Source organism: Bacillus halotolerans (assembly GCF_001517105.1).
Lineage (GTDB): Bacteria > Bacillota > Bacilli > Bacillales > Bacillaceae > Bacillus > Bacillus halotolerans.
This window is the reverse complement of record NZ_LPVF01000009.1, coordinates 345,419-403,089: the sequence shown is the minus strand read 5'-3', so window position 1 is coordinate 403,089 and position 57,671 is coordinate 345,419. Positions and strand designations below refer to the sequence as shown.

General features: G+C 45.8%; 56 protein-coding genes, 1 tRNA gene, 1 riboswitch and 1 other annotated feature (2 of these 59 running past the window's edge). Of the genes, 47 read left to right on the top strand and 10 right to left on the bottom strand.

Annotated elements, in window-relative coordinates; all coding sequences use genetic code 11:
* The 12 genes from araD to AU387_RS09650 form a co-directional block, all read left to right on the top strand.
* Positions 1–522, top strand: the 3' portion of a protein-coding gene (gene araD, locus AU387_RS09705; RefSeq protein ID WP_024122427.1) for an L-ribulose-5-phosphate 4-epimerase. It extends 168 nt beyond the left edge of the window; only the last 522 of its 690 coding nucleotides appear in the window; the start codon falls outside the window, past its left edge; its stop codon occupies positions 520–522.
* The gene (gene araL, locus AU387_RS09700; RefSeq protein ID WP_082687872.1) at positions 500–1,318 is read left to right on the top strand and encodes a sugar-phosphatase AraL; all 819 of its coding nucleotides are present in this window, start codon (positions 500–502) and stop codon (positions 1,316–1,318) included. The genes araD and araL overlap by 23 nt, the downstream gene beginning before the upstream one ends.
* Positions 1,315–2,499: a sn-glycerol-1-phosphate dehydrogenase gene (egsA, locus tag AU387_RS09695; protein ID WP_059293451.1), complete on the top strand. Its 1,185-nt coding sequence runs from the start codon at positions 1,315–1,317 to the stop codon at positions 2,497–2,499. Before araL ends, egsA begins: the two co-directional genes overlap by 4 nt.
* Before the next feature lie 30 nt (positions 2,500–2,529).
* Positions 2,530–3,831 (top strand): arabinooligosaccharides ABC transporter substrate-binding protein AraN, encoded by a 1,302-nt coding sequence (gene araN, locus AU387_RS09690; protein ID WP_059335566.1) that lies wholly within the window; start codon positions 2,530–2,532, stop codon positions 3,829–3,831.
* 35 nt (positions 3,832–3,866) lie between these two features.
* Entirely contained in the window at positions 3,867–4,808 is a 942-nt protein-coding gene (araP, locus tag AU387_RS09685) for an arabinooligosaccharides ABC transporter permease AraP (RefSeq protein ID WP_010335239.1), read from the top strand.
* Complete coding sequence (gene araQ, locus AU387_RS09680) at positions 4,809–5,654, top strand: arabinooligosaccharides ABC transporter permease AraQ (RefSeq protein ID WP_044153972.1); 846 nt, start codon at positions 4,809–4,811, stop codon at positions 5,652–5,654.
* Between the two features lie 18 nt (positions 5,655–5,672).
* Entirely contained in the window at positions 5,673–7,175 is a 1,503-nt protein-coding gene (abfA, locus tag AU387_RS09675) for an alpha-L-arabinofuranosidase AbfA (RefSeq protein ID WP_059293453.1), read from the top strand.
* Positions 7,176–7,326: 151 nt separating this feature from the next.
* A complete protein-coding gene (locus AU387_RS09670; RefSeq protein ID WP_044153976.1) occupies positions 7,327–7,653 on the top strand; it encodes a PadR family transcriptional regulator in 327 nt (108 codons plus the stop codon).
* Complete coding sequence (locus AU387_RS09665; RefSeq protein WP_059335565.1) at positions 7,650–8,204, top strand: HAAS signaling domain-containing protein; 555 nt, start codon at positions 7,650–7,652, stop codon at positions 8,202–8,204. The genes AU387_RS09670 and AU387_RS09665 overlap by 4 nt, the downstream gene beginning before the upstream one ends.
* Entirely contained in the window at positions 8,201–9,094 is an 894-nt protein-coding gene (locus tag AU387_RS09660) for a DUF4097 family beta strand repeat-containing protein (RefSeq protein ID WP_059335564.1), read from the top strand. Before AU387_RS09665 ends, AU387_RS09660 begins: the two co-directional genes overlap by 4 nt.
* A 111-nt stretch (positions 9,095–9,205) precedes the next feature.
* Positions 9,206–11,002, top strand: coding sequence for a carbon starvation protein CstA (cstA, locus tag AU387_RS09655; protein WP_044153985.1), 1,797 nt, complete (start codon positions 9,206–9,208; stop codon positions 11,000–11,002).
* A gap of 33 nt (positions 11,003–11,035) precedes the next feature.
* Positions 11,036–11,419, top strand: coding sequence for a VOC family protein (locus AU387_RS09650; RefSeq protein WP_059335563.1), 384 nt, complete (start codon positions 11,036–11,038; stop codon positions 11,417–11,419).
* Positions 11,420–11,456: 37 nt separating this feature from the next.
* Here AU387_RS09650 and AU387_RS09645 read toward each other — a convergent pair whose 3' ends face one another.
* The 4 genes from AU387_RS09645 to sspI form a co-directional block, all read right to left on the bottom strand.
* Complete coding sequence (locus AU387_RS09645) at positions 11,457–12,791, bottom strand: (Fe-S)-binding protein (RefSeq protein ID WP_059335562.1); 1,335 nt, start codon at positions 12,789–12,791, stop codon at positions 11,457–11,459.
* Positions 12,788–14,200, bottom strand: coding sequence for a glycolate oxidase subunit GlcD (gene glcD, locus AU387_RS09640; RefSeq protein ID WP_059335561.1), 1,413 nt, complete (start codon positions 14,198–14,200; stop codon positions 12,788–12,790). Before glcD ends, AU387_RS09645 begins: the two co-directional genes overlap by 4 nt.
* A 103-nt stretch (positions 14,201–14,303) precedes the next feature.
* On the bottom strand, positions 14,304–15,410 hold the full coding sequence (locus tag AU387_RS09635; protein WP_059335560.1) for a CdaR family transcriptional regulator: 1,107 nt from the start codon (positions 15,408–15,410) through the stop codon (positions 14,304–14,306).
* Between the two features lie 68 nt (positions 15,411–15,478).
* Positions 15,479–15,694, bottom strand: a complete 216-nt coding sequence (sspI, locus tag AU387_RS09630) for a small acid-soluble spore protein SspI (RefSeq protein ID WP_010335228.1) — start codon at positions 15,692–15,694, stop codon at positions 15,479–15,481.
* A gap of 120 nt (positions 15,695–15,814) precedes the next feature.
* Between sspI and AU387_RS09625 the strand changes: the two genes are divergently transcribed.
* A complete protein-coding gene (locus AU387_RS09625; RefSeq protein WP_044154000.1) occupies positions 15,815–16,561 on the top strand; it encodes a TrmH family RNA methyltransferase in 747 nt (248 codons plus the stop codon).
* Positions 16,562–16,585: 24 nt separating this feature from the next.
* Here AU387_RS09625 and AU387_RS21190 read toward each other — a convergent pair whose 3' ends face one another.
* On the bottom strand, positions 16,586–16,834 hold the full coding sequence (locus AU387_RS21190; protein WP_081638352.1) for a hypothetical protein: 249 nt from the start codon (positions 16,832–16,834) through the stop codon (positions 16,586–16,588).
* An 83-nt stretch (positions 16,835–16,917) separates the two neighbouring features.
* Here AU387_RS21190 and pheS point away from each other — a divergent pair, with 83 nt between their 5' ends.
* A complete protein-coding gene (pheS, locus tag AU387_RS09620; protein WP_059335559.1) occupies positions 16,918–17,952 on the top strand; it encodes a phenylalanine--tRNA ligase subunit alpha in 1,035 nt (344 codons plus the stop codon).
* A 15-nt stretch (positions 17,953–17,967) separates the two neighbouring features.
* The gene (pheT, locus tag AU387_RS09615) at positions 17,968–20,382 is read left to right on the top strand and encodes a phenylalanine--tRNA ligase subunit beta (protein ID WP_059335558.1); all 2,415 of its coding nucleotides are present in this window, start codon (positions 17,968–17,970) and stop codon (positions 20,380–20,382) included.
* A gap of 36 nt (positions 20,383–20,418) precedes the next feature.
* Here pheT and rnhC read toward each other — a convergent pair whose 3' ends face one another.
* Positions 20,419–21,360: a ribonuclease HIII gene (gene rnhC / locus AU387_RS09610; RefSeq protein ID WP_059335557.1), complete on the bottom strand. Its 942-nt coding sequence runs from the start codon at positions 21,358–21,360 to the stop codon at positions 20,419–20,421.
* 133 nt (positions 21,361–21,493) lie between these two features.
* Between rnhC and zapA the strand changes: the two genes are divergently transcribed.
* The 14 genes from zapA (at position 21,494) to AU387_RS09535 (ending at position 37,856) form a co-directional block, all read left to right on the top strand.
* Positions 21,494–21,751 carry a cell division protein ZapA gene (gene zapA / locus AU387_RS09605; protein ID WP_024122410.1) on the top strand — a complete coding sequence of 86 codons (258 nt, stop codon included), beginning with the start codon at positions 21,494–21,496 and terminating at the stop codon, positions 21,749–21,751.
* Between the two features lie 6 nt (positions 21,752–21,757).
* Positions 21,758–22,291: a CvpA family protein gene (locus AU387_RS09600; RefSeq protein ID WP_024122409.1), complete on the top strand. Its 534-nt coding sequence runs from the start codon at positions 21,758–21,760 to the stop codon at positions 22,289–22,291.
* A 72-nt stretch (positions 22,292–22,363) separates the two neighbouring features.
* Entirely contained in the window at positions 22,364–24,076 is a 1,713-nt protein-coding gene (gene polX / locus AU387_RS09595; protein ID WP_059335556.1) for a DNA polymerase/3'-5' exonuclease PolX, read from the top strand.
* Positions 24,077–24,096: 20 nt separating this feature from the next.
* Positions 24,097–26,454 (top strand): endonuclease MutS2, encoded by a 2,358-nt coding sequence (locus AU387_RS09590; RefSeq protein WP_059335555.1) that lies wholly within the window; start codon positions 24,097–24,099, stop codon positions 26,452–26,454.
* Between the two features lie 14 nt (positions 26,455–26,468).
* Positions 26,469–26,873 carry a DUF350 domain-containing protein gene (locus tag AU387_RS09585; RefSeq protein ID WP_010335217.1) on the top strand — a complete coding sequence of 135 codons (405 nt, stop codon included), beginning with the start codon at positions 26,469–26,471 and terminating at the stop codon, positions 26,871–26,873.
* A gap of 187 nt (positions 26,874–27,060) precedes the next feature.
* Complete coding sequence (locus tag AU387_RS09580; RefSeq protein WP_059335554.1) at positions 27,061–28,743, top strand: AMP-binding protein; 1,683 nt, start codon at positions 27,061–27,063, stop codon at positions 28,741–28,743.
* Between the two features lie 117 nt (positions 28,744–28,860).
* Positions 28,861–29,445 (top strand): fatty acid metabolism transcriptional regulator FadR, encoded by a 585-nt coding sequence (fadR, locus tag AU387_RS09575; RefSeq protein WP_014477593.1) that lies wholly within the window; start codon positions 28,861–28,863, stop codon positions 29,443–29,445.
* Between the two features lie 14 nt (positions 29,446–29,459).
* Complete coding sequence (locus AU387_RS09570; protein ID WP_044154016.1) at positions 29,460–30,236, top strand: enoyl-CoA hydratase; 777 nt, start codon at positions 29,460–29,462, stop codon at positions 30,234–30,236.
* Positions 30,237–30,250: 14 nt separating this feature from the next.
* Positions 30,251–31,024, top strand: coding sequence for an electron transfer flavoprotein subunit beta (gene etfB / locus AU387_RS09565; protein ID WP_024122404.1), 774 nt, complete (start codon positions 30,251–30,253; stop codon positions 31,022–31,024).
* A gap of 35 nt (positions 31,025–31,059) precedes the next feature.
* On the top strand, positions 31,060–32,037 hold the full coding sequence (locus AU387_RS09560) for an electron transfer flavoprotein subunit alpha/FixB family protein (protein ID WP_059335553.1): 978 nt from the start codon (positions 31,060–31,062) through the stop codon (positions 32,035–32,037).
* Positions 32,038–32,241: 204 nt separating this feature from the next.
* A complete protein-coding gene (locus AU387_RS09555) occupies positions 32,242–33,729 on the top strand; it encodes an alpha-N-arabinofuranosidase (protein WP_059335552.1) in 1,488 nt (495 codons plus the stop codon).
* Between the two features lie 305 nt (positions 33,730–34,034).
* Complete coding sequence (gene trxA, locus AU387_RS09550; protein ID WP_003222500.1) at positions 34,035–34,349, top strand: thioredoxin; 315 nt, start codon at positions 34,035–34,037, stop codon at positions 34,347–34,349.
* Between the two features lie 135 nt (positions 34,350–34,484).
* Positions 34,485–36,257 (top strand): excinuclease ABC subunit UvrC, encoded by a 1,773-nt coding sequence (uvrC, locus tag AU387_RS09545; RefSeq protein WP_059335551.1) that lies wholly within the window; start codon positions 34,485–34,487, stop codon positions 36,255–36,257.
* Between the two features lie 64 nt (positions 36,258–36,321).
* Positions 36,322–36,501: riboswitch (Lysine riboswitch) on the top strand.
* A 125-nt stretch (positions 36,502–36,626) separates the two neighbouring features.
* On the top strand, positions 36,627–37,856 hold the full coding sequence (locus tag AU387_RS09535; RefSeq protein ID WP_059335550.1) for an aspartate kinase: 1,230 nt from the start codon (positions 36,627–36,629) through the stop codon (positions 37,854–37,856).
* A 44-nt stretch (positions 37,857–37,900) separates the two neighbouring features.
* Here AU387_RS09535 and AU387_RS09530 read toward each other — a convergent pair whose 3' ends face one another.
* A complete protein-coding gene (locus AU387_RS09530) occupies positions 37,901–38,347 on the bottom strand; it encodes a YslB family protein (protein WP_059335549.1) in 447 nt (148 codons plus the stop codon).
* A 292-nt stretch (positions 38,348–38,639) separates the two neighbouring features.
* Here AU387_RS09530 and sdhC point away from each other — a divergent pair, with 292 nt between their 5' ends.
* The 12 genes from sdhC (at position 38,640) to AU387_RS09470 (ending at position 47,554) form a co-directional block, all read left to right on the top strand.
* Positions 38,640–39,248, top strand: a complete 609-nt coding sequence (sdhC, locus tag AU387_RS09525; RefSeq protein WP_059335548.1) for a succinate dehydrogenase cytochrome B558 — start codon at positions 38,640–38,642, stop codon at positions 39,246–39,248.
* A 33-nt stretch (positions 39,249–39,281) separates the two neighbouring features.
* The gene (sdhA, locus tag AU387_RS09520) at positions 39,282–41,042 is read left to right on the top strand and encodes a succinate dehydrogenase flavoprotein subunit (RefSeq protein WP_044154038.1); all 1,761 of its coding nucleotides are present in this window, start codon (positions 39,282–39,284) and stop codon (positions 41,040–41,042) included.
* A 2-nt stretch (positions 41,043–41,044) separates the two neighbouring features.
* Entirely contained in the window at positions 41,045–41,806 is a 762-nt protein-coding gene (sdhB, locus tag AU387_RS09515) for a succinate dehydrogenase iron-sulfur subunit (RefSeq protein ID WP_024122397.1), read from the top strand.
* Positions 41,807–41,864: 58 nt separating this feature from the next.
* Positions 41,865–42,308, top strand: a complete 444-nt coding sequence (locus AU387_RS09510) for an acyl-CoA thioesterase (RefSeq protein ID WP_044154043.1) — start codon at positions 41,865–41,867, stop codon at positions 42,306–42,308.
* 115 nt (positions 42,309–42,423) lie between these two features.
* On the top strand, positions 42,424–42,648 hold the full coding sequence (gene gerE / locus AU387_RS09505; protein WP_003184172.1) for a spore germination transcription factor GerE: 225 nt from the start codon (positions 42,424–42,426) through the stop codon (positions 42,646–42,648).
* 238 nt (positions 42,649–42,886) lie between these two features.
* Positions 42,887–43,327 carry a MarR family winged helix-turn-helix transcriptional regulator gene (locus AU387_RS09500; protein WP_003222521.1) on the top strand — a complete coding sequence of 147 codons (441 nt, stop codon included), beginning with the start codon at positions 42,887–42,889 and terminating at the stop codon, positions 43,325–43,327.
* Positions 43,328–43,334: 7 nt separating this feature from the next.
* Positions 43,335–44,153, top strand: coding sequence for a glutamate racemase (gene racE / locus AU387_RS09495; RefSeq protein ID WP_082687871.1), 819 nt, complete (start codon positions 43,335–43,337; stop codon positions 44,151–44,153).
* 115 nt (positions 44,154–44,268) lie between these two features.
* Positions 44,269–45,369: a GerMN domain-containing protein gene (locus AU387_RS09490; protein ID WP_059335547.1), complete on the top strand. Its 1,101-nt coding sequence runs from the start codon at positions 44,269–44,271 to the stop codon at positions 45,367–45,369.
* A 110-nt stretch (positions 45,370–45,479) separates the two neighbouring features.
* The gene (rph, locus tag AU387_RS09485) at positions 45,480–46,217 is read left to right on the top strand and encodes a ribonuclease PH (protein WP_059335546.1); all 738 of its coding nucleotides are present in this window, start codon (positions 45,480–45,482) and stop codon (positions 46,215–46,217) included.
* 12 nt (positions 46,218–46,229) lie between these two features.
* Positions 46,230–46,826 (top strand): XTP/dITP diphosphatase, encoded by a 597-nt coding sequence (locus tag AU387_RS09480; RefSeq protein WP_082687870.1) that lies wholly within the window; start codon positions 46,230–46,232, stop codon positions 46,824–46,826.
* Between the two features lie 14 nt (positions 46,827–46,840).
* Positions 46,841–47,350: a YfcE family phosphodiesterase gene (locus AU387_RS09475; protein WP_059335544.1), complete on the top strand. Its 510-nt coding sequence runs from the start codon at positions 46,841–46,843 to the stop codon at positions 47,348–47,350.
* A gap of 130 nt (positions 47,351–47,480) precedes the next feature.
* A tRNA-Arg gene (locus AU387_RS09470) sits at positions 47,481–47,554 on the top strand.
* 57 nt (positions 47,555–47,611) lie between these two features.
* On the opposite strand, the gene AU387_RS09465 is transcribed toward AU387_RS09470, so the two are convergent.
* The 3 genes from AU387_RS09465 to AU387_RS09455 form a co-directional block, all read right to left on the bottom strand.
* A complete protein-coding gene (locus AU387_RS09465; RefSeq protein WP_059335543.1) occupies positions 47,612–48,439 on the bottom strand; it encodes a YsnF/AvaK domain-containing protein in 828 nt (275 codons plus the stop codon).
* Positions 48,440–48,623: 184 nt separating this feature from the next.
* Positions 48,624–49,079, bottom strand: coding sequence for a GNAT family N-acetyltransferase (locus AU387_RS09460; RefSeq protein WP_059335542.1), 456 nt, complete (start codon positions 49,077–49,079; stop codon positions 48,624–48,626).
* A gap of 169 nt (positions 49,080–49,248) precedes the next feature.
* Positions 49,249–49,572, bottom strand: a complete 324-nt coding sequence (locus AU387_RS09455; protein ID WP_059335541.1) for a hypothetical protein — start codon at positions 49,570–49,572, stop codon at positions 49,249–49,251.
* Between the two features lie 452 nt (positions 49,573–50,024).
* Positions 50,025–50,274: a binding site (T-box leader), on the top strand.
* A 121-nt stretch (positions 50,275–50,395) separates the two neighbouring features.
* On the opposite strand from AU387_RS09455, the gene ilvB reads away from it, so the two are divergent.
* The 6 genes in view from ilvB to leuC are tightly spaced (at most 51 nt apart) and all read left to right on the top strand, a layout consistent with a single transcriptional unit that may run on beyond the window.
* Complete coding sequence (ilvB, locus tag AU387_RS09450) at positions 50,396–52,120, top strand: acetolactate synthase large subunit (RefSeq protein ID WP_059335540.1); 1,725 nt, start codon at positions 50,396–50,398, stop codon at positions 52,118–52,120.
* Positions 52,117–52,635: an acetolactate synthase small subunit gene (gene ilvN, locus AU387_RS09445; protein WP_044154082.1), complete on the top strand. Its 519-nt coding sequence runs from the start codon at positions 52,117–52,119 to the stop codon at positions 52,633–52,635. The genes ilvB and ilvN overlap by 4 nt, the downstream gene beginning before the upstream one ends.
* A 23-nt stretch (positions 52,636–52,658) precedes the next feature.
* Entirely contained in the window at positions 52,659–53,687 is a 1,029-nt protein-coding gene (ilvC, locus tag AU387_RS09440) for a ketol-acid reductoisomerase (RefSeq protein WP_059335539.1), read from the top strand.
* Positions 53,674–55,230 carry a 2-isopropylmalate synthase gene (locus AU387_RS09435; protein ID WP_044154086.1) on the top strand — a complete coding sequence of 519 codons (1,557 nt, stop codon included), beginning with the start codon at positions 53,674–53,676 and terminating at the stop codon, positions 55,228–55,230. The genes ilvC and AU387_RS09435 overlap by 14 nt, the downstream gene beginning before the upstream one ends.
* A gap of 20 nt (positions 55,231–55,250) precedes the next feature.
* Positions 55,251–56,348 carry a 3-isopropylmalate dehydrogenase gene (gene leuB / locus AU387_RS09430; RefSeq protein ID WP_059335538.1) on the top strand — a complete coding sequence of 366 codons (1,098 nt, stop codon included), beginning with the start codon at positions 55,251–55,253 and terminating at the stop codon, positions 56,346–56,348.
* Between the two features lie 51 nt (positions 56,349–56,399).
* A protein-coding gene (leuC, locus tag AU387_RS09425; protein WP_059335537.1) for a 3-isopropylmalate dehydratase large subunit crosses the window boundary here: on the top strand, positions 56,400–57,671 show its 5' portion. It continues 147 nt past the right edge of the window; 1,272 of the gene's 1,419 nt are visible here — the first part of the coding sequence; the start codon lies at positions 56,400–56,402; its stop codon lies off the right edge, out of view.

The following is a 57,671-nucleotide window of genomic DNA, read 5'->3' as shown; positions in this document are numbered from 1 at the left end:
GTTGTTTTGAATTTGGAAGGTGAGGTCGTAGAAGGTTCGCTCAAACCTTCTTCTGATACACCCACTCATGTTTATTTGTATAACGCGTTTCCAAATATCGGCGGGATTGTCCATACCCATTCTCAATGGGCGACAAGCTGGGCGCAAGCCGGAAGAGACATACCGCCTTTAGGCACGACACATGCCGATTATTTCGACAGTGCGATTCCGTGTACACGTGAAATGTACGATGAAGAAATCATTCATGACTACGAACTGAATACAGGCAAAGTGATCGCGGAGACCTTTCAGCATCATAAATACGAGCAGGTGCCGGGCGTGCTCGTTAATAACCACGGCCCGTTCTGCTGGGGCACAGATGCCTTAAACGCCATTCATAACGCGGTGGTGTTAGAAACAGTTGCGGAAATGGCGTATCACTCTATGATGCTGAACAAGAATGTCAACCCGATCAATACTGTTCTCCACGAAAAGCACTTTTATCGAAAACACGGAGCAAATGCGTATTATGGCCAGTCATAATCCCGCAGTATCACCGGCCGGTTTTCTGATTGACTTGGACGGTACCGTATTCAGAGGAAACGAACTGATCGATGGAGCAAGAGAAGCCATCTGTACACTTCGAAATATGGGAAAGAAAATCGTCTTTTTGAGCAACCGGGGAAATATCTCCCGTGCCATGTGCAGAAAAAAACTGCTTGGTGCCGGAATAGATGCAGAAGTAAACGAAATTGTCCTGTCATCAAGCGTGACAGCAGCCTTTTTAAAAAGGAACTATCGTTTTTCAAAGGTATGGGTGCTTGGAGAACAGGGCTTGCTTGACGAACTGAGGCTGGCAGGCGTCCAGACAGCGGATGAACCGAAGGAGGCGGATTGGCTTGTCATCTCGCTTCATGAGACACTCACCTACGAAGACTTGAATCAAGCCTTTAAAGCGGCCGCCGCAGGCGCTCGTATAATTGCCACGAACAAAGACCGCTATTTTCCTAATGAGGACGGGAATGCCATCGACGTCGCCGGAATGATTGGGGCGATAGAAGCTTCTGCTCAGGCGAAGACGGAGCTTGTCGTCGGAAAGCCGTCGTGGCTGATGGCGGAGGCTGCCTGTACTGCGCTGGGGCTTTCTGCACATGAATGTATGATTATAGGGGACAGCATTGAATCTGATATCGCAATGGGAAGGCTGTATGGCATGAAGAGCGCTTTAGTGCTGACCGGTTCAGCGAAACAGGGAGAACAGCGTTTGTATACGCCGGATTATGTACTGGAGTCCATTAAGGATGTAACCAAACTGGCTGAGGAGGGGATTCTGCTATGAATCATATCGCAGCTGACGTTCAGCGTGCTTTTGAACATGCGGGGGAGATGACATTTCCTGTAGAAGTAGAAGAAATTGTTCTAGAAAAACATGCAGCCGATCGGTTGTTGGATTATGTAAAAAGAAAGAATGATCAGCGTATCGTCCTTGTCTGTGATCGGAATACGCACCGTATAGCGGGGATCGAGTTAGAAGACCGCTTGATAAAGGAAGGGTTTCAGGCGGAGTGTCTGATCATTCCGGAAAATGAAGCGGGAGATGTGGCGGCAGATGAACGGTCACTCATTCATGTGCTGGTCCATACGAAAAAATCAACAGATATCATGATCGCAGTCGGTTCGGGGACTATCCATGATATCGTGCGTTTTGCCGCCTTCCAGAGGGGGCTGCCGTTTATTTCTTATCCGACCGCCCCATCCGTTGACGGATTTACATCAGCTGGTGCGCCCATTATTTTATACGGTACGAAAACCACCATCCAAACGAAGGCCCCGTCCGCGCTGTTCGCTGATCTTGACATCTTAAAATCGGCGCCGCAGCCTATGGTGGCGGCTGGATTTGGGGATATGCTAGGCAAAATGACGTCTCTGGCTGATTGGAACATTTCTCATCAGCTCGCTGGTGAGCCATATTCACCAACAGGCGCAAAGCTCGTACAAGAAGCACTTGATGCCTGTATCGAACACGCTGAAGACATTGCGATGAAAACGGAAACCGGCATCCGGGTCCTGATGGAGTCCTTGATTGTATCAGGACTTGTCATGCTGGCTTTGGATCATTCCCGTCCTGCTTCAGGAGGGGAGCATCATATTTCCCATTGGATTGAGATGGAATTAATGGAGAAAAAACGGCCTCAGATTCTCCATGGGGCAAAAGTAGGCTGTGCGGCCGTTTTATTGACTGACACGTACAGAAAGCTCATCCAGGCTGAAGGGCTGAACGAGTTTTCTCCGCGTCAGCGGGAAGTCATTCAATCGGCTTATGAAACGCTGCCGGAAGGAAAAAAGCTGGCCGGCTGGCTGAAATCTGCCGGAGGTCCTGCGTATTTTGACGAAATCGGTGTCGGGCAGGATTCCGTCAAAAATGCCTTCAGACACGCACACACCTTAAGAGACCGCTGCACCGGATTAAGACTCATCAATGAAAACAAAACGCTTGTCAATCATGGTCTTTATGAATAGCCCGCACCTCGAATGGAAGGGGTAACATAGATGAAAAAGATGACTGTCTGTTTTCTTGCGCTCATGCTGGTTTTGACATTATTTATCGCTGGGTGTTCAGCGGAACGGTCATCCGGTAAACCGGGTGAAACGGAGCTGACTTTTTGGACATTTAACGGACTTCATGAGCAGTTTTATGTGGAAATGGTGAAAGAGTGGAACAAGAAATATCCTGACCGTCAAATTAAACTGAATACGGTCGTCTATCCGTATGGCCAAATGCACGATAATCTGTCGATTTCCTTAATCGCCGGGGAAGGTGTGCCTGACATTGCAGATGTAGAATTGGCCCGGTTTTCAAACTTTCTGAAGGGCACCGATGTACCGCTTGCCGATTTGTCCCCGCTTATTGAAAAGGACCGGGATAAATTCGTAGAGGCGCGTCTTACGCTGTACAGCAAAAACGGCAAGCTATACGGACTGGATACTCATGTAGGAACGACAGTTATGTTCTATAACATGGATATTATGAAAAAAGCCGGCATCAACCCGGATGATATTAACACATGGGATGATTACCGCAAAGCCGGACAGAAAGTGCGCAAAGCGACCGGAAAGCCAATGGGAACGGTGGAAACAAATGATTCAGCAACATTTTTATCAATGATTTCACAGCAAAACTCAGGGTATTTTGATAAAAACGGAAAGCTGATCTTGAATAATGACACCAACGTAAAAACGCTTCAGTATTTAAAAGACCTGATTAATGATAAAACCATGATCGCTGCACCAGGCGGCGGGCATCACAGTGAAGAATATTACGGTTTTATGAACCAAGGCGGAGCGGCTTCTGTTCTGATGCCGATTTGGTATATGGGAAGATTCATAGATTATATGCCTGATCTGAAAGGGAAGATTGCCATTCGGCCGCTTCCGGCATGGAAAGAAGGAGGCGACCGTTCAGCAGGTTTGGGCGGCACAGCCACCGTTGTGCCAAAGCAGGCCAAACATGTCGAATTAGCGAAAGAGTTTCTCGCCTTTGCGAAGGGTTCTGAAGAAGGAAACAAAAAGCTTTGGAGTGTGCTCGGGTTCGATCCGCTTCGCTGGGATGTCTGGAGCTCCAAGGAATTGAAAGAGAAAAACAAATACACGGATTACTTCCAAAACGGAACAGGCATTTTTTCTGTGCTGCTCGATATCAAGGATGAAATCAATCCGATTTATTTACATGAGGATTTTGCCAAGGCTTCAGACCTTGTCAACAGAAGCGTATTATTCGACGCGCTCAAATCTCAGCAAAAGACGCCAAAACAAGCCTTGGACAGAGCGGCAGGTGAACTGAAACAGAAATAGAATCCCATTCAAAAAGTGAAAGCGGGGAGGTTCTCATGAAACCTGTGAAAACGGGAACGGCTCATCCCGTTCCTTCGGCTGCGAAAGAATCAGGCTGGCGAGGTATTTTTTATTCGAAAAAAGCGGCGCCTTATCTCTTTACAGCGCCATTTGTTTTATCCTTTCTTGTTTTTTTTCTATACCCCATCATTAGTGTCTTCATCATGAGCTTTCAAAGAATATTGCCTGGAGAGGTGACGTTTGTCGGATTGTCCAATTACACCGCTCTTAACAACCCGACGTTTTATACCGCCCTTTTTAATACGCTGGAATATACGTTTTGGACGCTGATTGTGCTGATTCCAGTTCCATTGCTGTTGGCCATATTCTTGAATTCGAAACTGGTCAAATTCAGAAACATTTTCAAATCAGCGTTATTTATACCTGCACTGACTTCTACCATTGTGGCTGGAATAATTTTCCGGCTGATTTTTGGAGAGATGGAAACATCTTTAGCCAATTCGATTTTATTGAAACTCGGCTTTTCACCGCAGAACTGGATGAACAATGAACATACCGGCATGTTTTTGATGGTGCTGCTTGCTTCGTGGAGATGGATGGGAATTAACATCCTTTACTTTTTGGCCGGACTGCAAAATGTGCCGAAAGAGCTGTACGAAGCCGCTGATATTGACGGAGCAAATACGATGAAAAAATTTATGCACATTACGCTGCCGTTTCTGAAGCCTGTATCCGTCTATGTTTTAACCATCAGCATCATTGGCGGGTTCAGGATGTTTGAGGAAAGCTACGTCCTTTGGCAAAATAATTCCCCGGGTAATATCGGCCTGACGCTTGTCGGATATTTGTATCAGCAGGGCCTTGCTTACAATGAAATGGGATACGGGGCGGCCATCGGCATTGTCCTTTTGATTGTCATACTTGTTGTCAGTCTGATTTCATTAAAACTGTCAGGCTCGTTTAAGGGGGAGGGGTAAATGTTGCAGCACAGTCCTCAGTTTCGGGTGTACAGAATCGCGCTTACTTTATTTTTTATCATGCTGAGCCTGTTGTATATTTTCCCGATTTTCTGTCTGCTTTTAGGATCATTAAAGCCGTCATCTGAGCTTTTGCGGGTGGGGCTGAATGTTGACATCGATCCAAAAGTGATGAGCCTTGATAACTATACATTTTTGTTTAACGGCGGCAGCATTTATTTTAAATGGTTTTTTAACAGCCTTGTGCTCGGTCTATTAACGACAGTGCTTACCCTGTTTTTCTCGTCGATGATCGGATACGGGCTAGCGGTTTATGAATTTAAAGGCAGAAATATCATTTTTGTTCTTGTGCTGATTATTATGATGGTTCCGCTGGAAGTGATGATGCTCCCGTTGTTTAAGCTAACAGTCGGACTGCATTTGATCGATTCGTATACGGGTGTCATTTTGCCGTTTATCGTTTCACCGGTAGCTGTTTTCTTTTTCCGGCAATATGCACTCGGCCTTCCGAAAGATCTGCTGGATTCAGCAAGGATGGACGGATGTACGGAATTCGGCATTTTTTTCAGGATTATGGCGCCTCTGATGAAACCGGCATTCGGAGCGATGATTATTCTCCAGTCTTTAAACAGCTGGAACAACTTCTTATGGCCCTTGATTGTGCTTCGGTCGAAAGAAATGTTTACGCTTCCAATCGGGCTGTCCAGCTTGCTTAGCCCTTACGGAAACAACTATGACATGCTCATATCCGGCTCAGTATTTGCCATTTTGCCGGTGATTATCATTTTCTTGTTTTTCCAAAAATACTTTATCTCCGGCCTGACAGTAGGCGGAGTCAAAGGATAATGAAGGAGGAAACGTGTAATGAAAAAAGCGAGAGTGATTGTGGACAAAGAATATAAAATTGGTGAAGTCGACAAACGGATTTACGGGTCGTTCATCGAGCACATGGGGCGTGCTGTATACGAAGGCATATATGAACCTGATCATCCTCAGGCTGATGAAAACGGGTTTCGCAAGGATGTTCAGGCGTTAATCAAGGAATTGCAGGTTCCGATCATCCGCTATCCGGGCGGAAACTTTTTATCAGGGTATAATTGGGAGGACGGCGTCGGACCTGTCGAGAACCGCCCGAGACGCCTTGACTTGGCGTGGCAAACGACAGAAACCAATGAAGTGGGAACGAATGAATTTTTAACTTGGGCAAAAAAGGTGAACACAGAAGTCAATATGGCTGTTAACCTGGGCACGAGAGGGATAGATGCTGCCCGCAATCTTGTAGAATACTGCAACCATCCGAAAGGCTCTTACTGGAGTGATTTGAGAAGATCGCATGGCTATGAGCAACCGTACGGCATCAAAACGTGGTGCCTGGGTAACGAAATGGATGGCCCGTGGCAGATCGGCCACAAAACAGCTGACGAATACGGACGGCTTGCCGCGGAGACGGCAAAGGTCATGAAATGGGTTGACCCATCAATTGAACTTGTTGCCTGCGGCAGCTCAAACAGCGGCATGCCGACGTTTATCGATTGGGAAGCAAAGGTACTGGAGCATACGTACGAGCATGTCGACTATATTTCTCTCCATACGTATTACGGAAACCGGGATAACAATCTGCCAAACTACTTGGCCCGTTCCATGGATCTCGATCATTTTATTAAATCTGTTGCTGCAACCTGTGACTATGTAAAAGCAAAAACACGCAGCAAGAAAACAATCAATCTCTCTCTGGACGAATGGAACGTTTGGTATCACTCAAATGAAGCTGATAAAAAAGTAGAACCGTGGATTACTGCGCGGCCTATTTTAGAAGATATTTATAACTTTGAAGATGCCTTATTAGTCGGCTCTCTGCTCATTACGATGCTGCAGCACGCAGACCGTGTGAAAATCGCGTGTCTTGCACAACTTGTAAATGTCATCGCGCCAATCATGACGGAAAAAGGCGGAGAAGCATGGAGGCAGCCGATTTTCTATCCGTACATGCATGCTTCTGTCTACGGCCGAGGAGAGTCGCTGCAACCGCTTATTTCTTCACCGAAGTATGACTGCTCTGATTTTACTGATGTGCCGTATGTTGACGCCGCTGTCGTATATGCTGAAGAGGAAGAAACACTCACCATTTTTGCGGTAAACAAAGCTGAGGATCAGATGGAGACGGAGATTTCGCTCAGAGGCTTTGAATCGTATCAAATCGCAGAGCATATCGTACTTGAGCATCAGGATATTAAAGCGACAAACCAGCATAACAGAAAAAATGTCGTCCCGCATTCCAACGGAACATCGTCTGTCAGCGAAAACGGCTTAACCGCACATTTCACGCCGCTTTCATGGAATGTGATCCGTCTGCAAAAACAATCATAATAGCAACATGAGCCGGAGATCTGTCTCCGGTTTTTTATTTATTCTTAGTAAATATGATTCAGTACCTTGTAATGTTCAGTAGTGGATGTTACCATGTGAGGGATGGTGGAAAATATAAACAAAATTTACGGGCCGCAGGGAGGATTTGATCATGAATGCTCAATTTAAAAAGGGAGCATTAGAGTTATGTGTGCTTGTATGTATTGCTGAAAAAGACCAATACGGATATGAGCTGTCTCAAAACATTTCCCGGTATATGGCTATTGCTGAAGGCACCTTATATCCTCTTCTAAGAAGGCTGACGAAAGAGGAGTATTTAGAAACATATATGGCGCCGTCTTCCGAAGGGCCTGCCAGAAAATATTACACGATGTCAAAGCTTGGTTTCATGCGAATGAAACTGCTGCTGGCAGAATGGGATCAATTCACAGCATCTGTCAATCAAATCATTGATGCGGCAAGGGGAGGAGAACGATGAATCAAGAACAGTTTTTACAGGAGTTAAGTAAAGCGTTAGAGCCGCTTTCTGAAGAAGAGCGGAATGAGATCTTATTTGATTTTGAGGAACATATTACCGAAGGGATGAAAGAAGGCAGGCCGGAAGCGAACATTATCAGGGAACTCGGCTCCCCAAAACAAATTGCAAAGGAATTGGTGCCAGATGTGACGGAAACTGCTCCAGCAGTGCAGCGCCCTAAGAAGAACCTCTTCCAGATGGCATGTTCAGCAGCAGCGATAAGCATCTTGAATTTGATTTTTGTGCTGGGACCAGCTATTGGCATTTTTGGAGTGTACGTAGGTTTCTGCGGGGCAGCGCTTGCACTCTCTGTATCACCAATTATGTTTGTCGGCATGGTGATGTTTCAAATGAATACGCACATGATGCTGGAGTTCTTTTTATCACTCATGTTTGGCAGTCTGGGACTGCTATCTTGTATAGGGCTGTGGCATATAGGAAAGCTGCTGTATAGCGTGAGTTTACGATATATCAGATATAACTTAAAGCTGGTGACGGGGGCGCAGACATGAAAAAAATCATAATAGGATTGATCGCAGTATTTGCAGTCGGGGTAATCGGAGCTGTCATCTCTGCAGCTGCCTCGGATTTTACAAAAGAAGAGGTGAAAGCTGCCGAAACTTATGATCCTGCAGATATTAAAAAAATTGAGGTAGCAACGAGCTCGATGAATGCAGAGGTCAAAAGCGGGCAAACGGATGATATTCAGGTAGCTGCTGAAGGGCAAGTCAGTGATAAAAGCAAAAAGCTGTTCGATGTGACCCAAAATGGCAAATCATTAACAATCAATCAAATCGCACGCGAGAATATCATCTCTTTTATACCGTGGGGCAGCGAAAAGGATATGAAAATCACAATCACGATTCCGAAAAAGAAGTATGATGAGATAACCGTAACGACAACCTCTGGCGATATTCTGATAGAAAATGCGCAAACGGATCATTCAGCTGCTGACTCTACATCAGGAAATATTGAGCTGAATCATACACGCATCGAAAACGAGCTGACGCTAAAAACAACGAGCGGAGATGTTCAAGCTGATCAAAATTCATTCGGCCAAGGTGAGGTAAAGACAACAAGCGGATCAATAAAAAGCAGCCACACAACAGCTGAAAAGGTGAACTATAAGACAACTTCCGGGGATATTGATCTTCTTCAGGATCATCAGAACGAAGAGATCGACATCGTCACTACGAGCGGAAGTGTGTCAGTAAAGTATCAGAAAGAACCTGCATCTTTGGCAGTGGATTTTCAGGCTGACTCAGGTGATGCCGCGGCCAATCTCGATCACATCCTGTATAAAGAAAAATCAGAGCACCTTATTGTAGGTTATGTAGGTGATAGCGGGACCTCTAACCGTTTAAAAGTTCGTACCACCTCTGGAGACATTGAACTAAACTAACTGCCTCAAGCCGGCCCATTCCAGCCGGCTTTTTTGAATAGGAAAAAATGACCGCTTTTTGCTCTGAAATTATGATATATTTATGAAAAACGGCAAAGGGGTTGGGGAGAAATGAATGCGGTTACAATTGTGATAGCGTCAATGTGTATATTGGCTATCGCCTACCGTTTATACGGAACATTTATGATGGTGAAGGTTCTTAAAGTGAATGATGAAAAGCCAACGCCTGCACATGCGCTTGAGGATGGAAAAGACTATGTGCCTACGAATAAATGGGTCTCATTCGGTCATCATTTCGCGGCTATTGCGGCGGCCGGGCCGCTGGTCGGACCGATTCTCGCGGCGCAGTTCGGTTATTTGCCGGGACTATTATGGCTGTTAATCGGGGCGGTGATAGGGGGAGCTGTCCATGATATTGTTGTGCTGTTCGCGTCAATGCGTCAAAACGGAAAGTCGCTGTCGGAAGTGGCGAAGGATGAGCTCGGTCCTGTTGCCGGCTTTTGTACGGGACTGTCCATGCTGTTTATTATTACCATTACGATGGCGGGCCTGTCGATGGTTGTGCTGCACGCGCTTGAACGGAATCCGTGGGGGACATTTGCTGTAGGTATTACGATTCCGATTGCGATGGGCGTCGGCTTGTTTTATAAGAAAACAGGGAATTTAAAGCTGGCGTCTTCTATCGGTTTTCTATTTTTAATGGCCGGAGTGTTTATCGGCCCTTGGGTGCAGACTACCGCATTTGGTGATCTGTTAACCCTTGATACGAAAACGCTTGCAATCGCGTTGCCAATTTACGCTTTTTTTGCAGCGGCACTGCCGGTCTGGCTGCTTCTCGCACCGCGCGATTATTTAAGCAGTTTTATGAAAATCGGTGTGTTTATCGCTTTAATTGCGGGTGTGTTTGTCGTGAATCCGTCCATTCCATTTCCGGCTTTTACGGAGTTTGTAAAAGGCGGCGGGCCTGTGCTTGCGGGTCCTGTCTGGCCATTCATCTCGATTACGATAGCCTGCGGCGCGATCTCGGGGTTCCATGCCTTTGTCGGTTCCGGCACCACGCCGAAAATGCTTAATAAATGGAGTGATATGAAGCCGGTTGCTTTCGGTGCAATGCTTGTTGAGTGCCTTGTCGGCATTATGGCGCTGATTGCGGCGACTGCTTTGCAGCCTGCAGATTACTTTGCGATCAACAGCACACCTGAGGTTTTCCGTACGCTCGGCATGGATGTAGTGCATTTGCCTGAACTGAGCAGGGAAATCGGTTTGAACTTAGAAGGCAGAACAGGGGGAGCCGTCACGCTTGCGGTAGGAATGACTTATATTTTTACCGGAATTCCGTTTTTCAGCCATCTGGCCTCATACTTTTTCCAATTTGTCATTATGTTTGAAGCGGTGTTTATTTTAACGGCGATCGACGCCGGTACGCGTGTGGCACGCTATTTGATTCAGGACTTTTTCGGAGAGGCGTATAAGCCGCTGAAGAAAACGGACTGGATTCCCGGATCTGTATTTGCCAGTGCGCTTGCCTGCTTTATGTGGGGCTATTTGCTTTACTCAGGTGATATCGGATCCATTTGGGCGCTGTTTGGTGTTTCTAATCAGCTGATGGCTTCAGTGGGTCTGATTATCGGAGCAACCATTGTACTGAAAATCGCCGACAAACGCCGTTACATCCTCACCTGCCTCATTCCGCTCGCCTATTTATATGTGACTGTGAATTACGCGGGCTATTGGATGGTGCGCTATGTGTATCTCAATCCAGACGCTGCGGGTTACAGTGTCCTGAATGGTGTTTTATCTATCATCATGCTTCTGTTAGGATTCATCATTATCGTGGCGGCAGTGAAAAAATGGGCGCAGATGTGGAGAGATCCCAGCTTAAGAATGGAAGCCTCTATACCGGGATAAAAGGAAAAATGGAAACCTTAAGGAGGAAAAGAAATGAATTTATCAATGAAGTATATCGTCCTGTATGTATCGGACAGCCAGCGCTCGATTCATTTTTATCAGCATATTTTGGGGCTGCCGATCCGCGCGGAACACGGCACATATTTAGAGTTTGATACCGGCTCCACCATTTTGGCGCTCAATACACGAGAAAGTGTCAAGGAAATGACGCCGTTAGATATACCGGAAACACCCGTTTCTTCACAAACATTTGAAATCGGGTTTGTCACTGAAAGTGTAGAAGCGGTCATCAAAAAAGTAAGAGAACACGGCATAACCATTATCGGGGAGCCTAAAGTGAAGCCATGGGGACAGACGGTCGCTTATATCGCCGATCCTGACGGACATTATATTGAAATTTGCAGTCCGATGGAATAAAGCACAAAGCCCAAAACAGAAATTGTTTTGGGCTTTCTTATGGTGTTAGCGATCCGGCGGCTTCTAATAGTAAATCAGCAAGGTGAACAGCTCGCACCCCGCCGTTTAATCCCTCTCGTTCAATGCCGAGCTTCATCTGCAAAAGACATCCTGGATTGGCGGTTACAATGACCGCTGCTTCAGTTGCTTTGACAGCAGCCATTTTACTGTCCAGTATTTTCATTGACATGTCTGCTTCCACAATATTGTAAATTCCCGCTGATCCGCAGCAGCTGTCCGCTTTATCCATTTCTCTGAATTCAGCTCCCTTGATGCTTTGAAGAAGCTTTCGGGGCTCCGAAGATGTATGCATTACATTTCTCAGGTGGCATGAATCTTGATAGGTAATCAGCTTCGGTGTTTCAAGCTGCAAGTCTTTTTGGTGAAAATCAAGCTCAATCAAAACCGATGAAAAATCTTTTAGCTTCTGCACAAATGAAACAGCCCGCTCCGACCACTCGGGATCATCCTTCAGCAAATGGCCGTATTCAGTGAGAAAGGCTCCGCATCCGCCCGCGTTTGTAATGACAGCATCTGCGTCTAGCGCTTCAAACGTGGCGATGTTTTGTTTCGCAAGCTCTTTTCCTGCATTTTTTTCTCCGCTGTGTCCATGCAGTGCGCCGCAGCATGCCTGCTCAGGCGGAATGACAATTTCACAGCCTGCCAGCTGCAGCAGTTTCAGCGTGGCATTGTTTGTCGGCAAAAACATCGTATCCATTAAACAGCCTGAAAAAAAGGCAACCCTTTTTTTAGCTGGGCCGACCGCCGGCAATAAACGCGGCCGATGCTTCATTTCTTCACGTTTAGGCACATCCGGAAGAACGGCTTCCATCGTGCGCAAATGCTCAGGCAGAATGCGGAGCATGCCGGTTTTTCGCACAGCCGTCTGCAGCCCTGACCGCTGGTACAAACCAATGAGACTCACAGCCGAACGCATGCGGTTTTGATGCGGAAAGAGCTCCTGAAAAGCCGCTTTTCTCATAACACGTGCGCTGAGCGAGTGCTTTTTATTTTGGTGGATAATATCTCTTGCTTCCTCCAGCAGCTGTCCGTATTTAACGCCTGATGGGCATACCGGTTCACACGCGCGGCAGCCGAGGCAAAGAGACAGTGAACGCTCGACATCTTCATCCGGTTCAATCGCACCGTCGGCGACTGCTTTCATTAAGGCGATTCGCCCGCGCGGCGAATGAGATTCCTGAAAACCGGATTCGATATAGGTCGGACAAGAAGGCAGACAGAAACCGCAGCGCATACAATTCAAAAGCTCGCTTTCATCCATACGCTTTTTAAACTCATGTTGGATCTGTTTCATTTCTTTTTCTGTTGTCATCTTTCCGTCACCACACGTTTTCTGGCATCTTTCGCAAACACTTTGCCCGGGTTTAAGATATTTTTGGGATCAAATGCCGCTTTCATTGCTTTCATCGCGGCGATGCCTTCTTTTTTCAGTCTCATTTCCAAGTAAGGCGCTTTCATGACCCCGACTCCGTGCTCCCCGGTAATTGTGCCGCCAAGCTCAATCGCTTTTTCAAAAATCTCGGCAAAAGCCTGTTCGACTCGCTCCATTTCATCCTTATTTCTTATATCTGTCGTGCATGTCGGGTGAAGGTTTCCATCCCCGGCATGGCCAAAGGTGCAGATCGAAATATCGTATTTTGCGGCAATGTCATTAATGGCTTTTACCATATTCGCGATTTCTGACCGCGGTACAGTCGCATCCTCCAAAATGGTGGTCGGCTTTAAACGGGCAAGTGCAGAAAGCGCTGAACGTCGGGCTTCAGTAAGGGCGAATGCTTCCTCATCTGTTTGCGCAGTTTGAACGGAGACGGCAGCGCCTTTTTTGCAAATTGCCTCAATTTTTTCCATGTCACGAGCCACGGTCTCAGCTGTCCCGTCCTGTTCAATGAGAAGAACCGCTTTCGCATTTGTCGGAAGGCCGATCTTGGCATAATCCTCAATCACCAAAAGGGTAGGCTGATCGAGAAATTCAAGCGTAGCCGGTATAATTTTTTCGGCAATAATGGCTGACACTGTTTGAGCAGCGGCATCAATATTTTCATAAAGGGCGAGCAGCGTCTTCTTTGTTTCTGGCTTTGGCACGAGTTTGAGAATCGCTTCTGTCACAATGCCGAGTGTCCCTTCTGAGCCGACAAAAAGGCGCGTGAGATCATACCCGGCTACATCCTTTGCAAGTTTTCCACCAGTGCGGATCATATCTCCGTTTGCCAAAACAACCTCCAGCCCGATGACGTAGTCACGGGTGACGCCGTATTTTAAGCCGCGGAGACCGCCGGAATTTTCGTTGATGTTTCCTCCGATGGTTGATATTTTCATAGAACTCGGATCAGGCGGATAGAACAACCCCTTGCTTTCAACCGCACGGATTATATCCAAGGTAATAACGCCAGGCTGGACTGTGGCCGTCAAATTTTCTTCATCAATCTCAAGAACCTGATTCATATGCTTAAAGAGAAGAACAAGCCCGCCTTCAGTAGGGCACGTGCCCCCGCACAGGTTTGTCCCCGATCCTCTCGGAACAATCGGTACACGGTGCTCACTGCATATGTTTAAAATACGTGATACTTCATGTGTATCTCTCGGTGCAATCACTGCATCCGGCATAGACTGAAATTGCGGTGTCGCGTCGTATGAATACACGAGACGGCCGGCTTTCGAGTCATCGTAGTTTTCCGGTCCGACGATTTGGATCAGCTGTTCTTTTACGTCTTTGGTGATCATGTTCACCCATCCCCCTGTCAAAAAACGCTTTCAATCTATTGTAATAGAAAAAAAGCAAAGCTTTCCATGTAGGGACATACAAAAAATGAAACTAAAACTCTCTCTATTTTGTATCTTGATCTAAAAAGTAAAGCGCAACATACATCGTGACAATGTCCTCTGTACGCTGAAAACTTAAACCCGTCAGCTGTTCAGCCTTTGACAGGCGATAGCGGAGCGTATTGATATGAATATGCATCTCTTCAGCCGTTTTTTTCAGGGACAAATCGTAATGGAAGAGAGTTCGTATCGTATTCATAAGCTCTTCGTTTCGGAGCGCTTCTTGAAACACTCTTAGCGGAAATTCATGTCGTGTACCCGGGCTGATCTCAGTCAGGCACATGTCAAGCTTCAGGTCTTCCTCGCATACGGCGGTTTTGCGTTTAAGGCTGACGGCCAGCGCTTTTTCTGCCTGTTCGTATGACTGCGGCAGGCCGGAGCCGCTGACAGCCCTCCCAACGCCGGCAGCTGCGCGGCTGTTTCTGAGGCGTTCAGCCAATGAACAAATAAGCTGAACTTGCCGCAAAAGATGCTCCTTTTGTTCATGCTTCGGCACTTCGTGATTAATCAGAATACGTTCATTTCCCCATCTGATGAATAGATCGGATGGAAACGCTGATTTCCAGGCGCATGTCATTTGATCAATATCGCCGGGAGACCATTCGTGCCCTTGAATGAGGATCATCTGGCGGAGGGAGGTAAGGTCAACGCCAAGAAGCTGCGCTTTTTCGAGAAAACCCGGAGACCATTCTTTTAATTGCAGCCAGTCGATCATAAAGGATTCCAGCATTCTCTCGCGCCACTGGGTCTGCTCCAGATGCCACGATTCTTTAATGAACAGCTCTGTCATTTTTCTGAGCAGCTCCCCGTACGGCTGAATCTCAGCAGGTTCTCCCGTCAACCCGAACACAGCGATGACATCACGCTCAGAAAATACGGGGAGGTTTAACCCCGCCTTTACCCCTTTGAGTCTCTTTTCATCTTCTTTTGTAATGATCACATTGCGTTTCTCTTTCGCGCAGATAAGCGCTCCTTCATGAAATAGCCCAACTCGCTCATCATTTGTGCTTGCGACAATGAGGCCGTCTGTGCTGACAATAATGACTTCACGTTCGTACATTTTTTTCACTTCGGCAATGATTTTTTTCGCTAACAGCGGTTGTAAAAACATGCGGCGATCCCCCTCATGTTATTATTATATAAGAAAAAAACCGGGCGCTGTCACCCGGTTTTGATGTGCTATTGGGCGGGTTTTAATCCGCCTTCCAGCGTCTTTAACATTTCTTGTTTCTCACTCTCAGATGCGTGCTGCCAAATGACTTCAAACAAAACGCCGAGTCCCGGAAGCATTTTTTCTTCACCGCTTTGAATCGCGTCCACAATTGTGTGCTCAAGCTGCTCCTGATCATTGCCGGTTACATTGGCAATGACGGCATGACGTAAATTAAGATCCATATGAAGCGCTCCTTTTTTTCTAAAATGTAATACGTATATTCTAACCCTGCACCCGGTTTATTATGTGCTGTTCTTGCGATATAATAACATCATGTTAAAAAAAGGAGAGCCACACAGACAGTGAAACAAATAGAATCGGCAAAAAACCAAAAAGTGAAGGATTGGAAAAAACTTCACACAAAAAAAGAACGAACAAAAACGAATACCTATTTGATTGAAGGAGAACATCTTGTTGAAGAAGCCTTGAAGAGCCCGGGCGCGGTGAAAGAAATTCTTGTCAAGGACGAAGCGGACATCCCGCCGAATCTTGATATGGGCATCCAGTGCTACGTGCTGAGCGAAGACGCGTTTTCAGCTGTTACAGAAACGGAAACACCGCAGCGGATCGCCGCTGTTTGTCATATGCCGGAAGAACATCTCGCGTCGCCTAAACGTGTGCTGCTGATTGACGCTGTTCAAGATCCGGGGAATCTCGGCACGATGATTCGCACGGCGGACGCAGCCGGTTTGGATGCGGTTGTGCTCGGTGACGGCACGGCGGATGCGTTTAACGGAAAAACGCTGCGATCCGCGCAAGGCTCCCACTTTCACATTCCTGTTGTGAGAAGAAATTTACAATCATACGTGGATGAATTAAAAGCAGAGGGCGTAAAAGTGTACGGCACAGCACTGCAAAACGGGGCGCCTTACCAGGACATCTCACCATCCGGTTCATTTGCTTTAATCGTCGGCAATGAAGGGGCAGGGGTGGATGCCGGATTGCTGGAAAAAACAGATTTGAACCTGTACGTCCCGCTGTATGGGCAGGCTGAATCACTGAACGTTGCAATTGCGGCGGCTATCCTGATGTATCACTTGCGAGGATAGTGTTGCGCCGAGCGGAGTATTTCACTATAATAGAACATAATATTTGAAAAACCGTGACAGAGGATCTCGATTTCTGATCAACTGCCTTCCAGGGAGAAAATGCCGCAGACTGAGAGCATTTTTAAAGCAGCCGGAAATTGGTTTCACCTCTCGAGTTGTCACCGGGACCGCGCACCTTGCGCGTAAAGGTGAACCGGAATCTGATTCCGTTATGTCAATGAAGCTGACGACAGCATCAGTCTGTCTGAAATAAGGGTGGTACCGCGGCCACAACTCGTCCCTTGTCCTATAAGGGGCGGGTTTTTTTGTTTTCCAAAGACATATAACGGTTTGTTTACATAAAAGGAGGATGCAAAATGGAAGAAAAGCTAAAACAGCTGGAACAAGAAGCTTTAGATCAAGTAGAAGCGGCAAGCTCATTGAAGGTTGTCAATGATATTCGGGTTCAATATCTCGGAAAAAAAGGGCCGATCACAGAAGTGCTGCGCGGAATGGGCAAGCTTTCTGCGGAGGAGCGTCCGAAAATGGGCGCTCTTGCCAATGAGGTAAGAGAACGAATCGCCAATGCGATTGCAGCTAAAAACGAAAAGCTTGAGGAAGAAGAAATGAAACAGAAGCTTGCGGGACAGACAATTGACGTCACACTCCCGGGTAATCCTGTCGCAATCGGCGGACGCCATCCGCTCACTGTTGTCATTGAAGAAATTGAAGATCTATTTATCGGCATGGGTTATACCGTTGAAGAAGGCCCTGAGGTCGAGACGGACTACTACAACTTCGAAGCGCTCAACCTGCCGAAAGAACACCCTGCCCGCGATATGCAGGACAGCTTTTACATCACAGAGGAAATGCTGATGAGAACGCAAACCTCTCCTGTTCAGACGCGGACGATGGAAAAGCACAAAGGCAAAGGGCCTGTTAAAATCATTTGCCCTGGAAAAGTATACCGCCGCGATAATGATGACGCGACGCACTCTCACCAATTTATGCAGATTGAAGGGCTTGTTGTTGATAAAAACATCAGCATGAGTGATTTAAAAGGAACCCTTGAACTGGTTGCGAAAAAAATGTTCGGGCAAGACCGTGAAATCAGACTTCGCCCAAGCTTCTTCCCGTTTACCGAGCCTTCAGTGGAAGTAGACGTAACGTGCTTTAAGTGCGGAGGAAACGGCTGCTCTGTATGTAAAGGAACAGGCTGGATTGAAATCCTCGGCGCCGGCATGGTTCACCCGAATGTGCTGGAAATGGCCGGCTTTGATCCGAAGGAATATCAGGGCTTTGCGTTTGGAATGGGTGTTGAGCGCATCGCGATGCTGAAATACGGCATCGATGATATCCGCCACTTCTACACAAACGATGTCAGATTTATTTCGCAGTTTAAACAGGCGTAAGAGGAGGATGCTAGAATGTTTGTTTCTTATAAATGGTTAGAGGATTATGTTGATTTAAAAGGCATGGATCCGGCTGTTCTTGCTGAGAAAATAACAAGAGCCGGTATTGAAGTTGAAGGAATTGAGTATAAAGGAGAAGGCATTAAAGGCGTTGTCATCGGCCATGTGCTGGAGCGCGAACAGCACCCAAACGCCGATAAGCTGAATAAGTGCCTTGTAGATATCGGAGCTGAGGCACCCGTACAAATCATTTGCGGCGCGCCAAATGTGGATAAAGGGCAAAAAGTTGCAGTCGCAACAGTCGGAGCAGTGCTGCCGGGCAATTTCAAAATCAAAAAAGCCAAGCTTCGCGGTGAAGAATCAAACGGCATGATTTGTTCTTTACAAGAGCTCGGTATTGAGAGCAAGCTTGTGGCGAAGGAATATGCGGAAGGCATTTTCGTTTTCCCAAATGAGGTTGAAGCAGGAAGTGATGCGTTAGCTGCTTTACAGCTTGACGATGCTGTCTTAGAGCTCGGTTTAACACCGAACCGCGCCGATGCGATGAACATGCTTGGTGTTGCTTATGAGGTTGCAGCGATTTTAGACACAGAGGTAAAGCTTCCGCAAACGGATTACCCAGCCGCTTCAGAACAAGCGTCAGACTACATTTCTGTCAAAGTTGAAGACCAGGAAGCAAATCCGCTGTATGCAGCAAAAATCATTAAAAACGTAAAAATTGCTCCGTCACCGCTTTGGATGCAGACGAAACTGATGAATGCAGGCATTCGCCCGCACAACAACGTCGTGGATATTACAAACTTTGTTTTATTGGAGTATGGACAGCCGCTCCACGCGTTTGATTATGACAGATTCGGCTCTAAGGAAGTCGTAGTCAGAAAAGCTGTTGAAAATGAAACAATCTTAACACTTGACGATCAAGAACGAAAACTGTCTGCAGATCACCTTGTCATTACAAACGGGTCGAAAGCACAAGCCGTTGCTGGTGTTATGGGAGGAGCAGAATCAGAAGTCCGGGAAGACACAACAACGATTTTGCTTGAAGCTGCGTTCTTCAACGGGCAGACGGTTCGCAAGGCTTCAAAAGATCTTGGTTTGAGAAGTGAATCGAGTGCAAGATTCGAAAAAGGCATTGATCCTGCGCGTGTGCGTCTTGCGGCAGAACGCGCGGCACAGCTGATCCACCTGTATGCCGGCGGTGAAGTGCTTGCCGGAACTGTTGAAGAAGACCATCTCACAATCGAAGCGAACAACGTTCATGTATCGGCTGAAAAGGTGAACAGCGTTCTCGGCATGACGATCAGCAAAGAAGAACTGATCAGCATTTATAAGCGTCTTGGCTTTACTGTCGGAGAAGCAAATGACTTGCTCGTTGTGACTGTTCCGTCACGCCGCGGTGACATTCGAATCGAAGAGGATTTGGTTGAAGAAGCGGCAAGATTGTACGGCTACGACAACATTCCGTCCACACTTCCTGAAACAGCGGGAACAACAGGCGGATTGACGCCTTACCAGGCAAAACGCCGTAAAGTCAGACGTTTCCTTGAAGGAGCCGGCTTATCACAAGCGATTACCTACTCATTAACAAACGAGAAAAAAGCGGCGGCATTTGCGATTGAAAAATCGTTTAACACTGTCCTTGCGCTTCCGATGAGTGAAGAAAGAAGCATTCTCAGACACAGCCTTGTTCCGAATCTGCTCGAGTCGGTTTCTTACAATCTGGCAAGACAAACTGATTCGGTCGCATTGTACGAAGTCGGTTCCGTTTTCCTGACGAAGGAAGAGGATACAAAACCTGTTGAAACGGAGCGCGTGGCAGGTGCGGTAACCGGTTTATGGCGCAAGCATTTATGGCAGGGCGAGAAAAAGCCGGTCGATTTCTTTGTCGCAAAAGGAATTGTTGAAGGGCTGTTAGATAAACTGAACGTCCTGGACAGCATTGAATTTGTGCAATCAGAAAGAAAACAGCTGCACCCGGGCAGAACTGCGAACATTCTTTTAAACGGCTCTCTTATCGGCTTTATTGGCCAAGTCCATCCTTCACTGGAAAAAGAACTGGATATAAAAGAAACGTACGTGTTCGAACTTGATCTTCACACGCTGCTCACAGCAGACACGGCTCCGCTCGTGTACACGGCGATTCCGAAATATCCGTCTGTGACACGTGATATCGCGCTTGTGACAGATCAATCAGTGACAAGCGGCCAGCTCGAGAGCGTCATTAAAGAGGCGGGCGGCAAGCTTCTGAAAGAAGTAACCGTCTTTGACGTCTACGAAGGCGAGCATATGGAGGAAGGCAAAAAGTCAGTCGCTTTCTCACTCCAATATGTAAACCCGGAGCAAACGCTGACTGAAGAAGAAGTGGCAAAAGCGCACGACAAAGTGCTGAAAGCGTTAGAAAACACTTATCAGGCCGTATTGAGAGGCTAATAAAAAAGCTTGCAGATATTCTCTGCAAGCTTTTTTCTATGAACGTTTTTTATCCGCCAGGCGCTGTGCTTTCTGCGTATTGGCAAAATGGAGTTTTGTAAAGGTTCGGAGAGCGGATGCCCCTTTTTTGATGATCAGTTTAGCGGCCGCTTCATCTACATGAGGGCCGGCCCCTTTCGGCAGTGTCATTCCCGCTTCGCGCGAAAGTTTATCCATTTCCATTAAAAAGGAATATCTCGCAATAATCGATGCAGCAGCCACTGACAGGTGAATGCCTTCGGCTTTTGTGCTGAAATAGGTGCGCTCCTGCACAATGTCTCTTCCCTTTAAATGGTTGTAGTAGACGCCGGGCTCGGCGAATTGGTCGATCAGAATCGCCTCAGGCTTTACTCCGTCCATTTTTCGTAAAAGATGGGTTATGGCCTGATTATGCAAGAGAGCTTTCATTTTTCCCTGACTCATGCCTCGTTCCTGCATGCTGTTGTACTTTTCGTTTTTTAAAACGAGCAGGCTGTACGGAATGGTTTTGATCAGGCTTCGGGCGATCTCAATGATTTGCGGATCCTTTAGGTGTTTAGAATCCTTCACACCGAGTTCCTTCATTAAAGGAAGCTTTGTTTTGTCAACGTATGCGCACACAACCGTCATTGGGCCAAAGTAATCTCCGGTTCCGACCTCGTCAGAGCCGATGACAGACATGCCTGCGATGTCTGTTGGAGGGGCGTAGCGTGAATCAGCCGGCTTTTTTGCCGTTTTCTTCTTTTCCTGCGGCTCAGCAGTTCCCCAGCGGGCAGATTCTGCCTCTGCGTTTTTGCCCTGAAACAATACCTTCCCTGACTTATAAGCTGTAATGGTACAGCCTGCCGGTTTTGCCTGGAAAATGGCACCCTGCGGCACAGATGCAGTAAGTGAACTGTTATACGCTGTTTTCATTTGGTCAATAGCAGACATTGGTACTTTTATCACAGAATGGGACACGTAATAATCTCCTTTTTTTACACGATTCGCTGTATCTACCAGTGTATCATAACAGCGGGAGGCTCGTCTTTCCATTCATTTAATAAACGTGTTATGATAGGAACTAGGATTCTCACGGAATGGAGGAGAAACGTTGTCTGACGGCAAAAAAACGAAAACAACCGTTGACATTTACGGCCAGCACTTCACTATGATCGGTGAAGAAAGCAGAGCCCATATGAGATATGTGGCCGGAATTGTTGATGATAAAATGAGAGAAATCAATCAAAAAAATCCATATCTTGATATAAATAAACTTGCAGTGCTGACAGCGGTAAATGTGGTGCACGACTATGTGAAATTAAAAGAGCAATATGAAAAACTGGAGCGCCAGCTTAAAGAAAAGGATTGAACAACTATGCTAGATATCATCATCTTAATCTTGCTCCTGATGGGGACTTTACTGGGATTAAAACGCGGTTTTATCCTCCAGTTTATCCGCTTGACGAGCTTTATTCTTTCGATCGCGTTTGCGTCTTTATTCTATAAAAATGTCGCACCGCATTTGAAGTGGATTCCCGCGCCCGATTTTTCAGCGGGACAGCCGGCGTTTTCTTTTTTCTCGGGAAATCTGGAAGCAGCCTACTATAATGCGATTGCGTTTGTTGTTCTATTTATTATCGCTAAAATCTTACTGAGAATCATCGGCTCATTCCTAAGTATTGTAGCGGGCATTCCTGTGATTAAACAAATCAACCAAATGCTTGGCGCCGTTCTCGGTTTTCTGGAAGTCTATTTATTTACATTTGTGCTGCTGTATGTTGCTTCCGTACTTCCGATAGACGGCTTACAGCAAATGATGGGGCAATCGTCTCTCGCAAATGTCATGATCAACCATACACCGTATTTATCAGGGCTTTTACAGGAGCTTTGGACGCAATACGGAGGATAAAAAACTTCTCTTGTCCGGAGAAGTTTTTTTCAAGTATGATGGAAACATATGTGAACGTCTGGGGGTTATTCTATGCATAAAAAAGATATTATCCGGCTGCTGGAAACCATTGCAGTCTACATGGAACTGAAAGGGGACAACCCGTTTAAAGTTTCCGCATTCCGAAAAGCAGCGGCAGCCCTTGAACAGGACGACCGCAGTTTATCAGAAATGGACGACATGATGTCACTGTCCGGTATCGGAAAAGGCACGTACAGCGTCATAAAAGAATATATAGATGAAGGAAAGTCAAGTACGCTCGAATCACTGCAGCAGGAGGTGCCGGAAGGGCTGGTGCCTTTATTGAAGCTCCCGGGGCTCGGCGGCAAAAAAATCGCAAAGCTGTATAAAGAGCTTGGCGTACATGATGCAGAATCATTGAAGGAAGCCTGCGAACAGCAGAAAGTCCAAGGGCTTGCGGGATTCGGCAAGAAATCAGAAGAAAAAATATTACAGGCGCTCGGAGAAGCCGGAAAACAGCCTGAACGTTTTCCGATCGGCTATGCACTCCGGGTCGCGCGGGAAATTGAAGAGCATCTTTCTCAATTGACAGACATCATCAAATATTCCCGTGCCGGAAGTCTCCGCAGAGCACGCGAAACCGTCAAAGATCTGGATTATATTATTGCGACGGATCATCCCGCTGAAGTAAGAGAGCAGCTGCTTGCGCTGCCAAACATCAAAAGCGTCATTGCCAGCGGGGACACGAAGGTATCGGTCATTCTTTCCTTTGAATATGAAACAAGTGTCGATTTCCGTCTCGTGACGGAAGAACAATTCCCGACAACTCTTCATCATTTTACGGGATCAAAGGACCACAATATCAAAATGCGGCAAATTGCAAAAGAACGCGGTGAACGGATCAGTGAGTACGGCGTCGAGACGGTTGAAACAGGAGAAATCAAAACCTTCCCGAGCGAACGGGAATTTTACGCACACTTCGGCTTACCGCTGATCCCGCCAGAACTCCGTGAAAGCGGGCAAGAGGTGGAAACCTACAGCGACAGCATTGAACTCATAGAGCACGATCAAATCAAAGGTGATCTTCACATGCACTCCACATGGAGCGATGGCGCCTTTTCGATCAGGGAAATGGCTGAAGCATGCATGGAAAAAGGCTATCAGTACATGGCCATCACTGATCACTCGCAATATTTAAAGGTCGCCAACGGGCTGACTGCTGAAAGGCTCAAGCAGCAGGCGAAAGAAATTGACGCGCTGAATGCTGAGTTTGAGAACTTCCGTATTTTTAAAGGCGTTGAGATGGATATTCTTCCTGACGGCACACTTGATTATGATGACGATGTGCTGGCGGAAATGGATCTGGTCATTGCATCCATCCATTCAAGCTTTAATCAGCCGGAGCACGTCATTATGAAGCGGCTTGAGACGGCACTGACCAACAAGCATGTTGACATTATCGCCCATCCGACCGGACGCCTCATCGGCAGACGTGCCGGTTACGAAATCGATATCGACAAACTGATTGAGCTCGCGAAGAAAACAAATACGGCGCTTGAACTCAACTCTAACCCTGCGCGTCTCGATCTGCGGACAGAGCATTTAATCAAAGCAAATGAACAAGGGGTTACATTGGTCATTAATACCGATGCCCATAACATCGAGATGTTAAACGATATGAAAACCGGCGTCACTGCCGCGCGCAAAGGCTGGACGGAAACGAAAAACGTCCTGAATGCCCGGTCGCTTGAAGACGTACAGGCATTCCTGAAGCGCAACGATTAAGTAAGGAGGCTCACACAACCGTGCAGCAAAAAGTATTATCATCTCTTGAATTCCATAAAGTGAAAGAACAGGTAATCGAGCACGCCGCTTCATCGCTCGGAAAAGAAATGCTTCTCCAGCTAAAGCCTTCTGCTTCGATTGACGAAATCAAAAAACAGCTGGATGAGGTAGATGAAGCCTCTGCGATCATCCGGCTGCGAGGCCAGGCGCCGTTTGGCGGCCTTACCGATATCAGAGGGGCATTAAGACGGGCGGAAATCGGCAGCGTTCTCAGTCCCTCGGAATTCACTGAAATATCAGGGCTGCTTTACGCAGTCAAACAAATGAAACACTTTCTCGGACAAATGGCTGAAGACGGAGTCGACATTCCGCTGATGCAGCAATATACTGAACAGCTCATTACACTGCCCGATTTAGAACGGGAAATGAATTCCTGCATAGATGATCACGGCGAAGTGCTTGATCACGCGTCAGAAACGTTAAGAGGAATCCGCACGCAGCTCAGAACGCTCGAATCGAGAATCAGAGACCGGTTAGAGTCGATTCTGCGTTCCTCCTCCGCTTCGAAAATGCTGTCTGATACGATTGTTACAATCCGAAATGACCGCTTTGTTATCCCGGTCAAACAAGAGTACAGATCAAGCTACGGAGGCATTGTGCATGACACCTCTTCATCTGGCGCGACTCTGTTCATTGAACCGCAGGCGATTGTAGATATGAACAACTCGCTTCAGCAGGCGAAAGTGAAAGAAAAGCAAGAAATTGAACGGATTTTACGCGTGCTGACAGAGCATACGGCGGAGCACACAGAGGAGCTTTTTCAAGATTTGCAAGTCCTGCAGACGCTTGACTTCATTTTTGCAAAAGCGAAATACGCAAAAGCGGTCAAAGCGACAAAACCGACCATGAATGACAGCGGATTTGTCCGTCTGAAAAAAGCGCGCCATCCATTGCTTCCGCCTGATCAGGTGGTCGCCAATGACATCGAGCTGGGCGGCGATTTTTCAACCATCGTGATTACAGGACCGAATACCGGGGGGAAAACAGTTACTTTAAAAACACTGGGGCTGTTGACCTTAATGGCGCAATCGGGTCTTCATATTCCGGCAGATGAAGGATCGGAAGCCGCTGTATTTGAGCATGTGTTCGCTGATATCGGCGATGAACAGTCGATCGAGCAAAGCTTAAGTACATTTTCTTCCCATATGGTGAACATTGTCGGCATTTTAAAACAAGTCAACGAAAACAGCCTGGTGCTCTTTGATGAACTGGGCGCAGGTACAGACCCGCAAGAAGGCGCGGCACTCGCCATGAGCATCCTGGATGAAGTCCACCGCACCAATGCCAGAGTATTAGCGACGACGCATTATCCGGAGTTAAAGGCGTATGGCTATAACAGAGAAGGCGTCATGAACGCCAGTGTCGAATTTGACATTGAGACCCTTTCACCAACCTATAAGCTCTTAATCGGTGTGCCGGGACGAAGCAACGCCTTTGAAATTTCTAAACGGCTCGGGCTTCCGGACCATATTATCGGGCAGGCGAAATCAGAATTGACGGCCGAGCATAATGAGGTCGATACGATGATTGCGTCTCTTGAACGAAGCAAAAAACGGGCGGAAGAAGAGCTTTCTGAAACAGAGGCGTTCAGAAAAGAAGCCGAAAAGCTGCATAAAGAGCTGCAGCAGCAAATCATTGAACTCAACAGCAAAAAAGACAAATTGATGGAAGAGGCCGAACAGCAGGCGGCTGAAAAAGTTAAAGCGGCCACAAAAGAAGCTGAAGACATCATTCACGAATTACGCTCGATTAAAGAAGAACACAAATCCTTCAAGGATCACGAGCTGATCAACGCGAAGAAACGGTTAGAAGGCGCTATGCCGACCTTTGAAAAGTCCAATAAACCGGAAAAACCGAAAACGCAAAAACGCGTCTTGAAGCCGGGGGATGAAGTAAAAGTCCTTACTTTCGGGCAGAAAGGAACATTGCTTGAAAAAACCGGCGGCAATGAATGGAATGTTCAAATCGGCATTTTAAAAATGAAAGTGAAAGAAAAAGACTTGGAATTTATCAAGTCGGCTCCGGAACCAAAAAAAGAAAAACTCATTACAGCGGTTAAGGGCAAAGATTACCACGTATCGCTTGAACTTGATCTTCGCGGCGAGCGCTATGAAAATGCCCTCAGCCGTGTTGAAAAATACTTGGATGACGCGGTGTTAGCTGGATATCCAAGGGTATCCATTATCCACGGCAAAGGTACCGGCGCTTTAAGAAAAGGCGTGCAGGATCTCCTGAAAAATCACCGCAGCGTTAAAAACTCCCGTTTCGGTGAAGCTGGTGAGGGAGGATCGGGCGTTACAATTGTTGAACTAAAATAAAAGGGAGTATGACCATGAGTGATTTTTGGGAAAACGAGCTTGTGGAAATCGCGGCGTATTACAGTGTCGCGGTTCTCTGCCTCGTCCTCTTTTTGACTGTGTTTGAGCTGGTGACAGCTTATAAAAACTGGGAAGAGATTCAAAATGGAAATCTCGCTGTGGCAATGGCAACCGGCGGGAAAATTTTAGGAATAGCAAATGTGTTCCAGCACTCCATCTCTCAGCACAATTCTCTGCTGCAAATGATCGGCTGGGGTGTGTACGGGTTTGTTATGCTTTTGATCAGCTACTTCATTTTTGAGTTTTTGACACCGCGGTTTAAAATTGATCAAGAAATTGAAAATGATAACCGGGCTGTCGGCTTTATTTCATTTGTCATTTCTGTCGGGCTCTCATTTGTTGTGGCAGCCGGAATATAAGGGGACGGAGAATAGATGGAAAAGCTTGCAAAAATACTGCTCGCCGCGGCGGGAATCTTTTTGTTGATTGGTCTTATATATCTGTTCGTATGATGAGAAAAAGAAAGATTTTCCTTTCTTTTTCTTTTTTTTGCCGTCCATCTGCTATAATAATAGGGTGAACGCTAAAATCGAAAGGGGAGGTTTTATGCAGTCTCAAAAGCCGTGGCTTGCCGAGTATCCCGACGATATCCCGCATGAGCTTCCGTTGCCGAACCAAACCCTGCAATCCATCCTGACAGACTCCGCCGCACGATTCCCTGACAAAACAGCCGTATCTTTTTTCGGAAAAAAACTCACCTTTCATGACATGTTGACGGATGCTCTTAAACTCGCAGCTTTTCTGCAGGAAAATGGCCTGCAAAAAGGAGACAGAGTGGCTGTCATGCTGCCCAACTGTCCGCAATTCATCATTTCTTATTATGGGGTGCTGTTTGCCGGCGGTATCGTGGTGCAGACAAACCCGCTCTACACCGAGCATGAGCTCGAATATCAGCTGAGAGACGCAGAGGCCAGGATGATCATCACCTTAGATTTGCTTTTCCCGAAGGCAATAAAAATGAAAACGTTATCAATTGTAGACCAGATATTGGTGACGAGTATAAAAGACTATTTGCCGTTTCCGAAAAATATTCTCTATCCGCTTACGCAAAAACAAAAAGTGCACATTGACTATGATGAAAATGACAATATTCATACCTTTGCTTCGAGCATGAAGCGGGAAAAAACAGAGCTGATCACAATTCCGGACATTGACCCTGAGCATGATATCGCCGTTCTGCAATACACTGGAGGTACGACGGGAGCGCCCAAAGGAGTCATGCTCACGCACAGAAATATTTTAGCCAATACCGAAATGTGTGCGGCTTGGATGTACAACGTAAAGGAAGGCGATGAAAAAGTGCTTGGCATTGTCCCATTTTTTCACGTCTATGGGCTGACAGCAGTGATGAATTATTCGATTAAACTGGGATTTGAAATGATCCTGCTTCCCAAGTTCGATCCGCTGCACACGCTCAAAATCATCGATAAACAAAAACCGACACTGTTTCCCGGCGCGCCGACGATTTACATTGGCCTCTTGCATCATCCCCAATTACAGCAATACGATCTGTCATCTATTAAAAGCTGCCTCAGCGGATCAGCGGCTCTCCCTGTCGAGGTGAAGCAGCAATTTGAAAAGGTGACTGGCGGAAAGCTTGTGGAGGGATATGGTTTATCCGAGGCCTCTCCGGTGACACACGCAAATTTTATCTGGGGAAAAAACAAACCCGGCAGTATTGGCTGTCCCTGGCCTAATACAGACGCTGCCATTTACTCTGACGAGACTGGCCATTTTGCCGCCCCGTATGAGCATGGTGAGATCGTCGTAAAAGGCCCGCAGGTCATGAAGGGATACTGGAACAAGCCGGAGGAAACGGCTGCTGTCTTAAAGGAAGGATGGCTCTTCACCGGAGACATGGGCTATATGGATGAAGATGGATTTTTCTATATTGCCGACAGGAAGAAGGACATCATTATCGCAGGCGGCTATAATATTTACCCGCGTGAAGTTGAAGAAGCGCTGTACGAACATGAAGCGATTCAGGAAATTGTCGTTGCAGGCGTGCCTGATTCGTACAGAGGGGAAACGGTAAAAGCGTTTGTCGTGTTAAAGAAAGGCGCACAAGCCGACGCAGCAGAACTGGACGCTTTCGCCAGAGCCCGTCTCGCGCCCTATAAAGTGCCGAGAGCCTATGAATTCAGAAAAGAGCTTCCGAAAACAGCGGTTGGGAAAATTTTAAGAAGGCGTTTACTTGAGGAAGAAACCGAAAATCATCATATCAAGTAACAAATAGAGCCAGAAAAAGAGAACATTTATGAATAAACTTGACAAACCGGAAAATCCTTCTTATCATAAAATTATGAATGAATAGTCATTCATTTCTATAGGAAGGAACGATGAAAATTGAAGCAAAAACGGCCAAAGTATATGCAGATTATTGATGCAGCAGTTGAAGTCATTGCGGAAAACGGCTACCACCAGTCACAGGTATCTAAAATCGCCAAACAAGCCGGAGTAGCGGACGGCACCATCTATCTTTATTTTAAAAATAAAGAAGACATTTTAATTTCTCTGTTTAAAGAAAAAATGGGCCAATTCATTGAGCGGATGGAAGAGGACATAAAAGAAAAGGCAACAGCAAAAGAGAAATTGGCGCTTGTGATTTCAAAACATTTCTCACTTTTGGCGGGCGACCATAACCTCGCCATTGTCACTCAGCTTGAGCTCCGCCAATCCAATTTGGAGCTGCGGCAGAAAATTAATGAAATATTAAAAGGCTACTTAAATATTCTAGATGGCATTCTGACGGAAGGAATACAATCAGGCGAGTTAAAAGAAGGCCTCGATGTCCGCCTCGCCCGGCAAATGATTTTTGGAACGATTGACGAAACCGTGACGACCTGGGTGATGAATGATCAAAAGTATGATCTGGCAGCTTTGTCAGACAGTGTTTTAGAATTACTGGTATCCGGAATTCACAATAAGTAAAGGAGTTCTGTCCTATGAATGCAATATCACTCGCAGTTGATCAATTTGTTGCAGTTATGACGATTCACAATCCGCCGGCAAACGCGCTTTCCAGCCGGATATTAGAAGAGCTGTCCTCCTGTCTTGATCAGTGTGAGACAGATGCAGGCGTGCGGTGCATTATTATACATGGGGAAGGAAGGTTCTTCTCCGCAGGCGCTGATATCAAAGAATTTACATCACTGAGAAACAGTGAGGATTCCTCAATGCTGGCTGAACGCGGCCAGCAGCTGATGGAGAGAATGGAGAGCTTTCCAAAACCGATTATCGCAGCGATTCACGGAGCTGCCCTCGGCGGCGGGCTGGAGCTTGCAATGGCCTGCCATATCAGAATTGCGGCAGAAGATGCCAAGCTGGGGCTTCCTGAGCTTAACCTCGGCATTATTCCCGGTTTTGCAGGTACACAGCGGCTTCCGCGATACGTTGGTACAGCAAAAGCATTGGAGCTCATTGGATCAGGAGAACCGATATCGGGGAAAGAAGCGCTTGACCTCGGACTTGTGACAATCGGAGCAAAAGATGAAGCAGAAGTGCTTGAAAAAGCGAAAACGCTTGCTGGCAAATTTGCAGAAAAAAGTCCGCAAACGATGGCGTCTCTGCTTGAGCTTCTCTATACAAACAAGGTGTATTCCTATGAAGGCAGCTTAAAACTTGAAGCAAAGCGGTTTGGAGAAGCGTTTGAGTCGGAGGACGCCAAGGAAGGCATTCAGGCATTTCTCGAAAAAAGAAAGCCTCAGTTCAAAGGCGAATAAAAGGGGATATGATCATGAATCTATTTGTACTGATGAAACGGACGTTTGACACAGAAGAAAAAATCGTCATTGACGCAGGGAAGATTCAGGATGACGGGGCTGAATGGATTATCAATCCGTACGATGAATACGCGATTGAAGAAGCCATTCAGCTGAAGGAAAAACACGGCGGCACCATCACCGTTGTTACAGTCGGCGGCGAAGAAGCGGAAAAGGAGCTGCGTACAGCGCTTGCCATGGGATGTGACCAAGCTGTTTTAATCAACATAGAAGATGATCTCGAAGAACCCGACCAGTATTCCATTTCTCAAGTTTTATACCACTATATGAAGGATCAGGAATTTGACCTTATTCTCGGCGGAAATGTCGCGATCGATGGAGGTTCAGGACAAGTGGCGCCTCGCCTGGCAGAGCTTTTGGACATTCCGTGCATCACGACGATCACCAAACTCGACATCAATGGAAGTGACGCAGAAGCGGAAAGGGACGTTGAAGGGGATGTTGAAAAAATCAAAACGACTCTTCCTTTGCTGGTCACAGCTCAGCAAGGCTTAAATGAACCGCGCTACCCATCGCTTCCGGGAATCATGAAAGCCAAGAAAAAACCGCTTGAAGAGCTTGAGCTGGATGATCTGGACTTGGATGAAGAAGATGCTGAACCAAAAATGAAAACAATTGAACGTTTTCTGCCGCCGAAAAAAGAAGCCGGGAAGCTTCTGCAGGGTGAGCCTGCCGAACAGGCAAAAGAGCTCGTATCATTGCTTCGCAGCGAGGCGAAAGTCATTTAGCGTTTGCACATTCAAAGAAACAGGGGGATGTTAGGATGGGAAAAAAAGTGATCGTACTCGGAGAAATTCGTGACGGAGAACTGCGAAATGTCACCTTTGAAGCAATCTCCGCTGGAAGAACCATTTCAGGTGATGGAGAAGTGATCGGTGTTCTTATAGGAGAAAACGTATCACAGCATACAGAGGAGCTGATCCACTACGGTGCAGACAAAGTTTTCACAGCTGAGGACCCAAAGCTCAAGGCATATACGGCAGACGGATACAGCCAAGTGATGCGAACCATTATTGAAAAGGAAAAACCTGATGCGGTCGTATGCGGACACACTGCAATGGGGAAGGATCTGTCACCGAAGCTTGCAGCCCGGCTCCAAACGGGATTGATTTCTGACGCTACAGATGTAAGCGTTACCGGAGAGAACGTTGTTTTCACAAGACCGATTTACTCAGGGAAGGCATTTGAACGTGTCATTTCAACGGATCCGATGACACTTGTGACGATTCGTCCAAACAACATTCAAGCGTTAGAAAAAGACGCCAGCCGGACAGGCAGCATTGAAAGCATCGAAGTTTCCCTTACGGATCTCCGTACCGTCATACAAGAGATCGTCAAAAAAACAGCGGACGGCGTTGATCTCTCTGAAGCGAAAATCATTGTTGCAGGCGGCCGCGGTGTAAAAAGCAAGGAAGGCTTTCAGCCGCTGCAGGAGCTTGCCGAGGTGCTGGGCGCAGCAGTCGGCGCTTCACGCGGGGCGTGTGACGCTGATTATTGTGACTATGCACTTCAAATCGGACAGACCGGAAAAGTTGTCACTCCCGATTTGTATATCGCCTGCGGAATTTCCGGTGCCATTCAGCATTTGGCGGGTATGTCCAACAGCAAGGTCATTGTCGCCATCAATAAAGATCCTGAAGCCGATATTTTTAAAATAGCTGATTACGGTATTGTAGGCGATTTATTTGAAGTCGTCCCATTACTGACTGAAGAATTCAAACAGCTGAATATTCACTCATAAAGGGAACCCCGGACTGCAAAAGTTCGGGGTTTTTAAATACATACGTACAAATATTAACTAATAAAAAAATTCGTTGACATGTACGGACATATATAATAAGGTTACTTTAAAAGCGCTTACATTCATGCTGGCTCCTCAGACAAAACACAGATCCTATATTTGACTGTGGTGCTTTTCATATTTGTATGAAAGGAATGATCAAGCATGTCTGAACATACAGCAGTGATTCAAACGGATATTGTAAAAGGAACGATCAACAAAAACATATACGGTCATTTTGCTGAGCATTTAGGAAGAGGGATTTATGAAGGGATTTGGGTCGGAACGGAATCAAGCATTCCTCATATAAACGGTATAAGAAAAGATGTGTTAGAAGCGCTGAAACAGCTGCGTATTCCTGTCCTCCGATGGCCGGGAGGCTGCTTTGCGGATGAATATCATTGGGCTAATGGTGTGGGTGACCGCAAGACGATGCTCAATACTCACTGGGGCGGCACAGTTGAATCGAATGAATTCGGGACACATGAATTTATGATGCTGTGCGAGCTGCTTGAGTGCGAACCTTACATTTGCGGCAATGTAGGAAGCGGAACAGTTCAGGAAATGGCCGACTGGATCGAATATATGACCTTTAAAGAAGGCACGCCCATGTCGGATTGGAGAAAACAAAACGGAAAAGAAGAGCCTTGGAAGCTGAAATATTTTGGAGTGGGAAATGAAAATTGGGGCTGCGGCGGCAACATGCACCCTGAGTACTATGCCGATCTATACCGCCGTTTTCAAACGTATGTCCGCAATTACAGCGGCAATGAAATTTATAAAATTGCCGGCGGTGCAAACGTCGATGATTTTCATTGGACGGACGTGCTCATGAAAAAAGCCGCTGGCCTGATGAATGGGCTAAGCCTTCATTACTACACGATTCCGGGAGATTTCTGGAAGGGCAAAGGATCGGCCACAGAATTTACAGAGGACGAATGGTTCATCACGATGAAAAAGGCCAAATACATTGATGAATTGATTGAAAAACACGGCACAATTATGGACCGATATGATCCGGAACAGCGGGTCGGACTGATTATTGACGAATGGGGCACATGGTTTGACCCTGAGCCAGGAACGAACCCAGGCTTTTTATATCAGCAAAACACGATTCGTGACGCGCTGGTCGCAGCTTCTCACTTTCACATTTTCCATCAGCATTGCCGCCGGGTGCAAATGACCAACATCGCACAGACGGTAAATGTTCTTCAAGCTATGATTTTGACTGAGGGAGAACGGATGCTATTAACGCCGACATACCATGTGTTTGATATGTTTAAGGTACATCAGGATGCCTCTCTTTTAGATACTGAAACAACGTCTGCTGACTATGAATGGAAGGGAGAAACGCTGCCTCAAATCAGTGTGTCAGCATCAAGAAATGCTGAGGGCGATATAAACGTCAGCATCTGTAACATTGATCATCAAAATAAAGCAGAGGTGGAGATCGAGCTGAGAGGTCTTGACAAGACTGTGGATCATTCCGGTGCTATCCTGACTGCTGAAAAGATGAACGCCCATAACACGTTTGATGATCCGGAGCACGTAAAACCTGAATCGTTCAGCCGTTATTCTGTAAATAAAAACAAATTGAAAGCAAAGCTGCCGCCAATGGCAGTTGTCTTACTCACATTACGGACTGATTCTTAACCAAAAAAAGGAGCGCCGATCCACTAGAGGACAGCGCTCTTTTTTGTTTTGAAACAGCTCCAAAAGGGCATGGTAAAGTATATGACGGTTATAGAAGGGATGTTGTCCTATGCTTCGTACAATTTTAATGATCATCGGCGCAATCGTGGTGATCGGAGCGATTATCAGATTCGTGTTTTAATGCCCCATTCTATGAGTAAACCGATTGTGATCAGGAAAAAATAATTTATAAGCATTTAAATAGCGTGAACGAATGGGAGATGCTATACTAAAAATCATCATTTCACAATTGGAGGAATTCAATAATGGCTATCGTAAAAGCAACTGATCAATCTTTCTCAGCTGAAACAAGCGAAGGCGTCGTACTTGCTGATTTCTGGGCTCCTTGGTGCGGACCTTGTAAAATGATTGCACCTGTTCTTGAAGAATTAGATCAAGAAATGGGCGACAAACTGAAAATCGTAAAAATCGATGTAGATGAGAACCAAGAAACAGCAGGCAAATACGGCGTTATGAGCATCCCGACACTTCTTGTTTTAAAAGATGGAGAAGTTGTTGAAACATCTGTAGGCTTCAAACCGAAAGAAGCGCTTCAAGAGCTTGTAAACAAACATCTTTAATTTTCGGCTGCTTACATGCCAGAGCGATTCCAATTGAGGGATCGCTTTTTTTATTCGCCAATCGTGAACCATGGAGAAAAACACCTGTTCGTGTTAAACTGGAAACAAAGGACTAAATATAAGGAAGGGTAACATATGAACAAACAACTGAAAGAAAAACTCGCCCTCCTTCCCGATCAGCCCGGGTGTTATTTAATGAAGGACCGTCAGCAGACAGTGATCTACGTAGGAAAAGCAAAAGTGCTGAAAAACAGAGTGCGCTCCTACTTTACCGGGTCCCATGACGCAAAAACACAGAGGCTTGTGACGGAAATCGAGGATTTTGAATATATCGTGACGTCCTCCAATCTTGAAGCGCTAATTTTAGAAATGAACTTGATCAAAAAGCATGATCCGAAATATAACGTCATGCTGAAAGATGATAAAACCTATCCTTTTATAAAACTCACCCATGAACGCCACCCAAGGCTGATTGTCACCCGCAATGTCAAAAAAGACAAAGGGCGCTATTTCGGACCCTATCCGAATGTGCAGGCCGCAAGGGAGACGAAAAAGCTGCTCGACCGTCTCTACCCTCTCAGAAAATGCTCAAAGCTCCCCGACAGAGTGTGTCTTTATTATCACCTCGGACAATGTCTTGCTCCGTGTGTAAAGGACATTTCTGAAGAGACAAACAGAGAGCTGGTTGAGAACATTACCCGTTTCTTAAAGGGCGGCTATAACGACGTTAAAAAAGAGCTTGAAGAGAAAATGCTTGAGGCGGCTGAGAACCTTGAATTTGAACGGGCAAAGGAGCTTCGTGACCAAATTGCCCATATCGAATCAACGATGGAAAAACAAAAAATGACGATGAACGACTTAGTCGACCGTGACGTATTTGCTTACGCTTATGATAAAGGCTGGATGTGCGTACAGGTCTTTTTTGTACGGCAAGGAAAGCTCATCGAACGTGACGTCAGTATGTTTCCGCTTTATCAGGAAGCAGATGAAGAGTTCCTTACCTTCATCGGGCAGTTTTATTCAAAAAACAACCATTTTCTGCCGAAGGAGATTTTAGTGCCGGACAGCGTCGATCAATCGATGATTGAGCAGCTGCTGGAAACAAACGTCCATCAGCCGAAAAAAGGGTCGAAGAAAGAATTGCTTATGCTGGCACATAAAAACGCAAAAATCTCGCTTAAAGAAAAATTCTCTTTAATCGAACGTGACGAGGAGCGTTCAATCGGTGCTGTGCAGAAACTCGGAGACGCCTTAAATATTTATACCCCGCACAGAATCGAAGCGTTCGATAACTCGAATATACAAGGGACAAACCCGGTTTCGGCGATGATTGTGTTCATCGACGGCAAACCATACAAAAAGGAATACCGCAAATACAAAATCAAAACTGTCACAGGGCCTGATGATTACGGCTCAATGAGGGAGGTTGTCAGACGAAGATATACGAGAGTGCTTCGTGAAAACCTGCCGCTGCCTGATCTGATCATTATAGACGGAGGGAAAGGCCAGATCAATGCGGCCCGTGACGTCATAGAAAACGAACTGGGCTTGGATATCCCGATCGCCGGCTTGGCGAAGGATGATAAACACAGAACCTCCAATTTATTAATCGGCGATCCGCTGGAGACGGTTTATCTTGAACGTAACAGCCAGGAATTTTACCTGCTTCAGCGCATTCAGGATGAGGTGCACCGGTTTGCGATCAGCTTCCACAGGCAAATCCGCGGGAAAAGCGCGTTCCAGTCTGTGCTAGACGATATACCCGGAATCGGAGAAAAAAGAAAGAAAATGCTGTTAAAGCATTTCGGTTCAGTCAAAAAAATGAAGGAAGCAAGCCTCGAGGACATCAAAAAAGCGGGTGTACCCGCAGCGGCGGCACAGCTGCTTTATGATAAATTGCAAAAATAATGTTGTCCTTTTGAAAAAGTTCTGATAAAATGTGAACTAATTTCATAATTAGATCGTGTAATATGGTGAAGATAGAGGTGCGAACTTCAAGAGTAAGCCTTTGGAGAAAGATGGATTCTGAGAAAAAGGCTGAAAGGGGAGCGTCGCCGAAGTAAATAAAACCCCATCGGTATTATTTGCTGGCCGTGCATTGAATAAATGTAAGGCTGTCAAGAAATCATTTTCTTGGAGGGCTATCTCGTTGTTCATAATCATCGTGATGATTAATTGATAAGCAATGAGAGCAATTCCTCTCATTGCTTTTTTTATTGTGGACAAAGCACTCTTTCTCCTCACCCGCACGAACCAAAATGTAAAGGGTGGTTATACATGGGTCTCATTGTACAAAAATTCGGAGGTACTTCCGTCGGCTCAGTCGAAAAAATTCAAAATGCAGCAAACCGCGTCATTGCGGAAAAACAGAAAGGCCATCAAGTCGTTGTTGTCGTATCAGCTATGGGGAAATCCACTGACGCATTGGTCAGCCTTGCAAAAGACATCACTGATCAGCCGAGCAAACGTGAAATGGATATGCTGTTGGCAACAGGCGAGCAGGTCACCATTTCCTTGCTTTCCATGGCGCTGCAGGAAAAAGGCTATGACGCCGTTTCCTATACAGGATGGCAGGCGGGGATCCGCACGGAGGCCGTCCATGGCAACGCCAGAATTACGGAGATGAACACATCCGTGTTAGAAGGCCAGCTTCAGGAAGGAAAAGTCGTTGTTGTGGCAGGGTTTCAAGGCATGACAGACGACAGTGAAATCACAACATTGGGCAGAGGCGGTTCAGACACAACAGCAGTGGCTTTGGCTGCCGCATTAAAAGCGGATAAATGTGATATTTATACGGACGTGCCCGGCGTGTTTACAACCGATCCGCGCTACGTGAAATCAGCGAGAAAGCTTGCCGGCATCTCTTACGATGAAATGCTGGAGCTTGCCAATTTAGGCGCCGGCGTTCTTCATCCGAGAGCGGTTGAATTTGCGAAAAATTACCAAGTGCCGTTAGAAGTGCGTTCAAGTACAGAAACAGAAGCGGGAACATTAATTGAGGAGGAATCATCCATGGAGCAGAATCTTATCGTCAGAGGCATTGCGTTCGAAGATCAAATCACAAGGGTAACCATCTACGGGCTGACAAGCGGCTTGACCACTTTGTCTACTATTTTTACAACTCTTGCAAAAAGAAACATTAACGTGGATATCATTATCCAAACGCAGGCGGGAGACCATGAGACCGGGATTTCCTTCTCAGTTAAATCCGAAGACGCGGACCAGGCTGTTGCCGTACTTGAAGAGTACAAAGATGCGCTGGAATTCGAAAAAATCGAGACAGAAAGCAAATTGGCCAAAGTATCCATTGTCGGATCAGGCATGGTATCAAACCCTGGTGTAGCGGCTGAAATGTTTGCTGTACTGGCGGAAAAAAACATATTAATCAAAATGGTCAGCACATCTGAAATCAAAGTTTCAACAGTTGTGAGCGAAAATGACATGGTAAAAGCGGTGGAAGCACTGCACGATGCATTCGAGCTCTCGAAACACCCTTCAGCTGTGTAATGACAACCAAAAAGGCGGGACTCATGCAGTCACCGCCTTTTTCATTACACCGGGTCTTTCATATCCCATTTGACAGTCAGAACCACTTTATCGGCTCTCTTTTTTACTTGTTCGTATGATTCGGCAATCTGATCATTCATCAATTGAATTTGCTCGGCGATGAAGCCAGCTTCCAGCTGAAAGCACGGTTCTTTCTGATATTTAAGCCGATTGGAAATAACCTGCCCTTCAAGCTCGAATTCCAGTTTCTGTTTTTTTGCGCTAACGTTTGTGAGGGTTCCCCAGCCTGCTTCTTCAAAGAAAGCCGGAAATTCCTCCCATGATTCAAGAGGAAACTTACGGGCGAGATGTTTCCCTGCCCAATACATCATGGAAGAGTAATCTTGGCCAAGCATGTCTGGGAGAACAATCTCTCGTATCAGTTCATAGGCATAGGCGTTCATTTCAATTTCTTTTAAATTGTGTATAGATGCTTCATATTTAGACTTCATATCTGTCTCCCCTCTCTCCTGCGTATATTATAGCTCAAACAGGGGGGAGGATTACAGAATGATCCTGTATTTCTCATGAAAAATTAAGAAAGAATTATATATTGATAAAATAAAATTTTTGAATCAACTAATCAATTCGGAAAATTAGAATTTATGTACGCGTTTTCTTGACGCCCTTTTGTGGTAGGAGTAAAATGAAATTGTCAATAAATCTTAATAAAGTGCTTACAATTGAAAGAAGTGGGGGAAGAGATTTAGCACATTTCGCACTTATCAAACAGGGGGTAAAGTAATGTCTGGGAACAGAGAGTTTTATTTTCGAAGATTGCATTCCTTGCTTGGCGTCATACCGGTCGGCATCTTTTTGATTCAGCATTTAGTCGTCAACCAGTTTGCCGCAAGGGGCGCGGAAGCATTCAATAATGCTGCTCATTTTATGGATAGTCTGCCTTTCAGGTATGCTCTGGAAATCTTTATTATCTTCTTACCTTTAATTTATCATGCAGTTTATGGTGTGTACATAGCGTTTACTGCGAAAAATAACGCAGGACAATATAGCTATATGCGAAACTGGCTCTTCGTCCTGCAGCGTGTAACCGGTATCATCACCCTCATTTTTGTGAGCTGGCATGTGTGGCAAACCCGCATTGCTGCACAGATGGGCGCTGAGGTCAATTTCGACATGATGGCGAATATCTTGAGCTCGCCGGCTATGCTGGGCTTTTACATTGTAGGTGTTTTATCGACAATTTTTCACTTCTCGAACGGTTTATGGTCTTTTGCTGTCACGTGGGGCATCACTGTAACGCCACGTTCTCAAAGAATTTCGACGTACGTTACGCTGATTATCTTTGTTGCACTGTCATACGTAGGCTTAAAAGCGATTTTTGCATTTGTATAAGAGTACTAGATTACTAGAGGGAGAGGGGCTATCATGAGTCAAACAAGCATTATTGTAGTCGGCGGGGGTCTTGCCGGCCTCATGGCGACAATCAAAGCAGCGGAATCAGGAATGGCGGTTAAGCTGTTTTCCATCGTTCCTGTGAAACGTTCTCATTCGGTTTGTGCCCAAGGCGGCATCAACGGAGCAGTCAATACAAAAGGGGAAGGCGACTCTCCGTGGGAACATTTTGACGATACTGTATACGGGGGAGACTTTCTTGCCAATCAGCCGCCGGTTAAGGCGATGTGTGAAGCGGCGCCATCAATCATCCACTTATTAGACCGGATGGGCGTCATGTTTAACCGGACGCCCGAGGGGCTGCTTGATTTCCGCCGATTTGGGGGTACACAGCACCACAGAACAGCTTATGCAGGTGCAACGACTGGCCAGCAGTTGCTTTACGCTTTGGACGAGCAAGTGCGCAGATACGAGGTTGCCGGTCTGGTCACAAAATACGAAGGCTGGGAATTCCTTGGCGCTATATTAGATGATGACAGAACCTGCCGCGGAATTGTCGCGCAAAACCTGACAAACATGCAAATTGAATCCTTCCGTTCTGACGCTGTCATTATGGCGACAGGCGGACCGGGAATCATTTTCGGTAAATCCACAAACTCCATGATTAATACAGGGTCTGCTGCATCGATCGTTTATCAGCAGGGAGCGTATTATGCAAATGGAGAATTTATTCAGATCCACCCGACAGCTATACCGGGAGATGATAAATTAAGGCTGATGAGTGAATCGGCGCGCGGTGAAGGCGGACGTGTGTGGACATACAAAGACGGTAAGCCGTGGTATTTCCTTGAGGAAAAATATCCTGCTTATGGAAACCTGGTGCCGCGTGATATTGCGACACGCGAAATATTTGATGTGTGTGTGAATCAGAAACTCGGCATCAACGGCGAGAACATGGTGTATCTCGATCTGTCTCATAAAGATCCAAAAGAGCTTGATATTAAGCTCGGCGGCATCATTGAAATATATGAGAAGTTTATGGGGGACGACCCGCGCAAACTTCCGATGAAAATCTTCCCTGCGGTTCATTATTCAATGGGCGGCTTATGGGTAGATTACGATCAAATGACAAATATCCCGGGACTGTTTGCAGCCGGGGAATGTGATTACTCCATGCACGGCGGCAACCGCTTGGGAGCAAACTCCCTGCTCTCTGCGATTTACGGAGGAATGGTAGCCGGACCGAATGCTGTGAAATATGTAAACGGCTTAGAATCTTCCGCAGAGGATCTGTCTTCATCGATATTCGATGCCCACGTGAAAAAAGAAGAAGAAAAATGGGCTGAGATTATGAATATGGACGGAAACGAAAATGCGTACGTCCTCCATAGAGAGCTCGGGGAATGGATGACGGCGAATGTGACGGTTGTCCGCCATAACGACAAGCTGTTGAAAACAGATGACAAAATTCAGGAGTTAATGGAGCGGTATAAAAAGATTAACATCAATGACACGACAAAATGGAGCAACCAGGGAGCTATGTTTACACGCCAGCTTTCAAACATGCTTCAGCTTGCCAGGGTGATTACACTGGGTGCTTACAACCGTAATGAAAGCAGGGGCGCCCATTATAAACCGGATTTCCCTGAGCGTAATGATGATGAATGGCTCAAAACAACAATGGCTAAACATGTAAGCCCGTATGAAGCGCCTGAGTTTGAGTATCAGGATGTCGATGTATCACTGATAACGCCTCGGAAACGGGATTACTCGAAGAAGAAGGTGGCGAAATAATCATGAGTGAGAAAAAGACCATACGATTTATTATCACACGTCAAGATACACCTGACAGCACGCCTTACGATGAAGAATTTGAAATACCATACCGCCCGAACCTGAACGTCATTTCCGCGTTAATGGAAATCCGCCGGAATCCGGTTAACGTGAAAGGTGAAAAGACAACTCCTGTCACATGGGATATGAACTGTCTTGAAGAAGTATGCGGCGCATGTTCAATGGTTATAAACGGAAAGCCCCGCCAGTCTTGTACGGCGCTTGTTGACCAGCTTGAACAGCCGATCCGCTTAAAACCGATGAAAACATTCCCGGTCGTGCGTGATCTGCAGGTTGACCGCAGCAGAATGTTTAATTCTCTGAAAAAAGTAAAAGCGTGGATACCGATCGACGGCACGTACGATTTAGGACCGGGACCGAGAATGCCGGAAAAACGCCGCCAGTGGGCATATGAATTATCAAAATGCATGACGTGCGGTGTCTGCCTGGAAGCCTGCCCGAATGTAAACAGCAAATCAAAATTCATGGGGCCTGCTCCGATGTCTCAGGTCCGTCTGTTTAACGCCCATCCGACAGGAGCCATGAACAAATCCGACCGGCTGGAAGCGCTGATGGATGAAGGAGGCCTTGCAGATTGCGGCAACTCGCAAAACTGCGTTCAATCCTGTCCGAAAGGCATTCCGCTTACCACTTCTATCGCTGCCTTAAACAGGGATACAAACTTACAAGCATTCCGCAATTTCTTCGGAAGCGACAGAGTATAAGATGAAAAAACCTCTTCCGCATGGGAGAGGTTTTTTTAACAATAAGGAGATGAGTGAAATGAAGCTTCCTGCTTACATTGACATGCCGTTTCAAAAATGGAAAGAATCCTTTTCTTTTTTTAATGAAGTATCTGTCCGATTTTCTGAGACAGATATGTTTGGGCATATGAATAATGTAATCCCTTTCATATATTTTGAAGAAGCGAGGATATCTTATTTTAAAAATCTGAATATGATGAAACAACATAAGCAAACCATGACAGTCGTCGCCAGTCAGCAATGTGATTATCTGCGCCAAGTTATGCCTTATGAAGACTTGCGTATTTATGTAAAAACAAGCGCTGTCGGCAGTTCATCCCTCACCTTGCATTACCTCGGAGAAAATAGCGCAGGGGAGCCTTGCTTCACCGGAGCTGTTGTCATGGTTCAAGTGTCAAAGGGAAGCGGAAAGGCTGTCAGCTGGACGAATGAGGAGAAAGAAAAGCTTCTCCATACACCATAAACTAATTCTTCTGTAAACGTCACCTCCTGCGCCCTCCTGACATATGATATCTTGACTATATCAAAACCCATTCGTTTCAGATTCGCTCTCACCTTAGCAAGGAGGGTTACAATACTTGAAGGAGAAAGAATTTCAATCGAAGCCGCTGCTAACGAAAAGAGAAAGAGAAGTGTTCGAATTGCTCGTTCAAGATAAGACAACAAAGGAGATTGCAAGCGAGCTATTTATCAGTGAGAAAACCGTTCGAAACCATATTTCAAATGCCATGCAGAAATTAGGTGTGAAAGGGCGTTCGCAAGCCGTTGTTGAGCTTCTTAGAATGGGTGAGCTAGAGCTTTAATCCTTGCCGGTATTCCTTCTTTTCAGGAGGAGCCGGTTATTGCTGTTTGTTTGAAAAGTTCCAAATTCTTATATTAAACTTTAATGATACGATATAAAACGAGATTTTCAATTTGCTTTCATTTGCCTAATGTCCCTCTATTTCTCGTCCCGCGAGTCTTGCATTTTCTTTAAAAAAGAAGGAAAATAGACACGGAACGCTTTTGTGCGTAAGAGATCCTTGAGTGAGGGATGGACAAATGACATCAAAACCTTTGGAGCATGTTGCGGACATTGAAAAGTCGCTCCGCCACATCGCCGCGATCATTAAACAAAAAGGAAGAGAAATCCTAAACCAATACGCGATCACGCCGCCGCAATTTGTCGGTCTGCAATGGCTTTATGAATTAGGAGACATGACAATCGGCGAACTATCGGGGAAAATGTATCTGGCATGCAGCACGACGACGGATCTCATCGACCGTATGCAAAAAAATGAGCTTGTCGAGCGGGTAAAGGACCCGGCAGACAGACGTGTCGTCAGGATACACCTTCTGCCTGAAGGTGAACGCATTATCCAAGAGGTCATTACAAAAAGGCAGGAATACCTGCGTGATATGTTCGAAACGTTTACAGATGAAGAAATAGCCATCTTCGAAAAATCATTGATGAAACTGCAGCATGAAATGAAGAGAAAATGAGGCGATTTTGTTGGAACAACCAATAGGAGTCATTGATTCCGGGGTTGGCGGGTTAACCGTTGCAAAGGAAATCATGAGACAGCTACCAAAAGAAAATATAATCTACGTAGGGGATACAAAACGGTGTCCGTACGGGCCGCGTCCTGAAGAAGAAGTGCTTCAATACACGCGGGAGCTGACACATTATCTGCTGAAAAACCACCACATTAAGATGCTGGTGATCGCCTGCAACACCGCGACAGCAATTGCGCTGGAAGACATCCAGCGCGACGTTGATATTCCGGTGGTCGGGGTGATCCAGCCAGGTGCTCGGGCCGCGATAAAAGTGACGGAAAATCAGCATATCGGTGTCATCGGCACAGAAAACACCATTAAGAGCAATGCTTATGAAGAAGCCCTTCTGGCATTAAATGCCGAACTGAAGGTCGAAAATCTTGCCTGTCCGCTGCTTGTGCCGTTTGTGGAAAGTGGAAAGTTTCTGGACAAAACAGCAGACGAGATTGTCAAAACATCATTATCTCCGTTAAAAGATACATCGATTGACTCGCTGATTTTAGGCTGCACCCATTATCCTATTTTAAAAGACGCGATTCAAAGATATATGGGAGAGCATGTGAATATTATTTCGTCAGGTGATGAAACAGCCCGGGAAGTGAGTACGATTCTATCGTATAAAGGACTGCTGAATCAATCTCCGTTTACCCCAGATCATCAATTCCTGACTACTGGAGAACGGGAGCAGTTTGCGAAAATAGCAGATGACTGGTTTGGCCATGAAGTAGGTCACGTAGAATGCATCTCTTTGCGAGAACCAATTAGAAGATAGTTTTGCCCCGCAACGGCGTGTTGCGGGTTTTTTCTGTTTTTAATGGAATTCATCGGTCTATTTCCCGCAGAGGCTCGTATACATAGTAGTACAAACAGCCTTAGGAGGGAAAAGTATGCTGAAAAAAGGACCTGCAGTCATTGGTGCCACTTGTCTCACCTCTGCCTTGCTTTTATCCGGGTGCGGTTTATTTCAATCCGATAAGACAGCTGAGGAAATCGATCCGCCTCAAGACGTTACATACGTAAATGATGAAGCGGGGACCGATTCAAATACAACAGCAGCCGAAAAAACAAAAAATGAAAAAAGTGATACCGAAAAAGCGAATCAGGACTCTTCTACAGTGATGAGGGAGCTTTATCTCATTGATAAAAACGGTTATGTCGTTGCGCAAACGATGCCTCTTCCGAAAAGTGAAGGAACGGCTAAGCAGGCGCTTGAATACCTTGTGCAGGGCGGGCCTGTGTCAGAGATTCTGCCGAATGGCTTCAGAGCTGTTTTGCCGGCTGACACAACTGTTAACGTAGACATCAAAAAAGATGGCACTGCTATAGCGGACTTCTCAAAGGAATTTAAAAACTATAAGAAGGATGATGAACAGAAAATCGTTCAATCGGTGACGTGGACGCTGACTCAATTCAGTTCAATAGACAAAGTGAAGCTGAGAATCAACGGGCACGAACTTAAGGAAATGCCTGTAGGCGGCACGCCGATCTCGGACGATTTAAGCCGTAAGGACGGGATTAATTTGGAAACAGCAGGCGTCAATGATCTCACTGCTACACATCCGCTGACAGTCTACTATTTGGCGGAAACCGATGACAGTGAGTATTACGTGCCGGTAACGAAACGAATTGACAATTCCAAAACAGACGACATTACGGCGGCTATTAATGAACTGGCTGAGGGCCCGAGGAAGGCGAGCGGCCTGTTAACGGATTTCAGCGAAGATGTGAAGCTGGTCAGTAAACCGAAAATCAAAGATGGACGTGTAACGTTAGATTTTAATCAATCCATTTTCGGAAGCGCCGATGAAAAGACGAAAATGATTTCTTCAGAAGTGCTCAACAGCATTGTGCTGACGTTAACAGAGCAGCCGGATGTAAAAAGCGTATCCGTTAAAGTGAACGGAAAAGCCGAGCTTGTGAACGAAAAAGGCGAAAAACTTTCAGAATCGGTATCCAGGCCGTCTCAAGTGAATACAGGTAGTTTTTAAATTGGAATTTTTGATATACTAGAAAGAAAGAGGTTAGCGTTCCGGCTGCCTCTTTCTTTATTCAATTCCGGGACAAAAATGGTTTATGTACATACAATCGGAGGTAAAACATGAGACATGACGGAAGACAACACGATGAGCTGCGTCCAATTACATTTGATTTGGACTTTATCAGCCATCCGGAAGGGTCTGTTCTAATAACAGCGGGAAATACAAAAGTAATCTGCAACGCATCTGTAGAGGATCGCGTACCGCCGTTTTTGCGGGGCGGAGGCAAAGGTTGGATTACAGCTGAGTACAGCATGCTGCCGCGGGCTACAAATCAAAGAACGATCAGAGAATCTTCCAAAGGGAAAATTTCTGGAAGAACGATGGAAATTCAGCGTTTGATCGGCCGCGCGCTTCGGGCAGTCGTTGATTTAGAGAAACTGGGCGAACGGACGATTTGGATTGACTGTGACGTCATTCAGGCTGACGGAGGAACGAGAACGTCTTCCATTACCGGAGCATTTCTTGCCATGGCGATTGCGGTTGGTAAGCTTCTCAAAGCAGGAACGATTAAAACAAACCCGCTCACTGATTACCTGGCAGCGATCTCTGTCGGAATTGATAAAGAGCAGGGAATTTTGTTAGATTTAAATTATGAAGAAGATTCTGCTGCTGAAGTTGATATGAATGTCATCATGACAGGCAGCGGCCGCTTTGTGGAGCTTCAGGGAACAGGGGAAGAGGCAACCTTTTCACGTGAGGATCTGAATGGGCTTCTCGGTCTTGCAGAAAAAGGCATTCAGGAACTGATTGACAAGCAAAAAGAAGTACTGGGCGATTCTCTTCCAGAACTGAAATAATGACAGAAAGGCTTGATCATCATGAAAGAAGCAATTATTGCAACTCACAATCCGGGAAAAGTGAAGGAATTTAAAGAAATCCTTGAGCCGAAAGGGTACGAGGTAAAATCATTGGCTGAAATCGGGTTTACAGATGAAATTGAAGAGACAGGCCATACGTTTGAAGAAAATGCGATTCTAAAAGCGGAAGCGGTGGCGAAAGCAGTGAACAAAATGGTCATTGCAGACGACTCGGGTTTGTCCGTTGATAATTTAGGAGGCCGCCCCGGCGTTTATTCAGCACGATATGCAGGGGAACAGAAAGATGACCAGGCGAATATCGATAAAGTGCTGAGCGAGCTGAGAGGCATCGAGAAAGAGCAGCGTACGGCCCGTTTTCGCTGCGCGCTTGCCGTAAGTATTCCGGGAGAGGAAACAAAAACAGTCGAAGGTCATATTGAAGGGTATATTGCCGAAGAGCCGAGAGGAGAATACGGATTTGGCTATGACCCGATCTTTATCGTCAAAGATAAAGATAAAACTATGGCTGAGCTGACAAGTGATGAAAAAAATAAAATCAGCCACAGGGCTGACGCGCTTAAAAAGCTGTCAAAGCTGTTGGAGGCATAAGGGGGAGCTTATATATGAACGTGCTGATTATCAGTGACAGCCATGGGCTTGAAGAGGAGCTTCAAACTATAGCGAAACGTCATGAAGCGGATGTTGATCTCATGATTCATTGCGGAGACTCTGAGCTTGAAACCGGCCATCCGGCGTTAGAGCCTTATTCCGTTGTAAAAGGCAATTGTGATTTTATCGGCGATTTTAAGGACGAGCTCCTGCTGACGGCCGGTTTCAAAAAAATATTGGTTACGCACGGACACCTTCATGGTATTAAACAGACCTTACTAAACGTATACTATCGTGCAGAGGAGCTCGGAGCGGAAATCATTTGCTTCGGGCATTCACACATCGCAGGAAGCGAAATGCTGCGCGGAAAACTGCTGATTAATCCCGGAAGCATCCGCCTTCCAAGAGTGCGCAGCACAGAAAGCTATGCTATACTGTCTTTAGAAAATGATACAGCAACAGTGCGTTTTTATAACCAAGCAGGCGATGAAATCATTGATTTGCAACACCGGGTAACCCTATGAAATATCACATGAGGAAGAAAATTTTCTTCCTCATGAAAAAAATTCTAAAAAACCGTTGACTTATCATTGCATCCCATATATAATAAATCTTGTCGCTGATACTTAAAGCAAAAACAAAAAAACAAAACGTGTCCCAGTAGCTCAGCTGGATAGAGCAACGGCCTTCTAAGCCGTCGGTCGGGAGTTCGAATCTCTCCTGGGACGTACCAAGAAAAAACCTCAAATCCTTTAAGGATTTGAGGTTTTTGTTTATGATAATTATTATTTGTTATTTAACGTATCATCATCTAGGTCGCGGACATTTCCTTCTTTATTCAGACGAGGTTCTTCTTTTTTCACAGTTTCAGAAATATGCTCATTTTCTTCGACAGTCCGTTTCCCGATAACCACTTCATCCGTAACAACGGGTTTTTTGGTCACTTCAAGCTTTTCCTCAACGATAGGAACTCTGACCGTTTCTGAGTCATTTACGGGAGAAGCGTCTGCCGTGTTTTCATCCACCGGACGGCGTTCAACGTAAATTTCATCATGTCTTACCGGAACGTCTATATCTCTTTGTTCTGTTTTGACTTCTTTTCCGATTTCCACTTCACCGGTTTGGATATCTTCTTTATCCACTTTCAGCTGTTCTTCTCGAAGCGGCATGGTCTTTTCTTCTTTTGTTGTATAATCCACTGTCTCATTTGGATTTGCAAAGCCGCCTGAAAGGGCATTGCCGTTATCAATAGTCGCATCTAAGTCTGCGTCTGTATCGACGGCTACGAGAAGTTTTCCGTCATCCAGATCCTCTTGATACTTGTCTATTTCATCATTTGAGATATCCAGGTCTGATAATGCTTTGCTGTGCGCGCCAGTATCATCCATTGTGAAATAATCTTTCAGTTTATCGAAAAAGGATTCAGAATCGCTATCATTTGCTTCGAGGGCTTGATTTACTTCTGTCCCTGTACGGGATTCGAGATAATCGGTATCCCGGCGATTTGTGACAACAGAAATATCGTCAGAATCATACCCCTTTGTTAGTAAGCCTTCAATCACTGCAATGGTCTCTTGCGGAGTTTCGTATACACCAACTACACTTTTTGTCATATTAATCTCCTCCTCTGTAAAAATAAAATTTTATCGTTCTTGTCGTCTTTAATTCCCGTTACGTTTTAAAATAAACAAAATCGAAAACACTTGGTGCTGCCAACAGCATTCAGGCGAAAGACAGGAGGAAATAAAAAAGATAGATAAGACAGAAACATAGTCCCGCTTATCTATCTTTTATATTTCACAATTCCTTTGTCATAAACACGCTGTTCGGATCTTCCATATAGTCTGCAAACGGCTGGCAATACCGGAAACCGAAGCTTTCATAAAGTTTTCTTGCCGGCCCGAAAGAAGTCATTGACCCCGTTTCCAAACTCAATCGCTGATAGCCGCGCCGCTTGGCTTCTACTATAATGTGCTGAAGAACCTTGCTGGCAACGCCCTTTCTTAAATGGGAAGAAGAGGTTCGCATCGACTTAATTTCTCCATGCCGGCTGTCCAGTTCCTTAAGTGCTCCGCAGCCGGCTAATTCATTGCCGTCCCAAGCGCTCCAAAATGTAATCTCAGGTTTTTTCAGCCTTTCTATGTCCAGGGCATGAATACTTTCAGCCGGAGACATGAGAGTCATGCTATGTAAATGCTCACTCACTAATTCGATCACTTGATGTCCGGTCAAATCATCTACTTTAATATGCAAAATGAATCCTCCTCAAAAACCGTAAATCTGAACAGACTTATCATTTATCTTAAAATATATCCTTTCTGCTTCCAAATAGTAAGATAGGAAACCTCACAGTCTATTAACTATATTAAAGCTGAATAAATTAACAAGTGCCGAACATAGATGTTCGGCACCTCATGATATTTTAATATCGAAATCCTCCGTGTACTCCAGATGCTCCGCTGAATCCTCCGGCGTGCGTTGCGGGAATACTGAAACCGCCGCCATGGCCGCTATAGCCGGCACCTGAAAATTGCTGCCCGTAAAATCCTGAAGCGTATGGAAATGAGGAGTACATAGCAGAGGGGGTGCTTAGCGGGCTGTATGCCTGGCTGTACGGCTGTCCGTATCCAAAACCTCCAAATGGCTGATGGCCTTGCTGATAAAAGCTGGGAGCTGCCGGATAAACTGGCTGGGGAAAGCTTGGAAAACCCCCGGGGAATTGGATGTCTGCTAATGATTTATTCATCTCGTATCACCTTTTCTTTGCAAGATAACACCAGTATATGACGAAAAATAATGAAAGAGCCTATCCGAACTGAAATTGTTTTTTTCGCCAGAAGATCTTCCATATATACGTCTCATCGAAACAAAAACACGTCATATTATGTGACATGTTTATATGAAATTGAAAAATTCGAGTGTAAACTTGATAGATTAATAAAAAAATTACAAAAACTTTTATCTTTTGAAATTCCTTATATACCAATAATGAAAGCGTATACAGTATAGTTTGATTAATCCAAATTGTCTAATAATTTTAAAAAAGGCTGTTGACACTGCGTCCAAAGCGGCGTAATATGAGTTCAACAAAAGATAAACGCAAGTTTCACAAGCACAAATGATTGCAATAGGATTCTAAAAAAATGAAAAACAACCAATCTTCTTGGACGGCAGAAAAGCTGTTCAAGAGACTGAATATGAAAAGCGCAGATGAGGATAAGTAGCCTTGAAAAAGCTTTCCACAGAGAACCGGATTAGCTGAGAACCGGCGAAGCTTTACAAGGTGAACTCGCCTCAGAGTGCCAGTCTGAAATCACAGTAGGACTTGGCCGGGTGAACGATGATGTTTACTCGTTATTAAAACGGATAGGAATATCCATGAGACGGCCGTATCAAAGGCCGTAAACAAGGGTGGTACCGCGGAAAGAAGAGCCTTTTCGCCCCTTTTGGCTATCGCATTCACTGCGCGGCTGATTGTGGGCGGAAGGGCTTTTTTTATTGAATAATCAGCTATAAAGCTAATAATTGATGATCTTTAGAGGATGAAAATCCAAAAGGAGGAACTAAAAATGGGGACTAATGTACAGGTGGATTCAGCATCTGCCAAATGTACACAGACGATGAGCGGAGCGTTAATGCTGATTGAATCATTAAAGAAAGAAAAAGTAGAAATGATATTCGGTTATCCGGGCGGGGCTGTACTTCCGATCTACGATAAACTGTACAATTCAGGAATGGTACATATCCTTCCCCGACACGAGCAAGGCGCCATTCATGCAGCAGAAGGATACGCGAGAGTTTCTGGAAAACCAGGGGTCGTTATTGCGACATCAGGCCCGGGAGCGACAAACCTTGTTACTGGACTTGCGGATGCCATGATTGATTCACTGCCTTTAGTCGTCTTTACAGGGCAGGTGGCAACCTCCGTTATCGGCAGCGACGCTTTTCAGGAAGCGGACATTTTAGGAATTACAATGCCGATTACAAAACACAGCTATCAGGTCCGCCAGCCGGAAGATCTGCCGCGCATCATTAAAGAAGCATTCCATATTGCGACAACGGGAAGACCGGGACCTGTACTAATCGATATTCCGAAAGATGTTGCAACAATTGAAGGGGAATTCAGCTATGATCACGAGATGAATCTCCCGGGATATCAGCCGACAACGGAGCCAAATTATTTGCAGATCCGCAAGCTTGTGGAAGCCGTAAGCAGCGCAAAGAAACCGGTTATCCTAGCGGGTGCGGGCGTATTGCACGGAAAAGCGTCAGAAGAATTAAAAAATTATGCCGAGCAGCAGCAAATTCCAGTTGTACACACGCTTTTAGGACTTGGGGGTTTCCCGGCAGACCATCCGCTTTTCTTGGGGATGGCGGGTATGCACGGCACTTATACAGCGAACATGGCCCTTCATGACTGTGATCTTTTAATCAGTATCGGCGCCCGTTTTGATGACCGCGTCACAGGAAACCTGAAACATTTTGCGAGAAACGCAAAGATTGCCCACATCGATATTGATCCGGCTGAAATCGGAAAAATCATGAAAACACAGATTCCGGTTGTCGGCGATAGCAAAGTTGTCCTGCAAGAGCTGATCAAACAAAACGGCAAACAAGGCGATTCAAGCGAATGGAAAAAACAGCTTGCCGAGTGGAAAGAAGAGTATCCGCTCTGGTACGTAGACAATGAAGAAGAAGGCTTTAAACCTCAAAAACTGATTGAATACATTCATCAATTTACAAAGGGGGAAGCCATTGTCGCAACGGATGTCGGCCAGCATCAAATGTGGTCAGCGCAATTTTATCCGTTCCAAAAGGCAGATAAATGGGTAACATCAGGCGGTCTTGGAACAATGGGTTTCGGCCTTCCTGCAGCGATCGGCGCACAGCTGGCAGATAAAGATGCAACCGTGGTGGCGGTGCTTGGAGACGGCGGTTTTCAAATGACGCTCCAAGAACTTGATGTTATTCGCGAATTGAATCTGCCGGTTAAAGTTGTGATCTTGAATAACGCTTGTCTTGGAATGGTAAGACAGTGGCAGGAAATTTTCTATGAAGAGCGTTATTCAGAGTCTAAATTCGCTTCACAGCCGGACTTTGTCAAATTATCAGAAGCATACGGCATTAAAGGCATCAGAATCTCCTCTGATGCAGAAGCGGAGGAAAAGCTGGAAGAGGCATTGACATCAAAAGAACCGGTTGTCATTGACGTTCGGGTCGACAGCGAAGAAAAAGTATTCCCGATGGTGGCTCCGGGGAAAGGGCTGCATGAAATGGTGGGGGTGAAACCTTGAAAAGAATTATCACATTGACTGTGGTGAACCGCTCCGGCGTGTTAAACCGGATCACCGGTCTATTTACAAAAAGACACTACAACATTGAAAGCATTACAGTTGGACACACAGAAACAAGCGGCGTTTCCAGAATTACCTTTGTCGTTCACGTTGAAGGAGAAAATGATGTTGAACAGCTGACAAAACAGCTTAACAAACAAATTGATGTGCTGAAAGTCACTGACATCACAAATCAATCAATTGTCCAAAGGGAGCTGGCCTTAATCAAGGTCGTTTCCGCACCGTCAACGAGGACAGAGATTCACGGAATGATAGAGCCGTTCAGAGCTTCTGTCGTTGATGTCAGCAGAGACAGCATCGTTGTACAGGTGACTGGCGAATCTAACAAAATTGAAGCGCTGATTGAATTGCTAAAACCGTATGGAATCAAAGAAATTGCGAGAACAGGTACAACGGCTTTTGCGAGGGGCACTCAGCAAAAGACGTCATCCAATAAAACAATATCTATTGTATAAAACAAAACAAGGGAGAGATTAAAATGGTAAAAGTATATTATAACGGTGATATCAAAGAGAACGTATTGGCTGGGAAAACAGTAGCGATTATCGGTTATGGCTCACAAGGGCATGCCCACGCGCTGAACCTGAAAGAAAGCGGAATTGACGTGATTGTCGGTGTCAGACAAGGGAAATCTTTCACTCAGGCGCAAGAAGACGGACATCGAGTATTTTCAGTAAAAGAAGCAGCGGCTCAGGCTGAGATCATTATGGTTCTTCTTCCGGATGAACAGCAGCAAAAAGTATATGAAGCTGAAATCAAAGCTGAGCTGACTGCAGGCAAATCATTGGTCTTCGCTCACGGATTTAACGTTCATTTCCACCAAATTGTTCCACCGGCAGATGTTGACGTATTCTTGGTAGCGCCTAAAGGTCCTGGACATTTGGTCAGAAGAACTTATGAGCAAGGAGCAGGCGTACCGGCGCTGTTCGCGATCTATCAGGATGTGACAGGTGAAGCGAAAGATAAAGCTTTGGCATACGCAAAAGGAATCGGCGGAGCAAGAGCAGGCGTTTTGGAAACGACATTTAAAGAAGAAACAGAAACGGATCTGTTCGGTGAGCAAGCTGTACTTTGCGGAGGATTAACTTCCCTTGTAAAAGCTGGATTTGAAACATTAACTGAAGCTGGTTATCAGCCGGAACTTGCATACTTTGAATGTCTTCATGAGCTGAAATTGATCGTTGACCTTATGTATGAAGAAGGCTTGGAAGGCATGAGATACTCTATTTCTGATACTGCTCAATGGGGAGATTTCGTATCCGGGCCGCGTGTTGTAGACGCAAAAGTAAAAGAATCAATGAAAGAAGTCTTAAAAGACATCCAAGACGGAACATTTGCTAAAGAATGGATCGTAGAAAACCAGGTAAACCGTCCTCGTTTCAACGCAATCAATAGGAGCGAAAACGAACATCAAATCGAAGTGGTGGGAAGAAAGCTTCGTGAAATGATGCCGTTTGTTAAACAAGGCAAGAAGAAGGAAGCGGTGGTCTCCGTTGCGCAAAATTAATTTTTTCGATACGACGCTTCGTGATGGTGAACAATCCCCTGGAGTAAACTTAAATACACAGGAGAAACTTGCCATAGCAAAGCAGCTCGAAAGACTCGGGGCAGATATCATTGAAGCGGGATTTCCCGCTTCGTCCCGAGGTGACTTTTTAGCTGTGCAGGAAATCGCAAGAACCATAAAAAATTGTTCTGTGACAGGTCTTGCCCGCTGTGTAAAAGGTGATATTGATGCTGCATGGGAAGCGTTAAAAGACGGTGCTCAGCCAAGAATTCACGTATTCATTGCCACATCGGACATTCATTTAAAACACAAGCTGAAAATGACGCGTGAACAGGTCATTGAAAGAGCGGTTGAAATGGTGAAATACGCAAAAGAGCGTTTCCCAATTGTTCAATGGTCTGCTGAAGATGCCTGCCGAACTGAACTGCCGTTTTTAGCGGAAATCGTAGAAAAAGTGATTGACGCAGGGGCTAGTGTCATCAACCTTCCGGATACAGTCGGCTATTTGGCTCCGGCAGAATACGGGAATATCTTTAAATATATGAAAGAGAACGTTCCAAACATTCATCAAGCGAAGCTGTCAGCTCACTGCCACGATGATTTGGGAATGGCAGTCGCCAATTCTCTCTCAGCGATCGAAAATGGCGCCGATCAAATTGAATGTGCGATTAACGGAATTGGTGAAAGAGCCGGAAATGCTGCATTAGAGGAAATTGCAGTTGCCCTTCATACCAGAAAAGATTTCTATCAAGTCGAAACAGGCATTACGCTAAATGAAATAAAACGCACTAGTGATGTAGTAAGTAAGTTCACAGGTATGGCTGTTCCGCGAAATAAAGCGGTAGTGGGCGACAATGCATTTGCTCATGAATCAGGCATCCACCAGGACGGCTTCTTAAAAGAAAAATCAACATACGAAATTATTTCACCAGAGCTTGTCGGTGTAACGGCAGATGCACTTGTCCTAGGCAAGCATTCAGGACGCCATGCATTTAAAGACCGGCTGACTGCATTGGGATTCCAATTTGATAGTGAAGAGATTAATAAGTTCTTTACGATGTTTAAAGAGTTGACTGAGAAGAAAAAAGAAATCACTGATGAGGATCTTGTCTCTCTTATTTTAGAAGAAAAAGTAACAGACCGCAAGATTGGGTATGAATTTCTTTCTCTGCAAGTCCATTATGGAACATCTCAGGTTCCTACGGCTACGGTTTCTTTGAAAAATCAAGAAAACGCCCAGCTTATTCAGGAAGCGGCAACAGGAGCCGGAAGCGTGGAAGCGATATACAATACCCTTGAACGCTGTATCGATAAAGATGTGGAGCTCTTAGACTACCGCATTCAGTCCAATAGAAAAGGCGAAGACGCATTTGCCCAGGTTTATGTAAGAGTAGTAGTTAACGGAAAAGAATCAGCAGGGCGGGGCATAGCGCAAGACGTATTAGAAGCTTCGGCGAAAGCCTATCTGAACGCAGTCAACCGTCAATTGGTTTTCCAGTCTAATATGAACGGACTGCAAAACCATACAGCTGTCGGATCATAAAAGAAAGGAGAACGGTTAATTTGAAGAAACGGATTGCTCTATTGCCCGGAGACGGGATCGGCCCTGAAGTATTAGAATCAGCGACAGACGTGCTGAAAAGTGTTGCCGAACGCTTCAGCCATGAATTTGAATTTGAATACGCCCTTATTGGAGGAGCGGCAATTGACGAACACAACGACCCTCTCCCAGAGGAAACCATTGCGATTTGTAAAAAGGCTGATGCTATTTTGCTTGGTGCTGTCGGCGGCCCGAAATGGGATCAAAACCCTTCGGAGCTTAGACCCGAAAAAGGTCTGCTCAGCATTAGAAAACAGCTTGACCTGTTTGCGAATTTACGGCCTGTGAAAGTGTTTGAAAGCCTTTCTGACGCTTCGCCTTTGAAAAAAGAATATATTGATAACGTTGATTTCGTTATCGTTCGTGAACTGACAGGCGGTTTGTATTTCGGCCAGCCGAGCAAACGCTATGTAAACAGTGAAGGTGAGCAAGAAGCGGTAGACACACTGTTTTATAAGAGGGAAGAAATTGAACGCGTGATCAGAGAGGGCTTTAAAATGGCGGCTGCCAGAAAAGGCAAGGTTACCTCTGTTGATAAAGCGAACGTTCTTGAATCAAGCAGGCTCTGGCGGGAAGTGGCTGAAGACGTCGCAAAAGACTATCCTGATGTGAAACTTGAGCATATGCTCGTTGATAACGCGGCTATGCAGCTGATTTATGCACCGAATCAATTTGATGTCGTGGTGACTGAAAATATGTTTGGTGACATTTTAAGTGACGAAGCGTCCATGCTAACAGGTTCTCTCGGAATGCTTCCGTCAGCCAGCTTATCAAGCTCAGGACTCCATCTGTTCGAGCCTGTACACGGCTCAGCACCTGACATAGCAGGGAAAGGGATGGCAAATCCATTCGCGGCGATATTATCAGCGGCAATGCTTTTGAGAACATCTTTCGGGCTTGAAGAAGAAGCGAAAGCTGTAGAAGATGCAGTCAATCAGGTTCTTACGTCCGGAAAAAGAACAAGAGACTTGGCAAGAGGCGAAGAATACAGCAGCACTCAGGCCATTACAGAGGAAGTAAAGACGGCATTGATGACTGAAAATACAATTTCTAACGTGTGACAGCTTATGGTGTAAGCGGTCTTAGTTCATAGGTAGAGGGAGGAAATAAAGATGATGCCTCGAACGATCATCGAAAAGATTTGGGATCAGCATATTGTAAAACATGGTGAGGGAAAACCGGATCTTCTCTATATTGATTTGCATCTCATCCATGAGGTGACATCCCCTCAGGCATTTGAAGGGTTGAGACAAAAGGGAAGAAAGGTCAGAAGACCGCAAAATACATTCGCAACGATGGATCACAACATTCCAACCGTCAATCGCTTTGAGATAACGGATGAAGTTGCGAAACGCCAAGTGACAGCGCTTGAGCGGAACTGCGAAGAGTTTGGCGTACGCCTTGCCGATCTTCACAGCGTAGATCAGGGGATTGTCCATGTAGTCGGGCCCGAGCTTGGCTTAACGCTTCCGGGAAAAACGATCGTATGCGGAGACAGCCATACTTCAACTCACGGTGCATTCGGCGCCCTGGCATTCGGAATCGGAACGAGTGAGGTTGAGCATGTTCTTTCTACACAGACACTCTGGCAGCAGCGTCCGAAAACGCTTGAGGTGCGTGTAGACGGGACACTGCAAAAAGGGGTAACGGCAAAGGATGTCATTCTTGCTGTTATCGGTAAATACGGCGTGAAATTCGGCACCGGTTACGTTATTGAATACACTGGGGAAGTATTCAGAAACATGACGATGGATGAGCGGATGACCGTTTGCAACATGTCAATTGAAGCCGGAGCAAGAGCAGGTTTGATTGCGCCTGACGAAGTGACATTTGAATATTGCAAAAACCGCAAGTATACGCCGAAAGGAGAAGGATTTGATAAAGCCGTAGCAGAATGGAAAGCGCTGCGCACTGATCCAGGCGCTGTTTACGATAAATCAATTGTGCTTGACGGCAATGAAATTTCTCCTATGGTGACATGGGGTATCAACCCGGGGATGGTTCTTCCTGTCGATTCTGAAGTTCCGGCGCCGGAAAGCTTTTCAGCGGAAGACGACAAAAAAGAAGCGATACGCGCTTATGAATATATGGGGCTGACTCCTCATCAGAAAATTGAAGACATTAAAGTGGAGCACGTATTTATCGGTTCCTGTACAAATTCACGCATGACTGACCTCCGCCAGGCTGCCAATATGATCAAAGGGAAAAAGGTGGCTGAAAGTGTTAGAGCAATCGTCGTGCCTGGATCTCAGAGCGTAAAACTTCAGGCTGAAAAGGAAGGGCTTCATCAGATCTTCTTAGACGCTGGATTTGAATGGAGAGAATCAGGCTGCAGCATGTGTTTGAGCATGAATAATGACGTTGTTCCTGAAGGAGAGCGCTGT

Excerpts from the sequence above, each read along its gene's own strand:
- araQ (WP_044153972.1), top strand. The coding sequence starts at position 4,809 with ATGTTGCAGCACAGTCCTCAGTTTCGGGTGTACAGAATCGCGCTTACT.
- etfB (WP_024122404.1), top strand. The coding sequence starts at position 30,251 with ATGAATCTATTTGTACTGATGAAACGGACGTTTGACACAGAAGAAAAA.
- AU387_RS09585 (WP_010335217.1), top strand. The coding sequence starts at position 26,469 with ATGAGTGATTTTTGGGAAAACGAGCTTGTGGAAATCGCGGCGTATTAC.
- AU387_RS09660 (WP_059335564.1), top strand. The coding sequence starts at position 8,201 with ATGAAAAAAATCATAATAGGATTGATCGCAGTATTTGCAGTCGGGGTA.
- AU387_RS09465 (WP_059335543.1), bottom strand. The coding sequence starts at position 48,439 with ATGACAAAAAGTGTAGTTGGTGTATACGAAACTCCGCAAGAGACCATT.
- AU387_RS09600 (WP_024122409.1), top strand. The coding sequence starts at position 21,758 with ATGCTAGATATCATCATCTTAATCTTGCTCCTGATGGGGACTTTACTG.
- sdhC (WP_059335548.1), top strand. The coding sequence starts at position 38,640 with ATGTCTGGGAACAGAGAGTTTTATTTTCGAAGATTGCATTCCTTGCTT.
- AU387_RS09570 (WP_044154016.1), top strand. The coding sequence starts at position 29,460 with ATGAATGCAATATCACTCGCAGTTGATCAATTTGTTGCAGTTATGACG.
- sdhA (WP_044154038.1), top strand. The coding sequence starts at position 39,282 with ATGAGTCAAACAAGCATTATTGTAGTCGGCGGGGGTCTTGCCGGCCTC.
- pheS (WP_059335559.1), top strand. The coding sequence starts at position 16,918 with ATGGAAGAAAAGCTAAAACAGCTGGAACAAGAAGCTTTAGATCAAGTA.
- AU387_RS09490 (WP_059335547.1), top strand. The coding sequence starts at position 44,269 with ATGCTGAAAAAAGGACCTGCAGTCATTGGTGCCACTTGTCTCACCTCT.
- AU387_RS09535 (WP_059335550.1), top strand. The coding sequence starts at position 36,627 with ATGGGTCTCATTGTACAAAAATTCGGAGGTACTTCCGTCGGCTCAGTC.
- AU387_RS09500 (WP_003222521.1), top strand. The coding sequence starts at position 42,887 with ATGACATCAAAACCTTTGGAGCATGTTGCGGACATTGAAAAGTCGCTC.
- AU387_RS09510 (WP_044154043.1), top strand. The coding sequence starts at position 41,865 with ATGAAGCTTCCTGCTTACATTGACATGCCGTTTCAAAAATGGAAAGAA.
- egsA (WP_059293451.1), top strand. The coding sequence starts at position 1,315 with ATGAATCATATCGCAGCTGACGTTCAGCGTGCTTTTGAACATGCGGGG.
- polX (WP_059335556.1), top strand. The coding sequence starts at position 22,364 with ATGCATAAAAAAGATATTATCCGGCTGCTGGAAACCATTGCAGTCTAC.
- AU387_RS09670 (WP_044153976.1), top strand. The coding sequence starts at position 7,327 with ATGAATGCTCAATTTAAAAAGGGAGCATTAGAGTTATGTGTGCTTGTA.
- AU387_RS09645 (WP_059335562.1), bottom strand. The coding sequence starts at position 12,791 with ATGACAACAGAAAAAGAAATGAAACAGATCCAACATGAGTTTAAAAAG.
- araN (WP_059335566.1), top strand. The coding sequence starts at position 2,530 with ATGAAAAAGATGACTGTCTGTTTTCTTGCGCTCATGCTGGTTTTGACA.
- ilvB (WP_059335540.1), top strand. The coding sequence starts at position 50,396 with ATGGGGACTAATGTACAGGTGGATTCAGCATCTGCCAAATGTACACAG.
- glcD (WP_059335561.1), bottom strand. The coding sequence starts at position 14,200 with ATGATCACCAAAGACGTAAAAGAACAGCTGATCCAAATCGTCGGACCG.
- AU387_RS09665 (WP_059335565.1), top strand. The coding sequence starts at position 7,650 with ATGAATCAAGAACAGTTTTTACAGGAGTTAAGTAAAGCGTTAGAGCCG.
- araL (WP_082687872.1), top strand. The coding sequence starts at position 500 with ATGCGTATTATGGCCAGTCATAATCCCGCAGTATCACCGGCCGGTTTT.
- AU387_RS09580 (WP_059335554.1), top strand. The coding sequence starts at position 27,061 with ATGCAGTCTCAAAAGCCGTGGCTTGCCGAGTATCCCGACGATATCCCG.
- trxA (WP_003222500.1), top strand. The coding sequence starts at position 34,035 with ATGGCTATCGTAAAAGCAACTGATCAATCTTTCTCAGCTGAAACAAGC.
- AU387_RS09560 (WP_059335553.1), top strand. The coding sequence starts at position 31,060 with ATGGGAAAAAAAGTGATCGTACTCGGAGAAATTCGTGACGGAGAACTG.
- abfA (WP_059293453.1), top strand. The coding sequence starts at position 5,673 with ATGAAAAAAGCGAGAGTGATTGTGGACAAAGAATATAAAATTGGTGAA.
- uvrC (WP_059335551.1), top strand. The coding sequence starts at position 34,485 with ATGAACAAACAACTGAAAGAAAAACTCGCCCTCCTTCCCGATCAGCCC.
- araP (WP_010335239.1), top strand. The coding sequence starts at position 3,867 with ATGAAACCTGTGAAAACGGGAACGGCTCATCCCGTTCCTTCGGCTGCG.
- pheT (WP_059335558.1), top strand. The coding sequence starts at position 17,968 with ATGTTTGTTTCTTATAAATGGTTAGAGGATTATGTTGATTTAAAAGGC.
- AU387_RS09530 (WP_059335549.1), bottom strand. The coding sequence starts at position 38,347 with ATGAAGTCTAAATATGAAGCATCTATACACAATTTAAAAGAAATTGAA.
- AU387_RS09555 (WP_059335552.1), top strand. The coding sequence starts at position 32,242 with ATGTCTGAACATACAGCAGTGATTCAAACGGATATTGTAAAAGGAACG.
- ilvC (WP_059335539.1), top strand. The coding sequence starts at position 52,659 with ATGGTAAAAGTATATTATAACGGTGATATCAAAGAGAACGTATTGGCT.
- rph (WP_059335546.1), top strand. The coding sequence starts at position 45,480 with ATGAGACATGACGGAAGACAACACGATGAGCTGCGTCCAATTACATTT.
- AU387_RS09650 (WP_059335563.1), top strand. The coding sequence starts at position 11,036 with ATGAATTTATCAATGAAGTATATCGTCCTGTATGTATCGGACAGCCAG.
- sdhB (WP_024122397.1), top strand. The coding sequence starts at position 41,045 with ATGAGTGAGAAAAAGACCATACGATTTATTATCACACGTCAAGATACA.
- sspI (WP_010335228.1), bottom strand. The coding sequence starts at position 15,694 with ATGGATCTTAATTTACGTCATGCCGTCATTGCCAATGTAACCGGCAAT.
- AU387_RS09475 (WP_059335544.1), top strand. The coding sequence starts at position 46,841 with ATGAACGTGCTGATTATCAGTGACAGCCATGGGCTTGAAGAGGAGCTT.
- AU387_RS09455 (WP_059335541.1), bottom strand. The coding sequence starts at position 49,572 with ATGAATAAATCATTAGCAGACATCCAATTCCCCGGGGGTTTTCCAAGC.
- cstA (WP_044153985.1), top strand. The coding sequence starts at position 9,206 with ATGAATGCGGTTACAATTGTGATAGCGTCAATGTGTATATTGGCTATC.
- AU387_RS09635 (WP_059335560.1), bottom strand. The coding sequence starts at position 15,410 with ATGTTTTTACAACCGCTGTTAGCGAAAAAAATCATTGCCGAAGTGAAA.